Here is a 55,824-nt window from a genome sequence, read left to right as displayed (position 1 = left end):
ACAGCTTCCGGGCCGTGCGCACGACCCCGCTGCGGCGAACCCGCGGCGGGGTTTCGCCCGCGTCCACCTCGACCTCGACCTGCAGGTGACCGGTCGGGTGCTCGACGTCGATGCGCGAGGTGCCGGGCAGCTTCGCCAGCTCGTGCCCGACAGCGCCGTCCAGCAGGAGCGCCGTGGCCACGCTGACGGCCCCGAGCACGCCGATCGACGTGTGCGGTTCGAGCGGGATGAACGTGCGGGTGCAGATCGTGCCGCCGTCGACGGGCGGCGCGACGAGCGTGGTCTTGGGGACCGAGCTGTCGCGCACGTCGCCGAGGCCCATCAGCTCGGCCGCCCGCAACCGCAGCGACTGGATCCGCTCGCGCAACGCGGTGTCGGCCTTGAGCTGCTCGACGGTTTCGTAGCCCGTGAGCCCGAAGTCGGCGGCCCGCGCGACGACCACGGGCATGCCGTTGTCCACACAGGTCACCGGCACACCGTCCACAGTGTCCACGAGATGCCCGGTCGGGAGCAGGCCGTGGCCCGTGGACCCGGCGGTGTCGGCGAAGTCGAGCACGACCGGAGCCGCGGTGCCGGGCACGCCGGAGATCGCCGTGTCACCCGCGTACTCCACGACTCCGCCGGACGTGGGGAAGCGGGCGACGGCGGTGCTGTCCGAGTTGACCATCCGGATCCGCACGGTCGTCTCGCCGTCCCCGGCCGGCACGAGGCCGCGTTCCACTGCGAACGGGCCGACGCCCGCGAGCAGGTTGCCGCAGTTCTGCCGGTCGCTCACGGTTGCCTCGGCCACGCCGAGCTGCAGGAACAGGTAGTCGACATCGGCACCGGGCGAGGTACTCGGCGACACCACGGCGACCTTGCTGGTGAGCGGGTGGGCGCCGCCGATGCCGTCGATCTGGCGCGGGTCGGGACTGCCCATGATGCGTAGCAGCAGGTCGTCGCGCTCCGCCGCGTCGGCGGGCAGGTCCTCGGCACGGAAGTACGCGCCCTTGGACGTGCCGCCGCGCATCAGCAGGCAGGGGACGCCCTTCACGCCTGTTCCTTCGCGTACTCCTCGGCGGTTACCCACCGCACGCCCAGCGAAGCGAGTTTCTCGCGCAGCCCGTAGCGGTCGAGCCCCAGCTCGCCGCCGGCCAGGGCCGCCCGGGTGGCTTCTTCTTTGGCCAGACGCGCCTTCGACGCGGTGATGCCCCGTTCGACGTCGGCCTGCGCGACTCGCAGCACGCCGTCGTCGTCGGCCAGGATCACGTCGCCGGCGTGGATGGTCTGTCCGCCGACGGTCACCGGCACGTTGACCGAACCGGCCGTCGCCTTCACGGTGCCCTGCGCGCTGATCGCCCGCGACCACACCGGGAAGCCCATTTCCTTGAGCTCCGCGACATCACGCACGCCCGCGTCGATCACGAGACCCCGCACGCCGCGCGACACCAGCGACGTGGCGAGCAGCTCGCCGAACATCCCGTCGGTCGAAGGGGAAGCGGTGGTGACGACGAGGATGTCGCCCGGCCGGCACTGCTCGACCGCGGCGTGGATCATCATGTTGTCGCCCGGCCAGCACAGCGCCGTCACGGCCGAACCGCCGATGCGGGAGCCGCGGTGCAGCGGGCGGTGCTCGGTGCCGACGTAGCCGACGCGCCCGAGCGCCTCGTGCACCGTGGCGACCCCGAAGCCGGCCAGCTCGTCGATCTTGTCGCCGGGCGCCCGGGGGACGTCGGTCACCACCACGTTGTTCATTCAGCCTGCTCCATCGCTCAGTTGTCGGTCTCACGCAGCGCGGTGATCACGCTGCGCAGGTGCGCCCGGGCCGCTTGCTCGGCGGCGTCCGGGTCGCGGCGGGCGATCGTGTCGATGATCGCCAGGTGCTCGGGCAGCGACACGTGCGGCCGGCCCGCGCGCATGGCGAGCCGGAACTGGTGGCGGACGATCTGGCCGTGGAGCCGCTCCAGCAGCTCCGCCGCCACGGACTGGCCCGCGATCTCACGCACCGTGCGGTGCAGCTCGCGGTTGAGCTCCGAGTACTTCGTCGAGTCGCCGTCGTCGACGGCCGACCGGAGCCGCCCCGCCAGCTCGCGCAGCGAGTCGATCTCGTCGTCGGTCACCTTCTCCGCCGCCTTGGCCGCGCACAGGCCCTCGAGCACCATGCGGCACTCGGTGATGGCCACGGCCTCCTCGACCGACACCACCCGCACCCGGGCCCCGCGGTGCGGAATGCGCTCCACCAGGCCTTCCGCGGTCAGGTCGATCAAGGCCGCGCGCATGCTCGCGCGCGTGACGCCGAAGGTCTCGGCCAGCTCGGCCTCCACCAGCCGCTGCCCCGGGACGACATCGCCTGCCAGCAGGGCGGCCCGCAGCGCGTCGAGCGCCGCGTGCTTGCCGGCCTCCCCTTCCTTGGGCGTGGTGGTCATCCCGGCTCCTCTCCTCGATGGTGACGCTAAGCATCCCATACGAGATTGTCAACAATTTCGTAGACGACTCTTGTGACGATCCGGGTCGGCGAGTTACGTTCCCCCGGACCACCCCCGGCCGCGAAGACGCGCCCGGCACGACAGGAGATGATCTCGACGATGACCGGACCGGCCACGTCACCGCCCGCCGCCAGAGGGGCCAAGACTTCGACCCGCAACGCCGTGATCGGCGCTTCTTTCGGCTTTTTCGTCGACATGTTCGACGTCTACCTGCCGGTGGTCGCGCTCACGCCGGCGATGAACTACTTCCTCCCGCCCGCGGTCTCCCCGGGCAGCCGGGCCGTGATCACGTCGCTGATCTTCGTGGCCACCCTCATCGGCCGGCCGCTCGGCTCGCTGATCTTCGGCCGCCTGGCCGACAAGGTCGGGCGCCGCCGCGTGACGCTGTGGTCGATCACCGGCTGCGGCATCTGCACGCTGCTCATCGCGCTGCTGCCCGGCTACCACGCCGTGGGACTGCTCGGCGTCGTGCTGATGGTGGTGCTGCGCCTGATCGACGGTGTGTTCCTCGGCGGCGAGTACACCGGGGCCACGCCGCTGGCCATGGAGGCCGTGCCCACCGGCAAACGCGGCTGGTACGGCGGCCTCGTGGGCATGGGTTTCCCGATCTCGTACTGCGCGATCTCGCTGGTGACGTTCATCATGCTGCGGATCACGCCCTCGGGCGGCTCCGACTCGGCCTACTCGCAGTGGGGCTGGCGCGTGCCGTTCCTCGTGGGTGCGGCGCTGTGCGCGGTGTTCTGCGTGTACTTCTCGCGCACGGTCGAGGAGTCCGAGACGTGGAAGTCGGCGAAGAAGTCGCGCACGCCGATCCGCGACGTGCTCGTGGGTTCCTCGCGCAAGCAGTTCCTGCAGGTGTTCGTGATCATGAGCGGCATCTGGTTCGCGTCCAACCTCGCCTCCGGCCTGCTGCCGAGCGCGCTGCAGTACCAGGCGCACGTGTCGGCGACGCAGGTGACCGCGGCACTGGTGATCGTGCAGGCGATCCACTCCGTGCTGTTCCCGTTCCTCGGGCTGCTCTCGGAGAAGATCGGCCGGCGCAAGTTCCTCGCGTGGTCCGGCATCGGCATCGGCGTGGTGTGCGCCGGCGCGTTCGCGACGATCAGCCTCGGCTGGTACTCCGGTTTCGGCGCGGTGCTGCTGCTCACGCTCGTGATCCGGCTCTCGGGGGGCAGCACGTTCGCGGTCACGCCGTCGTACCTGTGTGAGCGGTTCCCGCCCGCGGTGCGCGGCAGCGGGTTCGGCCTCGGCTACAGCATGCCGTTGATCCTGACCTCGTTCTACGCCTACTACCAGGGCTGGCTCGAGCACATCATGCCCTCGGGCTTCACGGCCGCGGCGTTGCTGGTGCTCGGTGGGGCGCTCGTGTTCGTCGGCTCATTGATCGGTCCGGAGACCAAGGATGTCGACCTCGGCGTCGCGACCGCGGGCCAGCCGCAGGCGAAGCCGGTGAGCGCATGACGACCATCACGCTGCTGGGCCTCGGTGAGGTGGGTTCCGTGCTGGCGGAAGACCTCACCGGGGTGGAGCTCACCGCGTGGGACGTGGCGCTGGCGGATCCGGCGAGCGCCGCCACGCGCAACGCCGAACGGTTCGGCCTGGTGTCCGCTGTGGACGCGCACGACGCCGTGCGCGCGGCCGATCTGGTGATCAGTGCCGTGACCGCGGCCAACGACCTCACGGCGGCGAAGTCGATCGCCGACGGGCTGCCCGCCGGCTGCTGGTTCCTCGACCTCAACTCCGCGGCACCCGGCCAGAAGCAGGCCTCGGCCGAAGTGATCGAGAAGGCCGGCGGACGCTACGTCGAGGCCGCCGTGATGTCGCCGATCAACCCCAAGCGGCTCGCGGCGCCGATGCTGCTCGGCGGCCCGCACGCGGCCGGGTTCGCGGAGTTCGCGCGTCCGCTCGGCTTCACCGGGCTGGAGGTCTACGCCGACGTGGTCGGCCGGGCCGCGGCCACCAAGCTGTGCCGCTCCGTGGTGATCAAGGGCGTCGAGGCCCTGCTCACCGAGTCGCTGCTCGCCGCCCGCGAGTGGGGTGTGGAGGGGCGCGTGCTCGGGTCGCTGTCGAACCTGCTGCCCAGCGACGACTGGGAGAGCCTCGCCGCGTACATGATCTCCCGCTCGCTGGAGCACGGTGTCCGCCGCGCCGAGGAGCTGCGGGAGGCCGCGGTGACCGTGGCCGAGACCGGCGTCGAGCCCGTGATGGCGGAGGCGATCGCACGCCGCCAGGACTGGGCGGCGGCCCACCGGCCCGTAGACCTGGGCGAGCTCGAGACCAGGCTGCTGCCGCTGCTCGACTCCGTCCGCACGCGAATGTCCGAAGAAGACCGGAAAGGCGACACCGAGTGATCATCGACTGTCACGGCCACTACACGACCGTGCCCGCGGCCCACACGAGCTGGCGGGACGCGCAGCGCGCCGCGTACGACGCGGGCACCGCCGCCCCGGCCTACCCGGAGATCGGCGACGACGAGCTGCGTGAATCGGTGCGGGGCCAGCTCGACCTGATGGCCGACCGCGGCGTGGACCTCACGGTGTTCTCGCCGCGCGCATCGGCGATGGGCCACCACATCGGCGACGAGGCCGTGAGCACCGAGTGGGCGCGCGTGAACAACGACCTCGTGCACCGCGTCACCACGCTGTACCCGGACAAGTTCATCGGCGTCTGCCAGCTGCCGCAGTCGCCCGGCGTGCCGGTCGAGCACTCCGTGGCCGAGCTGCGCCGCTGCGTGGAGGAACTCGGGTTCGTCGGCTGCAACCTCAACCCCGACCCGAGTGGTGGCCACTGGACCGCGCCGCCGCTCACGGACAAGAGCTGGTACCCGTTCTACGAAGCCATGGTGGAGCTCGACGTGCCGGCCATGGTGCACGTGTCGGCCTCGGACAATCCCAGCTTCCACGCCACCGGCGCGCACTACCTCAACGCCGACACCACGGCGTTCATGCAGTTCCTGCAGTCGGACCTGTTCACCGACTTCCCGGGCCTGCGCTTCGTGATCCCGCACGGCGGCGGCGCGGTGCCGTATCACTGGGGCCGCTACCGCGGGCTCGCCGACATGCTCGGCCGCCCCGAGCCCGACGAGGGTGTGCTGCCGAACGTCTTCTTCGACACCTGCGTGTACCACCAGCCGGGCATCAACCTGCTGTTCGACGTGATCAACGTGGACAACGTGCTGTTCGGCTCGGAGATGGTCGGCGCGGTGCGGGGCATCGACTCGCGCACCGGGCACCACTTCGACGACACCCGCCGCTACGTCGACGCGCTCGGACTGTCCGAAGAGGACAAGACCAAGGTGTACGAGGGCAACGTGCGCCGCGTCTACCCGCGCCTGGACCAGGCGCTGAAGGCGAGGGTCGGGTGAGCGCGTTCACGGCCGACCCCGGCTGGCTCTCCTACGACCCGGAACCGTCGAAGCCGGCCTTCGTGCTGCCGCCGGGCACCGTCGACGTGCACACGCATGTGTTCGGCCCGGGTGACAAGTTTCCGTACGCGGCGGAACGCAAGTACACGCCGACCGACGCGGGCAAGGAGCAGCTTTTCGCCCTGCGCGACTTCCTGGGCATCGAGCGCCAGGTGATCGTGCAGGCGACCTGCCACGGCGCCGACAACAGCGCGCTGGTCGACGCGCTCGACGCGGCGGGCGAGCGCGCCCGCGGCATCGCGACGATCCGCGGCACCGAGTCCGACGACGAGCTCGCCCGGCTGCACGCGGCCGGCGTGCGCGGCATCCGGCTGAACTTCGTGCGCCGGCTCGTGGACCCGAAGCCCGACGCGTACTACCACGACCTGGTCGCCCGGATCGCGCCGCTGGGCTGGCACATCGTGATCTACTTCGAGGCGGCGGACCTCGCCGAGAAGTGGGACCTGTTCACCTCGCTGCCGACCACGGTCCTGGTGGACCACATGGGCCGCCCGGACGTGACGAAACCCGTCGACGGCCCGGAGTTCGGCCGCTTCCGCACGCTGCTGCGCGAGCACCCGAACTTCCACGTGAAGGTCACCGGCCCGGAACGCCTCACGGTGGCCGGCCCGCCGTATGACGACGTGGTGCCCTTCGGCCGCGCGCTCGTGGAGGAGTTCCCGGACCGCGTCCTGTGGGGCACGGACTGGCCGCACCCCAACATGAAGAGCCACATGCCCGACGACGGCACGCTGGTCGACTTCGTGCCCCGCATCGCGCCGAGTGCCGAAGCGCGGCAGAAGCTGTTGGTGGACAACCCGATGCGGCTCTACTGGGCCGACTGAACGCGAGCCGACCGAACGCGAGCCGACTGAGCCGGGGAGCCGGGCCGTCCGAAGTGGACGGCCCGGCTCAGCCCAGCCGTGCCGCGGTGCGCGGGGTGCGGTGTCGCTGTCGCCGGGGGAGATCGTCGTCGGCCAGACCTCCGGTACCGGGTCCTTCGCCGAGGCGACGCGGGCGAGCACGATCTCGCCGAGCCGCCGGCCACACGCCTCCAGCGCGCTCCACGCGCGGGTCGACGCGGTGGGTGTGCTGCGGCCGGCCGGCCGGCCAAGGACCCCTACCGGTACCTGGTCAACGCCGTCGACCGGCGCATCGCCGACGCGTCCGTCATCTCCACACCCGTATTTCCGGTGACCACGGGCTGTTGGTGCTGGCCGACTGGTCGGGGTTGCCGCTCGACGTGCCTTCGTCCGCTGTGGATGGTTGGCTGGGTGCTTCGCTGGTTCTGGGGAACTATCGGGGCTCCGCTTCGGTGGGGGCGCAGCTGCGCCCCTGGGAAGCCGTCGTCTTCCGCCGCTGACGCCGCGCGGCAGCGACGACGCTTCCCGCTGCCGCGCTCAGCAACGCGACGACGGCGGTCGCGACGCGGAGAACCCGGCGGAACCGAGGCTGGCCGCAAGCAGCGCGAGAGACGAGAGCAGTGCGGCCGCGGAAAGCGAAACGGTCCGGACCAGTGCCCGCGCGCGCCGAGTGCGATCGTCGGAGGTGAGGACCCGGTCGAGCAACTGGAGGAAGGTGAGGCGGTCGGTGCCCCGGGGGACGGTGGTCACCGGTTCGCCGCCGCGCTCGGCCGATCGGCGGTGCGCGGTGCGAGCGCAGGGGCCGGCCCTGGTCGCGCAGCCGGCCGACGATCCTGTCCGGAGTCGGGCTTCGGTCGACGATCCGTGCGAATGTCGCCGAACGTTCGACCGGTCCTCGTGCCGCATCGAGAACGACGCCTTCCCCGAGGATCCCGGCCACGGGGTCGCACAGATCTTGGACCAGCGAGAACACCGAAGGACCCTGCTCCGTTTCGAGGTGGAGCGCGGTCCCGCCCAAACCGCTCCACACGTCGATCGCGCCGGCGTGTGCCACGAGTCCGATGCGGCGCAGCATCGCGCTGCCGAGTGCGACCGGACCGCAGTGCTGCCAGTGGAAGTCGTATCCGTAGCGCTCGCCCGAGCTCAGCTGCGGCGAACGCTCGAGGCGCGGGTCCACGCATTTCCCGTCGTAGGCCGTGTGCCTGATGGTTCCCCAGATCCGCGCCCAGTCGTTTTCTCCGATGTCACGGACCACGAAGCGGCAGGGCGTGGCTCGGCCGTCGACATCGAGCAACCGGAGCTCCAGGTGCGGCCCGGTGAAGGTGATGCGCAATCCGGGAACGCCATCGCGGCCTTCATTCGGTTCGAGAGAAGCCAGCAGCGCACGGAAGAACCGGGGCACCGCATCGTCGGCCACGCTGACCACGAGTGTGTCGCGGCGTGGGCTGACCTTCCTGAACACCCCGTGCCCGGTGGATCGGTGGGCGGAATACCGGACGGCGAGCAGGAGCGAAGTCTCCAGAACCCGCTGGTGCAAGGAATGCGCGGACGGAATCGTCGCGTCCCGCGGAGTGGTCGCGCCGGGGAGGTCGGCACTGATCGCCTTGTGGGCTTCCTGGTGCGTCTCACCGGTGAACCGGCGGCGCACCAAGGCGAGTCCGGCGACTGAAGTGGTCACGGCAGAGTCCTTCCTTCGTCACCGCCCGGCTCGGCGAGGAGGGATCCAGCCATGGTTCTTCAGGCACCACGAGGGTGCGATCAGTGGTTCGTGCTGTTCGGTGGTTCTGTCGCCCGGGTTGCCGGGTGGGCGACACCAGCAGTGCCCGCACGGTGCGCGACGAAGCATAGCGCAGGGTGAGTCGCGGATCGTCTCGCGCGGGGTTGTCCCGGCCGCAACTCACCCCGGTGAGGGAGCTCTCGCGCCGAGGATCAGACCGCCGGCTTCCAGCCCAGCTCCGGACCCAACCTGGTGGCGATGTCCGTCAGGATCTGCACGTAGTCGGCGTGCTCGAAGCTGAACGGCAGGGCGAACGCCACCTCCGAGACCTCCCGGAAAGCGGCGTCCGCGTACAGCCGCTCGGCGATGGACGCCGACGTGCCCACCAGGTCTTCGGCGAAGGTCATGCGGGCAGGGCCGTGGGCTTTGCCGACGCGGGGTAGGCGGAAAGCGGCGTAGGCCTCGTATTTCGCGCGCTGCTCGGGGGTCGCGCTGTCGGTCGGGATGACGACCAGGCCCTGGGACACGCGGGCGTCGGCGCCCAGGGGGTGGTGGGCGCGGAACTCGCGGATCTGCCGGGCCTGGATGGCGGCGAAGTCGATCTCGGTGGCGTCGGGGTCTTCGACGCGCACGACGCTGCTGGCCAGGAGGTTCATGCGGTGCTCGCCGGCCCAGCGGGCGGAGCGGGTGCCGGCGCCGCCGTACCAGAGGCGGTCGGCGAGGCCGGGGGAGTGCGGCTGGACGAGGGGCGAGTACTCCTCGATGCCCTCGGTGCCGCTGAAGTCCGTGGCCTTCTCGCCGCGAATGAAGCCCAGGAGGCGCTCCACGCGCCGGTAGCTGAAGTCCTCGGCCGACGCGGTGTCGGGGTAGAGCGCGGGCGCGAGGTGGTCGTAGTGGCGGGGCTCGCCGACGCTCAGGCCGGGGTTGAGGCGCCCGCCGGAGAGGACGTCGACCGTGGCGAGGTCTTCGGCGAGGCGCAGCGGGTTTTCCCAGCCGAGGGGGATCACGGCGGTGCCCAGCTCGATGCGGCTCGTGCGCTGCGTGGCGGCGGCCAGAACGGCGACGGGTGAGGAGATGCCGAACTGCAGGTGCCGGTGGCGCACCCACGCGCTGTCGAAACCGAGCTCCTCGCCGAGCTGGATGACCTGCAGCGTCGACTCGTGACCGGCCGCGGGATCGGCCTCGTCAAACAGCCCGATCGTGAGGAAGCCCAGCTTGCGCAACGGTTCCGAGGTGATCGGCACAGCAGTTCCTCCTGGCTCCGGGTTCTGCCCGAGATCAACCTCGACGCCGCCGGGATTGTTCCGGTTCCGGCGTGGTCCGGAGCACTTCGTCGGTACCTCACGAGACGTCCTGTTTCCCGGACTGAAACTAACTTGTAACGGGGCGATGGTTCCACTCCGCCGGTGCGCGCGCCAGAATCGCGCGTTGTGATCGCGTCAGAAATGCATTCGGAGGCTTGCCGTAAATCTTGAAAACAGGTACTGGCGCGAATCATTCGGACAAAGTTCCCGAACATTCGGATCGAGGCACATCCATGGTTGAACCCGCCCAGAAAACCGCATCCGCGGGCACTTCGCCGAGAATGCGCAGATCGGTCGGTTTCTACGGCCTGATGTTCGTTTCGCTCGGCTCGATCATCGGCTCCGGCTGGCTGCTCGGCGCGCTCAAGGCGGCGAAGGTGGCGGGCCCCGCCTCGCTCGTGTCGTGGGTGCTCACCGCGATCATCATGGCGACACTCGCCCTGATCCACGCGGAGCTCGGCGCCGCCTACCCGGTCGCCGGGGGCACGGCCCGGTACCCCGCGCTCGCGTACGGAGTGCTCGGCGGGTTCGTCGGCGGCTGGGTGGCGTGGCTGCAGGCGGTGGCGCTGGCGCCGGTGGAGGTCGAGGCGAGTCTCGAGTACCTCGACAACATCACCTGGGTCAAAGAACACCTGAATCTGCTGAGTCCCTCGGGCACGCTCACCGCGAGCGGATTCGGCTGGGCGACGCTGCTCATGGCGATCTTCACGCTCATCAACCTCGTCGGCGTGAAACTGCTGTCGGAAAGCAATTCGGCCACGGTGATCTGGAAGACCGCGGTGCCGGTGCTGACCGTGGTCGTGCTGCTGTCGCTGCGGTTCCACCCGGGCAACTTCACCGCCGGCGGCGGCTTCGCCCCGCACGGCGCCCACGGCATCTTCGCGGCGCTGCCGGTCGGCGTGGTGTTCGCGTTGCAGGGCTTCGAGCAAGCCGTGCAGGTCGGCGGCGAGGCGCGCGACCCACAGAAGGACCTGTCGCGCGCGATTATCGTCGCGATGGTGATCGGCACGATCGTCTACCTGCTGCTGGAGGTCGCGTTCATCGGCGCGCTCGACCCGGCCGCGCTGCTCAAGGGCTGGGACAACCCGATCGCACAAGGCTCCTTCGGCCCGTACGCCACGCTGGCGACCCTCGCCGGCGCGGGCTGGCTGTCGTACGTCCTCTACGCCGACGCCTTCGTCTCCCCGGCGGGCACCGGCATGCTCTACCTCGGCACGTCGGCGCGCCTGTCCTACGCGATGGGCCGCGAGCGCACGCTGCCGAAGGGCCTCGGCAAGCTCAACGTGCGCGGGGTGCCGGTGTGGTCGATCGGGTTGTCGTTCGTGGTCGGCGAGATCGCGTTCCTGCCGTTCCCGAGCTGGCAGTCGCTGGTCAGCGTGATCACCTCGGCCACCGCGCTGATGTACGCGTTCGCCCCGGTCTCGATGATCGCGCTGCGCAAACGCGACCCGGACCGCCCGCGCCCGTACCGCGCGCCGATGCCGAAGGTGCTGGCGCCCGCGGGATTCGTGGCCGCGAACCTGATCATCTACTGGGGCGGCTTCGACATCACGTGGAAGATCATGATCGCCGTCGTGATCGGCTTCGGTCTGTTCCTGATCGCGCGCGCGACGAGCCCGAAGCTGGAACGCCTCCCGATCGACTGGAAGGCCGCGCAGTGGATCGCGCCGTGGCTCGCCGGCCACGTGCTCATCGGCTATCTAGGCCGCTACGGCGAGTCGGGCAACATCAGCGTCCTGCCGGAGTGGATCGACCTGCTGGTGGTGATCGCGTTCAGCCTGGCGGTGTTCTACTGGGCCGTGAACGTCGCCGTCGACAGCGGCAAGGTGAAGGCGGCGGTCGAACGGGAGGCGCTGGAGCTGGCTGTGCAGTGAGGTCGCGGGTGACCGGTTTCCCTTGCGGGAGACCGGTCACCGGCGCCGCCACGCCCCAGGCGTCGTTCCTACGCGGCGGCTGAACACCCGGGTGAGCGCGGCGTTGGACTCGTAACCCACCCGAGCCGCGATCTGCGCGACGCTCAGGTCGGTCTCGCGCAGGAGCCGCTTCGCCTGGTGCAGCCGCCACGACGTGAGGTAGCCCAGCGGGGTCTCGCCGACCACGGCGCGGAACGCCGCCGCGAACGCCGAGCGCGAAAGGCCGGCCTCATTGGCCAGCGCCTCGACCGTCCACGGGTGCGCGGGGTCGGCGTGCAGCGCGCGCGTGGCGGCCGCGAGGCGCGGGTCGCGCTGGGCGGCGAGCCAGCCCAGGTCGCCGCCCCCGATGTCGCAGAACGCGCGGATCGCCTGGACGAACAGCACGTCCGCGAGCCGGCTGGTCACGAGCCGGGAGCCGAGGCCCGCGCCGGCCTCCTCGCGGGCGAGCAGGTCGAACGTCGAACGCAGCTGCTCCCCGGCCTCGCCGTGCAGGTCGAGCAGGAACAGGGGCGGCAGCATCGCGAACAGCGGTTCGGCCGCGGTGGCGTCGAAGGAGAACCGGCCGGACACGATGTCGGTGCGCGCGCCGGTGCCGCCGTGCGTCGCGACGGTGCCTTCCGGTTCGGTGAACAGGGTTTCGCACTCGACGAGCTCCCGGCCGGGCTCGTCCTCGAGCGTGAACTGCGCACCGGCGCGGACGACGAAGCAGTCGCCCGGCGCGAGCCGGCGCGGTTCGCCCACGTGCTCGCCCGTGAGCACGCACGAACCGGAGGCGATCAGCACGAGGCGGGTGGTCTCGGGCGAGTGGAAGGCGATGCCCCACGGCGCACCGGCCTCGATCCGCACGTACCGGGACTGCTCGATCCGCATCGCGGTGAGCACGTCCTCCACGGGATCCACGCGGTCCTCCTGGACGATCGGACAACGATTGCGGACCCGAAGGTAACACTCGTCCGGCTCAGCGGTTCTAACGTGAGTCTCATGAAGATCACCGAACTGTTCGACCTGACCGGCAGGACCGCCCTCGTCACCGGGGCGAGCCGCGGGATCGGCGCCGCCGTGAGCCGGGTGCTGTCGGAAGCGGGCGCGCGCGTGGTGCTGGTCGGCCGGTCCGTCGAGACCCTGGCCGCGGTGGCGCGCGAGCTCCCCGGCGACGCCGACGTGGTCGCCGCCGACCTGGCACGCCCGGACGCCCCGGCCGAGATCCTCGCCGCCGCGGGCCCCGTCGACGTCCTCGTCAACAACGCCGGCAGCGGCACGGGCGCGGGTTTCGCCGACCGGCTGCAGCTCGCCGACGTCGACGAAGCCTGGGCGGTGTACCTGCGCGCCCCGATTGTGCTGGCCGGCCTCGCCGCCGCCGGCATGGCCGCTCGCGGCGGCGGCAGCGTCATCACCCTGTCGTCGGGCGCCGCCCACCGCGGGCTTCCCGGCTTGTCCGTCTACAGCGGACTTCGCGCCGGCGCTGAAGCCGCCACCCGCGCGCTGGCCGCCGAGTGGGGCTCCCGCGGCGTTCGTTTCAACGCCGTCAGTCCCGGTGCCGTCCGCACCACCCTCGGCGCCTGGATCGTCGACGACGACGCGGCGCGGGCGAAGTACCTGGAGACCGTGCCCCTGGGCCGGGTCGGTGAGCCGGCCGACGTCGCTGCCGCTGTGTTGTTCTTCGCTTCCCCCGCGTCGTCGTACATCACCGGCCAGACCCTCATCGTCGACGGCGGCTGGGTCACGACGGCGCCGTCACCGGTGGGCTGAACCGGATTCCCTCGGAGCCGTTTTTCGCCGGGAGCGCGATGCGGTGGGCGGACGCGCTGCGCGATGCCGGCGCCGGTTGAGCGCGATCCGCACCTGATCAACGCCAGCGCGCACCTCGTCGCCGTCGGAAAGGCTTGACCGGCAAGAAAATCGCTTGACCGCGTCACCAGACTCGCCGGTATGGGGTCGTGGGGGCGGTTGCAGCTGGTCGCGGTGTTCGGGTCGGCGGGGGAAGGCCTGGTGCTGTCGGCGATTCCGCTGCTGGCCGTGTCGATCACGACCGACCCGCGGGAGATTTCGCTGGTGACGGTGGCCGGGCAGGCGCCGTGGCTGGTGTTGTCGTTGTTCGCGGGTGTGGTGATCGACCGGGTGCGGCGGACGGCGGTGCTGGCGGGGGCGTACGCCGTGCTCACCGCGGCCGCCGTGGCGCTCGCCGTGGCCGGGTCGCTGCACGCGCTGAGCCTGCCGGTGGTGGCGGTGGTGGCGTTCGTGGTCACCACGGCGTCGGTGTTCGGCGACGGGGCCAGCGGCGCGCTCGTGCCGGACGTCGTGGGGCCCGACCGGCTGGCGGCGGCGAACGCGCGGCTGCAGGTGATCGACCGGGGGCTGGTGCAGTTCGTCGTCCCGCCGTTCACCGGGGTGCTGCTCGGGATCGGGGCGGGGCTCCCGGCGTGGGGCGCCACGGTGGCCGCGGTCGTGGCTTTCGCTCTGGTCCGGGGGATTCCGTCGCCGCCGCCGGTCAAGTCGCCGGCGCACCCGTTGCGGGACATCGGCGAAGGGCTGCGGTACCTGGTGGGCACGCCGCTGCTGCGGTCGATCACGATCACCGTCGCGCTCGGGTCGTTCGCGGCGAGCGCGAGCAACGCGATGCTCGTGCTCTTCGCGACGCAGGTGCTGCACCTCGGCCCCGTCGGCTACGGCGGGCTGATGGCGTGCCTGGCGGTCGGCTGGGTCGCGTCGTCGTTCGTGGTCGACCGGGTGGTGCAGCGGCTGGGCTACTCGTGGTCGATGCGGCTGGCGCAGAGCTGCGGGGTGGTGGCGCAGCTGGCGATCGCCGTGGTGCCGCCGTGGCCGCCGGTCGTGGGACTGGTGCTCGTGTTCCTCACGGCGACCACACTCGTGTGGAACGTCTGCTCCCAGTCCTCACGCCAGCGCTTCACGCCGTCGCCGCTGCTGGGCCGCGTGCTCACCAGCCACCGTGCTCTGGCGTGGGGCCTGACGCCGCTCGGCGCGCTCGCGGGCGGGTTCGTCGCCGCGCACGTGAGCCTGCGCGCGGTGTGGGTGATGAGCGCGCTGATCCAGCTGGCCGGCGCCGCGGTGGTGTGGTGGCAGCTCTCGCCCGCCGCCTTCCGCGACGCCGAGCTCGCTCAGGCCCGCTTGGGCAGCTTCCAGCCCGGCCGCGGGAAGTGACACGTGTACCCGTCGGGATAGCTCTGCAGGTAGTTCTGGTGCTCGGGCTCGGCCTCCCAGAAGTCACCGGCGGGGGTGACTTCGGTGACGACCTTGCCGGGCCAGAGGCCGGAGGCCTCGACGTCGGCGATGGTGTCTTCGGCGACCTTCTTCTGCTCGTCGTTGGTGTAGTAGATCGCGGAGCGGTAGCTCATCCCGATGTCGTTGCCCTGGCGGTTCTTCGTGGTCGGGTCGTGGACCTGGAAGAAGAACTCGAGCAGGTGGCGGAAGTCGGTCTGGGCGGGGTCGTAGAGGACCTCGATGGCCTCGGCGTGGGTGCCGTGGTTGCGGTAGGTGGCGTTGGGCGTGTCGCCGCCGCTGTAGCCGACGCGCGTGGACACGACCCCGGGCTGGTGGCGGAACAGCTCCTCCATACCCCAGAAGCACCCGCCGGCGAGGATCGCCTTTTCCGTGGTCATGGTTCGTCATCGTAGCCGCGTCGCAGCAGGCCGAGCACGAGCGCGAGCGGCGGCCACGCGTCCCGCCCTCGACGGGTGGCCGTGAACGACCTCAGCCGCACGTCCGGCCCGGTCAGCGGCAGCAGTGCCACCTCCGGTCGCGTCGGGCGCGCGACCGGCAGCAACCCGACGCCCGGCCCCGCGACGATCAGGTCCTCGACGAGGTCGAGGCTGTCGGCCAGGTGCGTGACGCGCGGGGTGAACCCGGCCATCGTCGCCAGCGTGCGCACCACGTCCTCGTCGGCGCGGTTGCGGGAGTTGCCGATCCAGTCGTGGTCGCGGAACGCCTCGAACACGGCCAGCGTGCCCTCGCCCGCCACGCGGTCCGCGTCCGTCGCCGGCACACCCAGCCCCCACGCGGCCGTCCACAGAGGACGGACGTCGAGCGACCGGTCGGTGGTCGCGGGCGCGAGGTCGTAGTCGTAGATCAGCGCCAGGTCGACGTCGTCGGTCAGCAACTGGGCCAGGGCTTCGGCGGGTTCGTACTCGCTGATCACCAGCCGCACCCGCGGATGCGTCCGCGCCAGCCGGTCGGCCGCCGGCAGCAGAGCGCGCCGGATCGCCGTCGCGAAACCCGCGACCCGTACGGTGCCCGCCGGCTCCGCGTGCGGGTCGAGGTCCGCCCGCGCGGCCTCCACGGCGGCCAGGATCGTCACGGCGTGCTCGGCCAGCCGCTGCCCGGCCGGGGTCAGGCGGACGCGGCGGCCGTCCGGTTCGAGCAGCGGCGCGCCCGTCTCCCGCGCCAGCGCGGAGATCTGCTGCGAGACCGTCGACGTGGTGGTGTCGAGCACATCAGCGACGGCGCGCATCGAGCCGAGCCGCGACAGCTCGAGGAGGAACTGCAGCCTGCGGGTGTCCATCTCGCCATTGTCCAGGATTCCTGGACGGTACGTTCACGATCGGCATGTGGACACGAACGGTGGGCATCGGTTCTGCTGGACGCGTGCTCTCCTCCTCCACCCGCACCGGGGCGGCGCTCGCCGTCGCCGCGATGCTCTGCGTGCAGCTCGGCCTGGCCCTGTCCGTCGGCCTGTTCGACCACGTCGGGCCCGAGGGCGCCGCGTGGCTGCGGCTCGCCTGGGCCGGGGTACTGGTGCTCGTGCTGGTCCGCCCGCGCCCGTCCTCGTTCAGCCGCTCGGCACTGCTCGCGTGCGTGGTGCTGGGCGTCGTCACCGCCGGCATGACGATGCTGTTCATGGCCGCCGTCGCGCGGCTGCCGCTGGGCACCGCGAGCGCACTGGAGTTCCTGGGCCCGCTCACGGTCGCGATCACGCGCGGGCGCGGCGGCAAGCGCCTGTGGCCCGTGCTCGCCGCCGTCGGCGTGCTGCTGCTGACCGAACCGTGGGAGGGCGGGGCGGACCTGGTCGGCGTCGGATACGCCCTCGCGTCGGCGGTCTGCTGGGCGACCTACATCCTGCTGACGCAACGCGTCGGCGACGAGGTGTCGGGCGTGCGCGGGCTCGCGGTGTCCATGCCGGTCGCCGCGATCGTGGCGACGCTCGTGCAGGGGCCGGCGGTGTTCGGGCACCTGTCGTGGGAGCTGCTGCTCGCGGGGCTCGGACTGGCGATCCTGCTGCCGGTGGTGCCGTTCAGCTTCGAGATGCTCGCGCTGCGGCGGCTCACGGCGTCGGCCTTCGGCACGCTCATGAGCCTCGAACCCGCCATCGCGATGACGATCGGGCTGCTCGTGCTCCACCAGGTGCCCGACCTCGCCGCGGCGGCGGGCGTGCTGTTCGTGGTGGTCGCGGGCGTCGGTGCCGAACGCACGGGCGCGCGGGAACGCGTTGCGGCGCCTTAGGTTCCGCCCAGACGCGCCCGGCGAGCCTGCAGGAAGGCACGTTCGGTGTCGTTGCCGACCAGGCTGATCGCCTCGTCGTAGGCGGCGACCGCTTCCGCCGTCCGGCCCAGCCGGGTGAACAGATCGGCGCGGGTCGCCGGCAGCAGGTGGTAGCCCGGCAGGTCCAGCTCGTCCACAGCGGCCAGCGCCGCCGCCGGACCGTGCACTTCGGCGACGGCGACCGCGCGGTTGAGCGCGACGACCGGCGTCGGGGAGTGCCGCAGGAGCTGGTCGTAGAGCGCCAGGACCTGCGTCCAGTCGGTGGCCGGCCCGTCCGTGTGCACGGCGTTGATGGCGGCCTGCAGCTGGTACGGGCCCGGCTGCCCCCGGCGCAGGCAGCGGCGCACCAGGTCGTGGCCCTCGGCGATCAGCTCGCGGTTCCACCGCGACCGGTCCTGGTCCGCGAGCACCACCAGCTCACCCGAGGGACCCACGCGCGCCGGGCGGCGCGCTTCGGTGAGCAGGAGCAGCGCCAGCAGCCCGAGCACCTCCGGCTCGTCCGGCATCAGCCCGGCCAGCGCCCGCGCCAGGCGGACGGCCTCGAGACACAGGTCCGTCCGCACCAGCTCACCGGACGTCGACGTGTAACCCTCGTTGAAAACCAGGTACAGCACGGTGAGCACGGGCGGCAGCCGGTCGGGCAGGTCGGACTCGCCGGGCACGCGGTAGGGGATGCCCGCGTCGCGGATCTTCTTCTTGGCGCGCACGATCCGCTGGGCGACGGTCGCCTCCGGCACGAGGTAGGCCCGCGCGATCTCCGGCACCTCCAGCCCGCCGAGCAGCCGCAAGGTGAGCGCGGTCTGAGCGAGCGGCGAGAGCGCCGGGTGGCAGCAGGTGAAGATCAGGCGGAGCTGGTCGTCGCGCACGGGTCCCACCTCCTCGGGCTCGTCGGGCTGGTTCAGCAGCAGCGCCTGTGCGTGGCGGGCGTCGCGAGTGGATTCGCGGCGCAGGCGGTCGATGGCGCGGTTGCGGGCCGTGGTCACGATCCACCCGCCGGGGTTGGGTGGCAGGGCGTCGGCCCACTTGGTGACGGCCACCGCGAACGCGTCCTGCACGGCCTCCTCGGCGAGGCCGATGTCGCCGAGCAGCCGCGTCAGCGTGGCCACGCAGGGGCCGTACTCCGCCCGGTAGACGCTGTCGAGGTCCACCGGCGCCTCAGCGCTGCGGGATTTCGCCGAACGGGCGCACCTCGATCGACTGCCCGCAGGCCAGCGCGCACTTCCCGGCCCACGCCAGTGCCTGGTCGAGGTCGTCGCACCGGATCACCCAGAACCCGCCGAGCTGTTCCTTCGTCTCGGTGAACGGGCCGTCGGTGACCGTGACCGTGCCGTCGCCCGGCCGCACGACCGTGGACGCGTGCGAAGGCTCCAGGCCGCCGACGAACACCCACACCCCGGCGGACTTCATGTCCTCGGTGACCTGGCCGGTCCGGGTCAGCATCGCCTCGAACTCTTCCTCGGGCTCCGGCTTGCTCTCGTCGAGCTGGACGGCGAGCAGGTACTGCTTCATGGTGGGTTCCTTCGCTCGGGCGACCGGTCCGTTGGCCGGTCCGTCACCCTGTCCACGAACCGGCTCGACGCCATTCGACACCACGAAGGGAAAAACGTCTCGCTTTTGCCGCTTTCCCGGCCCTACGCGTCGGCCAGCAGTTTCTCGCGCTTGCTCGCGTAGTGGATCGCCCACGCGGCGGCGCCGAACGCGAGGCCGGTGAGCGGGTTGCCCATCGCGATCTTGGCGACCGCGAGCCAGCCGGTGCGGTCCTGGTCGTAGAGGTACTGCTGCACCAGGAACCGCGACGCGAACACCAGCGTGGCCGTGGCCGTGGCCAGGTCGTAGCCCAGCCGCGAGCGCCGGTCGGCGAGCCAGGTCATCTTCTCGCTGTTGACCAGGCTCCACACCACGCCGACCAGCGGCCGGCGCACGACGATCGACACCGCCAGCACCACGAAACACGCGAGGCTGAACCAGATGTCGGACAGGAAGTAGCCCTTCGCCGAGCCCGTGAGGAACGCGATCAGCGACGTGATGGCCACCCCGACGAAACTCGACACCGCCGGCTGCAGCGGCTTCTTCATCACCACGGCCAGCACCACGAACACCACGCCCGACGCCACGGAGGTCACGATCCCCGGGATGAGCCCCGCGAAGGAGTTCACCACCACGAACACCAGCGACGGCAGCGACGACACGAGCAGGCCCACCAGCCCGCCCGTCCGCTCCCACGCTGTGCGCGGCCGTGGCTCGGAGGCGGACCCGGCGTCGTCCCGCCAGGCTTCGGTCTTCGTCCCAGGTCGCTCCACACCTTCGATTGAAACGGGCGGGAACTAGGCAAACTCCTGGCTTGGGCCCACGGCCGGGTGGTCCGGGTGGTCACCCTGCGTGGGCCGGGCTCGTGGTGAGTCGTCCCACACCCGCCGGGCCCGGCTGCCGCTCCCCGCAGGAAGGTGCCGCTTACCTGCGAGTGCGTACTTCTGGATCACTCCCGCGGTCCTTAGGCTGGGGGCATGCACGTGGAAATCTGGAGCGATGTCATCTGCCCGTGGTGTTACCTCGGGAAGGCGCGGTTCGAGGCGGCGCTGGCGGGGTTCGAGCACCGGGACGAGGTGGAGGTGACGTTCCGGTCGTTCGAGCTGGACCCGTCGCGCGACACGGTGGAGCCGTTGCAGAAGATGCTGACCGCGAGGTACGGGCCGCAGGCGGTGGAGATGGAGGAGCGCCTGGCCGGGCTCGTGGCGGAGGTCGGTCTCGGGTACCGGTCCGACCGGGAGATCGGCAACACCTTCGACGCGCACCGGCTCATGCACCTCGCGCGCGAGCGTGGGCTGGAGCGCGCCATGGTGGACGCGTTGTTCAAGGCCAACTTCGCCGAGGCGCGGCCGCTGTTCACCGGGGACACGCTGCTCGACGTGGCGGTGGAGGCGGGGCTGGACCGCGAAGATGCAAGCCGCGTGCTGGCCGATCCGGCGGTCTACGCGGACGCCGTGCGCGCGGAGGAGCGGGAAGCGGCGCAGCTCGGCGCGACCGGGGTGCCGTTCTTCGTACTGGACCGGCGCATCGGCGTCGCCGGCGGGCAGGCCACCGAGGTGTTCGCGCAGGCGCTCGAGCGCGCGTGGAGCGAGCGCGCCGCGTGACCGCGGTCCTCTGAGTCCACTGTGGACGGCGCGCTCAGCCGGACCAGCCGCTGAGCCGGTTGAGCAGCCGTTCCAGCACTTCCGGGTCGGCGGCGACCGGCGCGCCCGACACGGGCTCGTCCACGAGGGTGCGGCGTTCCTGGCGGCGCGGCAGGCGGACCTGGCCCGCGGTCAGGCCGCCGGGCAGCGGCATCTCGCACCACGTGAGGCGGCCGTTGCGCAGCGGCTCCACGCCGATCCGCTCGCCGGGTGCGGTGCGCGGCGGGTTCGGGCCGACCAGGTCGTCCTCGATCTCGACCACCAGCACCTCGCCGCGCAGCTGCAGGCGCACGGTGATGAACGCGGGGGCGGCGGTATTGCTCTGGTCCACGATGTCGCCGACGAGCCGCGACGTGGTGGCGGTGACCTGTTCCAGCATTGGCAGGAGCGACCAGTCCGACAGGATCAGGCGGACGAACAGCTCGGTGCACGGAACCGCACTGGGCTGAGCCACCAGCCGGAGATCGTCCACCTGGGTGGTGCGCGTGCTCAAGCCTCACCTTCCTCGTCGGCTCACTGCCGCCCTCCGCGGGCGGGACCGGTTGGGGCATCATGCCATCGACCTCTCGCCGGTTCGCGGCGGGAGGTCGATGTGCGTGTCCGCACGGTCACGCATCCGGATTCGCTGGGTGAACGCCCCAGGTCACAGCTTCGAGGTGCTTGGGCGAAGGGGGAGAAGCCGCGTGTTCCTTGTGATCGGCGATTGGTTCGTCTCGTGACCGGCCGCACCGGCGAGTTCTGCTCAGATGTCCTTTTCACCCAGGTCCCAGTACAGGCCTGTCATGATCGCGACGGCCTCGCGCGCCAGGGGAGCGAGCAGGTGCTCGTCGGGCGCGTGCTGCGCGCAGGCCGGATACGAGTGGGGGAGCCAGATCGTCGGCAGGTCCAGGACTTCGGCGAACGCGTCGTTGGGGATCGTGCCGCCGAGGTTGGGCAGCAGCACGGGCGCGCGGCCCGCGGTGCGGGCGAGGGAGCCGGCGGCCCAGCGCACCCAGGGGTGATCGGGATCGGTGCGCGTCGGTGGTCGGCTTTCGGTCACGGCGACGTCGACCATCGGGAAACCGTGCTCCGCCAAGTGGTTCCGCAGTGCCGGCTCGAGCCCGGCGAGGTTCGTGCCCACCACTGACCGCAGCTGCAGCGTCGCCTCGGCGCGGCCCGGGATGGCGTTCACCGGTGACGCGGGGGTGCCGGCGAGGAACGCCAGGACCTCCACGGTGTTCCAGCCGAACAGCCGTTCCGCCGGCGTGAGATCCGGCTCGCCCCAGTCCTCGTCGACGGCCGGGTCGTCCGCGCCGCCGCCGACCGGGACGGCCGCCAGCGCCTCCCGCACGGACGCCGGGATCGCCGGGGGACGCAGTCCGGGCACCAGGATCCGGCCCCGACCGTCCACAATCGACGCGATCGCGGTGGCCAGCGTGGTGGCGGCGTTGCGGAGCACACCACCCCAGTTGCCGGAGTGGTGGTCGCGCGGGCGCAGGTCCGCGGTGAGCGTGAACTGCGTGACGCCGCGCGAGCCGAGGAAAAGCGTGGGCAGGTCGGCGCGTACGCGCGGCCCGTCGGAGGCGATCAGCACGTCCGCGCGCAGCTCGTCCCGCAGCTCGCCGCACACCTCGACGAGGCCGGGGGACCCGCGTTCCTCGCCGGTCTCCACGAGCACGACGAGGTTGAACCCGAGCTGCCCGCGCGCCCGCAGCACCTCGCGCAGGGCGAAGAGATTGAGCGTGTGCTGGCCCTTGTTGTCGGCCGACCCGCGGCCGTACCAGCGCTCGCCCTCCGCGATCAGCGTCCACGGGTCGAGGCCTTCGCGCCAGCGGGGTGCTTCGCCGTTGACGACGTCGCCGTGGCCGTAGAGCAGCACCGTCGGCCGGTCGGCGGACTCGTGGCGGGTCGCCACCAGCAGCGGGCACTCGGGCGCCACGGGGTTCTCGGCGACGCGGGTGCGGCAGCCCAGGGCTTCCAGCGCCGGGGCGAGCTCGTCGGTGAGGTACGCGCGCAGCCGCGGGTGTCCGTCGGTGAGGTTGCTCTCGGTCCGGTAGGCCACGCGGCGGGCGAGCTCGGCGAAGAGCTCGCCGGAGTCGAACCGCGTCAGGGCCTGGTCGATCGTGTCCGCGCGCTGCATAGAGCACCTTCCGTCGGGGATGCCGGGGTCTGTTCTAGCACCCGGCCCCGACGAAAAAGGACTCAACCTTTTCGCGGTCCCGCTCGTCTGACCGGTCATGTACGCGCGCGAGGACCGGCATGGCCCGAGGTGACAGCGAGTTCGCGGACTTCGTCCGCGCGGTCTCGCCGCGGCTGCTGCACGCCGCCTACCTGTTGACCGGCGACCGGCACCAGGCGGAGGACGACGTCCAGACCGCTCTGGTGCGCACGTACACGTCGTGGCCGCGGATCCGCAAGCAGGACCCGTTCGCCTACGCGCGCAAGGTGCTGGCCAACCACGTGATCGACCGTTGGCGCCGCCCGTACCGCGAGCAGGCCACCGAGGAGGTGCCCGAGCGTGCTGTCGAACGCGACTTCACCGCCGGCGTCGTCGACCAGGAGTGGCTCATGCGGGCGCTGGCGCCACTGAGCCCGCGGGAACGCGCGATCGTGGTGCTGCGGCACTTCTGGGACCTGTCGGAGGCCGACGTCGCGGCCGAGCTGAAGGTGTCGCTGGGCACCGTGAAGAGCACCAACTCGCGGGCGCTGGCGAAGATGCGCGGCACGGCCGCCGAGCGGCACTCGTGCGCGGCGGGGCAGGCGTCGTGACGGATCTCGAAGCGCTGCGCGGGGTGCTGGCGGAGCCGCCGCCCGTGGAGTTCTCGGCCGTGGACCTGGCCGACGTGATGCGCCGGGGACGCCGCCGGCGTCGCCTGCGCCGGCTTTCGGCCGCCGCCGCGACGGTGGTCGTGCTGGTCGGCGTCGTCGTGGGCGCGCAGCTGTTGCGGACTCCCGGTGCGCCCGCGGTGACCACGCTGGCCGTCACGGCCGCCCAGCCCGAGCGACGCGCCGCGGCTCCGATCGGTGAGGTGGTGGGCACCAAGATCGAGGACCCGGAAGGCGAGGTGGTGCTGTTCTTCGAACGCGCACCAGCGGGACCCGACAGCTCGCCGTACCAACTGGTGCTGGGCCACCGCAAAGGCGACGGCATCACCGCCGAGCTCGCCACCGGCTCCCGCTCGAGCGCACCCGGCTTCCACGCCCTCACCGCGGGCCGCCCGGGCCGGGACCTGCCGCTCTACGGTTACTACACCGGCCCCGCCACCCGCATCACCGCGGAGGTGGGCGGCCTGATGTACGGCGCCGAGGCGCAGCACGTCGAGGCCTTGGCAGTCACGGTGTTCTGGTTCCCCCGCCGCGACACCACCGTCTTGGGCGGCATCGTGACGTTACCGATGAACGCGTACAGCGCGGCGGGTGACTCGCTGCCGAAGTGACGGCTCAGACCGTCCGCGCCGCTTCCCACGCCGCGCTCGCGCTGAAGTACGTGTCGTAGATTTCCTGGACCTCCAGGAGGCTTTCGGGGGCCGCTTTGCCGTACGCGATGCGCTCGAGGTGGCGGAAGTACTCGAAGCGCTCGACGCCCGGGGCGATGACGATGAGCAGGGTGGCGTCCTCGCCCGGAGCGGCGGCGAAGGCGTGGGTCAGGTCGGGCGGCACGACGACGAGGTCGCCGCGGTCGGCGGTGACGACGGTGTCGCCGGAGAGGACCTGGACGGTGCCGCCGAGGACGTAGAACAGCTCGGCCGAGCCGGCATGGTGGTGGGGCGCCGCGCCGTTGGCGCCGTCCTTGAGCTCGACCTGGATGGTCGACAGGGCGCCGCCCGTGGAGCTGCTGTCGGCGAGCAGCTTGACGGTCGTGGGTGCGCGGCCGATGACCTCGGCGTCGCCCGAACGCACGATCACGGAGTCGTCGAAGCTGGGAATGACGATGGACATGTGAAGCCCCCGGGAAGTCCGTCGTGGGATCGCGGCGGCGCCGGATCCGAGGCGAACCTACCACGCCTGCCGTCGGCAGCACCGCCGTGAATTTCCCCAGTGTGCCAACGGTTTTCCGTGACCGGGGCACGGCACTGGCGAAGGGGAGGGGTGCCTCCGTATAGTGGAGCGGAGGCACCCCTCCTCTTATTCACCGGGAGCGACCATGTCCGCACACCAGGCCATCGAGGACCTGATCTTCACCTACGCCGCGCACGTCGACTCCGGGAACTTCGCCGCGGTCGGCAAGCTGTTCGCCCACGGCACCTTCGCCGGTGGCGACCCGGCGACGGGGCGCGAGGCCGTGGAGCGGTACTTCCACGACACCCTTGTGCTCTACCCTGACGGCACCCCGCGCACCCGCCACCTGACCAGCAACGTGCGCGTCCACGTCGACGAGGCCGCCGGCACCGCCACGGCCCACAGCTACTGGACCGCGCTGCAGGCCGCGCCGGGGCTGCCGCTGCAGCCGATCGCGTCGGGCCACTACGACGACCGCTTCGAACACGCACACGGCGAGTGGCGCTTCGTCGAACGGCGGCCGCACGTGGCGCTGGCCGGGGACCTCAGCCACCACCTCAAAGCCGCGTGACCCGCCCGCTACGCGCTGATGCCCGCCGCAACCGCGAGCGGCTCGTCGCCGAGGCCCGGGCGGCGTTCCTCGCCGACGGCACGGGTGCGTCGCTCGAGGAGATCGCGCGCCGGGCCGGCGTCGGGATCGGCACGCTCTACCGCCACTTCCCGCGCCGTGAGGACCTGCTCGATGCGGTGTTCCAGGGCGAGGTGGACGCGCTGCTCGACCTCGGCCGGGAGCTGGCACGCGCCGACGACGCGTTCGCCGCGCTGAGCTCGTGGCTGCGGGCCGTGGTCGACCGCCACCGCGCGTGGCAGGCCATCGCGGCGGCGACCGGGCAGGACCGTCCGAACGCGACACTCGCAGCGTCGCGGGTTCCCGTCGAACGAGCCGGGAAGACGCTGCTCGCCCGCGCGCACAAGGCGGGGGAGGCCGACAAGAACGTGACGATCGCCGACCTCCTGCGCCTCGCCGGCGCCATCGGCCAGGCGGCGGAGGAAACGCCGGACGACCCGAAGCTGCCGGACCGCCTGCTGCGCCTCGTACTGGCGGGGCTGCGGGCTCAGCCGGGCACGGGCAAGCGCGCGAGGTAGCGGTCGCGGGCCGTGAGGCTCGTGCCCAGGTGCCGCACGAGCGGCTCGAAGAACGAGCTGCGGTAAGTCGAGTCCGTGACCGCGCCGGCCGCGAAGTACAGCGCCGAGAACGCGGCGATGAACAACGACACCTGCAGCAGCTCGTTGGCGATCGGCACCTGGATGCCGAACAGCGTGCCCGGCGTCGGATCGTGCCCGACCCACGACTTGATCACCGGCGCGCGGACCGTGATCACGCCGAACGCCACGAAGAACACGAACGTGAGCACTGACAGCACGAGCGTCTGCAGGATCTGCGTGAGCAGCAGGACGAGCACCATGTTCGCCCGCTCCAGCTTGGTCAGCGGCACCCGCTCCGGCGCGGGATCGGTGCACGACGCGAACGGCGTACCCTCCAGCGTGTCCGGTTCGGCGGGCATCTGCGCCTTCGTCAGCGACCGGACCTCGTCCGACAGCGTCGACACGAGGAACAGCACCGCCACCACCGAGAAAAGCCCGACGACGAGCCAGATCCGGTGCCGCGTGAGGTCGGCGGTCACCTGCCAGATCGCGGTGGTGAAGAAGCCGAAAACGGTGAACAGCAGGAGCAGCGGCAACGCTCGGGACGTGAGGTCACCGAGGCGGCCGAGCTGGCGGAACGCGGCCCGCAACGCCCAGCCGAGGATCGAGCCGCCGCCGAAGAACGCCGCGACGAGCAGCACCACCAGCAGCCCGAGCTGCTCCAGCACTCCGACCGGCAGGGAGTCGTGCGGCGGGGCCGCGGCGTCGACGATCGGATTGAGCACCAGGAACACCGCGGCCACCCCGAGTGCCACGGGCGTGCCCCGCCGCGCCGGCACGCGCCGCCGGACCCAGCGCGCGGCGAGCCACGCGCCGACCGACGGCACCACCACATACGCGAGGAGCACGACGAGGTAGAGCAGCGCGAACCAGGTCTGGTCCATCCGGCGGGCGAACTCTTCGTCGCTGCCGCCGTCGAGCACCGACGTCGCCGTGGTGAACAGCAGCCCGAGCACCACGAGCACCTCGGCGGGCACGATCCGCGCCAGCAGGTGCGCCGGGCGTCCGCACCACTGACGGCAGGCCGCGCGGCCGGAACCACTGCTCGGCGGCTTCGCGGTCGTAGGGCTCGCGTGCGCTGTCCACGTCGGGTGACCCTAACGGGACCGGTGTGAACTCTCCTGCGGAACGCGGTCAGCCGCGGCGCCGCTTGCGGAGCGCGTCCCGCGTGCGCCGGCCGACGATCAGCGCCGGCACCGACAGCGCCGTGCCCACGCCGAGCGGCAGGCCTTGCTGCCACGCCGGCGCGCCGAGTGCCACCGGTGTCGCCGAGTCCTGCGCGTCGAAGTCGCTCACCCCGCCCCAGCGCGACGGCGGCAGGACGATGAAGCGCGCCTTGCCGATCACGTCGTCGACCGGCACCGTGCCGTTGATCCCGCCGCCGCCCTGGCAGCGGGAGTCGCACGAGTCGTTGCGGTTGTCGCCCATCACCCACAGGCTGCCCTGCGGCACGGTGACCGGGGCGAACGAGTCCTGCGCCGCGTTGTTCGGGTCGACCCAGTGGACGTAGGGCTCGTCGAGCGCCTTGCCGTCCACGATCACCCGGCCCTTCGGGTCGCAGCACTGCACCGTCTGCCCGCCGACGGCGATCACGCGCTTGACGAAGTCCTGCTCGTCCGGCGGCGCGAACCCGACGAGCGAGCCGAGCTCGCGCAGGCCCTTCGCGAAGATGTTGCTCGGCTCCTGTGGCGCGATCTCGTGTTCCGTCCACGGGCCCGGCCCGCGGAACACGATCACGTCGCCCGGCGAGGGGTCGGTGAAGTCGTAGGTGACCCGGTCGACGACCACGCGGTCGCCGAAGCACCCCGTGCAGCCGTGCAGCGTGGTCTCCATGGACTCGGACGGGATCATGAAGACCTTCGCCACGAACTGCTGGATCAGGATCGTGAGCACGAGGGCGATCACGATCAGGATCGGCAGCTCCTGCCAGAACGGACGTTTCTTGCGCGCCTTGCGTCCGCGACCGTCCGAACCGGACGACTCGCCCTCACCGTCCTGATCAGGACGTTCGGGGTCACTCTCGGCGGAACCGCGGGGGATGGGGTCGACCACGGGGCCAGGCTACCGACTTCCCGCTCACCGCCGCCGCAGCGCCACCGATCACGATCGGGGTGTCGTCCCGCTGACGGGGATCACTGGGGTTTCCCGCAGTCGCACCCGCTTAGCGTGAAGTGATCTTGACCGGAGGGAGCCGGCGGTGGACACACCCGTGCTGAAATGCGGGAACCTGGTGCTGGGCGAGCTGGATCCGGTGCTGCGCGCCGTGCGCGACACCGGTCCCGTGGCCCGTGTGCGGACTCCGGCGGGTGACCCCGCCTGGCTCGTCACCCGGCTCGCGGAACTCAGGCGGCTGCTGCTCGACCCGCGGCTGGGCAAGACGCACCCCGATCCGGCCGGCCGGCCGGCCGCGGTACGTGCGCACGCCGATGTTCGACCTGGCGGTGTCCGACGCGGAGCCGGCCGCGGCCCGCGAACGCCACGGCGACATCCGCGGCGTCCTCGTGCCCCACTTCACCGGCCGCAAGATGCAGCGCCTGGCCGACCGGGTCGCGGCGATGGTCGACGAGCAGATCGACGTCGTGCTCGCCGCCGGGCCCCAGGCCGACCTGCACAACGACTTCTCGCTGCCGCTGTCGTTCCGGATCCTGTGCGACCTCGTCGGCGTGCCCGATCCGGACGGCTTCCTCGCCTTGCTGCTCAGCGCCGGCGAGGTCGACGCCGAGCACACCGCGGCCGCGGCGCTGGACGAGCTGTACGCGTACCTGCGGGAGCTCGCGCGCCGCAAGCGAAGCACCCCGGGCGACGACCTCGCGTCCACGCTGTGCGAAGTGATCCGGGACGACGCCGACGTGTCGGGCCTGCTCGCGCTCGCGAGCTTCTCTTTCCTCGTCACGCCGAGCAACCTCAGCGCGGGCCTCGCGCTGCTCGCCGGGCACCCCGGCCAGCGCGACCGCGTGCGGGCCGACCCGCGCCTGCTCGACACGGCCGTGGAAGAGGTGCTGCGCGTCGGGCGGGTCGCCGAGACCTGCGTGCCGCGGTACGCGGCCGAGGACATCGCCGTGGCGGACGTCGTGATCCGCGCGGGCGACCTCGTGCTGTGCGACCACTACTCGACCGGCTTCGACGACCTCGTGTTCACCGATCCCGAGTGCTTCGACGTCGGGCGCCGCCCCAACCCGCACCCGGCGTTCAGCTACGGCATGTCGCACTGCATCGGCGCGCCGCTCGCGCGGGTCGAGCTGCGCGCCGCGTACGCCGCTTTGCTGAAGCGGATGCCGGACTTGCGCCTGACCGTCCCGTTCACCGAGATCCCCATGCTGGGTACCGAACTCGGCGACCAGGTGGGCGGGTCGATCGCCCGGCTCCCGATGACGTGGTGAGCATCCGGCCTAGACTGCCGCGCATGCCCGAAGCTCTCGTCACCGGTGCGACCGCCGGAATCGGCGCGGCGTTCGCCCGCCGGCTCGCCTCCGACGGGTTCGGGGTCGTGCTCGTCGCCCGGGACGCGGCCCGGCTCGAGGAGCTCGCGCGCTCACTGCGGGCGGACCACGGCGTGCCGGTCGAGGTCCTCGTGGCGGACCTGGCGGCGGACGCCGGGATCGCGCGCGTGGAGCAGCGCGTGGCCACGGTGGACTTGGTCGTGAACAACGCCGGGTTCGGGCAGCAGGGCGAGTTCCTCGAGACCGAGGTGTCCGCCGAGGTGGCCATGCTGCGGGTGCACTGCGAGGCCGTCCTGCGGATCACGAAGGCGGCCTTGCCCGGCATGCTCACGCGTCGGCGTGGGGGAGTGATCAACGTGGCTTCGGTGGCGGCGTTCTTCTCACGCGGGACGTACAGCGCGTCGAAGTCCTGGGTCGTCGTCTTCAGCGACAGCGTGCGAGAACAGGTGCGCAGCAGCGGCGTGCACGTGATGGCGCTGTGCCCGGGCTGGGTGCGCACGGAGTTCCACGAACGGTCCGGAATGGACACCAGTGGAATCCCGGACTCGCTGTGGCTGGACAGGGAAACCCTCGTCGCCGCCGCGATCCGCGACTTCCGCCGCGGCACGGCGGTGAGCGTGCCGGACGTGCGTTACAAGACCGCGGCGGCGCTGGGGAAGCTGCTGCCCCGCCCGCTGATGACGCGGATCGCCGCGCGGGCGGGCAGCAAACACTGACACCGGGCCGGAAACTCGGCGTCGGGAAACTCGGCGCCCGAAACCTCAGTGCCCGAACGCTTCGGCGAGCCACCACGAACCACCGTCGTCGGAGACCTTCGCGTCGATCACCAGCGGTGTCTCGCGAGGACCGCCGAGCCACTTCGTCACCCCGGCCAGGTCCCCCGGCGTGCGCACCGTGACGCCGCTGCAGCCGAAGCCGCGCGCGATCGCCGCGAGGTCCGTGTCGGGGAAGCGCACCGTGTCGAGGTCGGCGTCGCCGAAGTGGTGGACCTCCGCACCGTACGCGGCGTCGTTGTAGACGACCACCACCAGCGGCAGCCGCAGCCGCACGGCCGTCTCCAGATCGGAGATCGCCATGTGGAACCCGCCGTCGCCGACGCCGAGCACGGGCAGCCGGTCCGGGCGCGCGAGCGCGGCGCCGATCGCCGTGCCCAGCCCGAGCCCGACGCACTGGTAGGCCTGCGTGAAGCAGAACCCGTTCTCGTCCGGCACGGACAGGTACGCGCTCGGGTAACCCATGAAGTTGCCCGAGTCGATCGACACCACGCGCTGGGCGGGCAGCAGCTCGTCGAGGCGGGCGCTGAGTGTGCGCGCGTCGATCCGGCCGTCGCCGGAGTTGTCGAGGTGCGCGACGTCGTTCCAGCGCACCTCGGCCGCCAGACGCGCAGCGAGCTCGGGACCGCGGTAGCCCTCGGCCTTGTGCCCGCGGGCTTCCAGCAGCTCCAGCACGTCGACGGCGGTGGCCGCGACGTCGCCGACCACGCCGAGGTCGATCGGCCGGTGCGCGCCGAGCGCGGCCTGCTCCCGGTCGACCTGCACGAGCCGCGCCCGCGGCCCGAGCAGCTTGCCGTGGCGCGTGGTCCACATGTTCAGCGCGCAGCCCCAGCCCACGACGAGGTCCGCGTCCGCGATCAGCTCCGCGGTCAGCGGCGAGGAGAAACCGCCGCTGATCCCGAGTGACCACGGGTCGTCGTGGAAGAGGCCATTCGCCACGGCCGAGGTCGCGAGCAGTGCGCCGGTGACGTCGGCCAGCGCCCGCAGCGCGGTGGCCTGGCCCCGGGCGCCGCGGCCGGCGATGAACACCGGGCGCCGCGCCTCGGACAACAGCTCCGCCAGCTCGTCGGACACCGCGGTTTCCGGCCGGATCGGCGCGGGGCCGGGCACCTCCGGCACTTCGCCGGGCGTCGGCGCTTCCTGCTGCTGCAGGTCGATCGGCAGGCTGAACACGACGGTCCGGTTCTCCTGCCGCGCGGTGCGGAACGCGCGGATCGTGTCGGCGAAGGCGGATTCCGCCGAATGCACGCGGTCGGCCACCGTGCCCACCGCGACGCCGAGCGCGTCCTGGTCGATCTTGAAGTTCGACAGCACGGCCGCCGCGGCGGCGTCGGCGGCGACCACGACCATCGGTGTGCGGCTCTTCGCCGCTTCGGTGATGCCGGTGATCGCGTTGGTCAGCCCGCACCCCTGGTGCAGGCTCAGCGCGGAGACCTGGCCGCTCATCCGCGCGTACGCGTCGGCCATGCTCGCCGCGCCGCCTTCGTGCCGCGCGGCGACGAAGCGCACGCCCGCCGCCCGCAGCGCGTTGGTCACCTCGAAGTTGCCGCTGCCGACCACCCCGAAGGCCATGCCGACGCCGAGGTCGGCGAGCGTGCGCCCGACGAGTTCCGCGACCTTCACGCGCCACGCTCGACGAGCGCGAACACCCGGGCCGGGCTGCCCGAACCGCCGACGATCGGCAGCGGGCTGATCACCAGCATCGCACCGGTCGCGGGCAGGTTCGCCAGGTTGCGCAGCTGCGTCAGGCCGAACTTGCCCGCGCCGAGCAGCAGCTCGTGGCACGGGAAGGCCGGGTCGAGCCCGGGCGCCTGGCCGGCGTCGGTGCCGACGGTCTCCACGCCCAGCCCCGCGATCGGCGTCTCCTCGGCGAGCCACTTGGCGCACTCGGGAGACACCCCGGGGGTGTGCGAGCCGGACGCGTCGGCGTTGAGGAACTCGTCCTGATCGTTGGAGTGCACGTCCCAGCCGCTGCGGTAGAGCAGCCACGCGCCCGCCGGCAGCGCGCCGTGCTCGGACTCCCACTCGCGCACGTCGTCCACCGACAGCAGGAAGTCCGGGTTGCCCTGGGCTTTCGCCGACGCGTCGAGCACCACCGCGGGCGCGACGAGCGTGCTCAGCGGCGCCTGCGAAACGTCGAGACCGTCCTTTCCGGACAGCCAGTGGACGGGCGCGTCGAAGTGGGTGCCGGTGTGCTCGCCGGTGTGGATGTCGTTCCAGTACCAGCGCGGGCCGCGCTCGTCGTAGCGGCTGATCTCCTCGAGCCGGAACGGGATCGTGTTCGCGAACGGCTCGGGCAGCTGCAGGATCGGGGTGCTCGAAGTCAGGGGAGCGGTGAGGTCGACGACCTCGATGCCACCCCCGGTGATCGCCGCGCTCAGCTCGGCCAGCAACGACATGCGTCCTCCAGTGCTCGACGGTGAACTGCTCATCCGTGAAACCTGGGGGAGACCCTATGCCCCGCAAGGGGTTCCGGGGAACCGCTCAGCCGGCGCGCAGACCGTAGAAACCGGCGATGTGCCGTGTCACCTCGGCCGACGCGCGATCCGGGTCGCCGGTTTCGATCGCGTCGAGGATCCACGTGTGCTCGGTCGCGAGCTGCCGCGCGGTGGCGGGCCAGTCGGCCGTCCGAGCGTACCCGGCGGTCATCTCGTCGCCGACAGCGTCGCCGAGCGAGGCGAGCAGCACGGCGGCGAGGTCGTTGTGCGCCGCACGGGCGAGGCCGAGGTGGAAACCGGAGTCGAGCTCGCGGAACCGCACCCGGGTCACGCCGGGCCGGCCCATCTCGTCGGTGACCTCCCTCAGCTCCTTGATGTCCGCTGGTGCGGCGCCCCGGGCCGCGCGCGCCGCCGACGAGCGTTCCAGCTCGAGCCGGATCGACATGAGGTCACCGGTGGCGAACCGCGACAGCGAGAGGTGCAGCCGGAGCAGCTTGTGCAGCGCGCCGCTCGGCTCACCGGCCACGACCGCGGCCGCGCTGCCCGTGGCCGCCGGTTCGAGCACCCCCGCCGCTTCCAGGGCGCGGACCCCGTCGCGCACGTGCGCGGGTCCGACGCCGAGCGCCCGGGCCAGGTCACGTTCGGCGGGTAGCGGGTCGCCCGCGCTCAGCCGCGCGGAGACGATCCAGTCCTGGATCCCCGCCAGCGCCTGGCCGGGTGACCCGAGGTAGCGCACGTTGTCCGGTTGGCCCATCGATCGGACCGCCTCCTCGACCGCGTTGTCGGACTGTCGGTACGTGCTCCCCGCACTGCTCCCGATCCATCGCAGCCTAAGACAGCGGTGGTCAGACCACAATGTGGACTGCCGTGGACTGCTACGGATGGACCAGGTGATCGGGACCCGGCAGGTCCAGCTCCTCGGCCAGCGGCGCGAAGAACGCCTCGACGGCCTCGTCGCCGACCTCGGCGAGCGTGCCCGGGCGCCAGCGCGGTGCGCGATCCTTCTCAAGGATCGCCGCCCGGATGCCCTCGGCCAGGTCGGGATGCTCGAGGAACCGGCTGCACAGGCGGAAGTCCTGGCGCAGGCATTCCTCGATCGTGCTCATCTCGCGAGCCGCGCGCACAGCTCGCAGCGTCACCTTGAGTGCCGTCGGGGCGGCCGCGGTGATCGCGGCGACGGCCTCGCGCGCCCGCGGCTCGTCGATCGCCTCGAGGTGGTACAGCAGGTCTTCGACGGTGGTCGCGCCGCCGTACGCATGGTCGATCCAGCACCGCGCGGCCACAAGCGGAGCCGGGCCGGGATCCTCGGCGTATTTCGCCACGGTCGGCTCGGGTGCCGCACCGGCGGCGAGGTCGTCGACGAGCGCGGCCAGCCGGCCGGCGGGCACGTGGTGGTCGGCGAGTCCACAGTGGACCGCGTCGGCGGGACCGGCGCGACCGGCGGTGAGCGCGAGGTGCGTGCCCAGCTCGCCGGGTGCGCGGGCGAGCAGGAGCGTGCCGCCGACGTCGGGCGCGAGGCCGATCGCGACCTCCGGCATCGCGAGCACCGAGCGTTCGGTGACCACCCGGACCGCCGCGTGCGCGCCGATCCCGATCCCGCCGCCCATCGTGATGCCGTCCATGAGCGCGACGACGGGTTTCGGGTAGCGCGCGAGGCGGGCATCGAGCCGGTACTCCTCGCGCCACAGCGTCAGGGCGACCGCGGGATCGCCGACGGCCGACGAGTGGACCACGCCGATGTCGCCGCCCGCGCAGAAGGCCCGATCGCCCGCGCCGTCGAGCACGACAGCGGTCACGGCCGGGTCGGACTCCCACTCGTCGAGGGCGGTCCGCATCGCCCGGATCATGCGCAGATCCAGGGCGTTCAGTGCCTCCGGGCGGTTCACGGTCAACCTGCCGACCGCCCCCTGTGTGCGGGCCAAAACGGTGCTCACGTAGGACACCTTCGCCTTCCTGCAGCCGGGTGGTGCTCGATCCCAGGGTTGCACATTCCATACGCCCACTTCTATGGTCAGACCACATGCAAGGCAAGACCAGATGCAGTTCAGGTCGTGGAACGAGGTGTGGACACGGTGGGTGAGAGCGGCGGCGAACCGATCCGGGTGATGCTGGCCAAGATCGGGCTGGACGGCCACGACCGTGGCGTGAAGGTCGTCGCGCGGACCCTGCGCGACGCGGGCATGGAGGTGATCTACACCGGCCTGCACCGCAGCCCCGAGCAGGTGCTGGAAGCGGCCGTGCAGGAGGACGTCGACGTGCTCGGCGTGAGCCTGCTCTCCGGCGCGCACATGCCGATCTTCACCCGCATCTTCGAGCTGATCGACGCGATGCCCGACCGGCCCGGCTTCGCCATCGTCGCCGGCGGCGTGATGCCGGACGAGGACGAGGAGACGCTCAAGAAGATGGGCGTGGCCGAGGTGCTCGGCCAGGACACCACCCCGGAGACGATCGTCGAGCGCATTCGCGCGCTGACCGGCGTCGCAGAGGAGGCGTGATGGACGCGCAGAACCCGATGGAGCAGTGGAGCTGGCCGCCGCGCTACGACGAGACCTACCGCCCGCCGTCCGGGCAGCGGCACTGGTTCCCACGGCGGGAGACGATGCCCGCGGGCGAACGCGACGAGGCGATTCTCGCCCGCATCCGTGAGGTGATGGCCTACGCGTGGGACCACGCGCCGTTCTACCGGCGCAAGTGGGAGGAGGCGGGGATCCACCCGTCGGCCATCCGCGACCTGTCGGACTTCGAGAAGGTTCCCGTGGTGCGCAAGGAAGAGCTGCGCGCCGACCAGGCCGCCCACGAGCCGTTCGGCAGCTACCTCGCCGTGGACCCGGGCGAGGTCAAGCACGTGAACGGCACGTCGGGCACCACCGGCCGCCCGACGGCGTTCGGCATCAGCGAGCGCGACTGGCGCAGCGTCGCCAACGCTCACGCCCGCGTGATGTGGGGGATGGGCATCCGCGAAACCGACACCGTGCTGGTCGCCTCGCCGCTGAGCCTCTACTGGGGTTCGTGGGGTGCCTACATCGGCGCGGAACGGCTGGGCGCGCGCGTGTTCCCGTTCGGTGCCGGCACGCCGGGCCAGACCGCTCGGACGGTGATGTGGATGAAGCAGATGGGCGTGACCGTCTTCTATGGCACGCCGTCCTACGCGCTGCACCTGGCCGAGGTCGCCGCCGACGAAGGTGTGGACCCCGCGGATCTGGGGCTGCGCAAGCTGTTCTTCTCCGGCGAGCCCGGCGCGAGCGTGCCGACGATCCGCGGCCGCATCGAAGCGGCCTTCGATGCGGCGGTCTACGACTCGGGCAGCATGGCCGAGGTCAGCCCGTGGATGCACCTGGGTGCCGCGAACCACGAGCCGGGCGTGTTCGCCTGGCAGGACCTCGTCTACACCGAGGTGTGCGACCCCGTCGACCACCACCGCGTGGACTACGGCCGCGAGGGCACCCCCGTGTACACCACGCTGGAGCGCACCAGCCAGCCGATGATCCGGCTGCTGTCCAACGACCTCACACGCTGGGAAGCGCCCTCGGCCGACCGCGGCCGCACGTACCCGTTCCTGCCGCAGGGCATCTACGGGCGCATCGACGACATGTTCACCGTGCGCGGCGAGAACGTGTACCCGAGCGCGATCGACGACGTGGTGATGGCCGCCGAGGGCTACGGCGGCGAGCACCGCATCGTGATCAGCCGCAAGTCCACGATGGACACCCTCGCCGTGCAGGTGGAGCACCGCGGCGTCGCGGAGTCCACTCTGGACGGCTGGGCTCGCGCGATCGAGGACAAGCTGCGGCGCGCGCTCGGCGTCGGCGCGCACGTGGTCCCGGTGGAGTACAAGACGTTCGACCGCACCGAGTTCAAGGCGCGGCGGGTGATCGACGACCGCGACCTGCTGCGCCGCCTCGGAAGTGGGTCGTGAAGACGCCGGGCGACGTCGTCGGGCGGGTGCTCGCAGGGGAGCACCCGGCCATCGCGCGGATGCTCACCTTCGTGGAGCGGCGCACCGCCGGTGTCGACGAGGCGCTCGCCGAGCTGCACGGCAAGGCGGGGCACGCGCACGTGCTCGGTCTGACCGGACCGCCGGGCAGCGGCAAGAGCACGCTGGTCAAGTCGCTGACGGAGCACTACCGGAAAGCGGGCAAGACGGTCGGCGTGCTGGCGGTGGACCCGTCCAGCGTGTTCAGCGGCGGCGCGATCCTCGGTGACCGCATCCGGATGACCGGCCTCGCGGGGGACGAGGGGGTGTTCATCCGCTCCGTCGCCACCCGGGGCGCGCTCGGCGGTCTTTCCCGCGCGACGCTCGACGCGATCACCGTCCTCGACGCCGCGGGCAAGGACGTGGTGGTGCTCGAGACCGTCGGCGTCGGGCAGGCGGAGGTCGACGTGATCAGCGCGGCCCAGACCGTGGCCGTGGTGAGCGTGCCGGGCATGGGCGACGACGTGCAGGCGATCAAGGCCGGCCTACTGGAGATCGCCGACGTGCACGTGGTGAACAAGGCCGATCGCGAAGGCGCGGCCAAGACCGTGGCCGAGCTGCGCGACATGCTGCGGCTGGCGCACCGCAAGCCGCACCAGTGGAACGTGCCGATCCAGCAGACCGTCGCCGCCACCGGCGACGGCGTGCCCGAGCTCGCCGAGGAGTTCGCCGCGCACCTGGCGTGGATGACCGAGCACGGCGAACGCGAGCGCCGCGCCCGGCGCAACAGCGCGACCCGCATCCGGTGGGTCGCCGAACAGCTCGTGCTCGACGGGCTGCGGCCCGGCGTCCCCGCGTTCGACGAAGCGGTGGACGACGTGACCGCGCGGCGCGAGGACCCGCTCTCCGCCGCGCGCCGCCTGGTCGGGCGGCCCGGTGCCGAGACGACTGACGAGGAGGAACTGTGGTGAACGAGCACGACCCGGCCCCAGCGGAACGAGCACTGACGACCGAGGCACTCGTCGAAGCGGTCACGCGCGAGCTGGCCGGCTGGGAGGGCGACGAGCTCGCGGCGTTCGTCAACCGCCAGCCCGAATCCCGCGACGTCTACCGCTCCGGCAGCGGCATGGAGGTGCAGCGCGTCTACACGCCGGCCGACCTGCCGGACGACTGGCACGACATCGGCCTGCCCGGCCGCTACCCGTACACGCGCGGCCCGTACCCGACGATGTACCGCGGCCGGAACTGGACCATGCGTCAGATCGCGGGCTTCGGGCAGGCCGAGGAGACGAACAAACGGTTCCAATACCTCATCGCGCAGGGCCAGACCGGCCTGTCCGTGGACTTCGACATGCCGACGCTGATGGGCCTGGACAGCGACGACCCGATGAGCCTCGGCGAGGTCGGCCGCGAGGGCGTCGCGATCGACACACTTCCCGACATGGAGGCGCTGTTCGACGGCATCGACCTCGAGAAGATCAGCGTGTCGATGACGATCAACCCCTCGGCGTGGATTCTGCTCGCGATGTACGTCGCGGTCGCCGAGCAGCGTGGCTACGACCTCAACAAGCTCTCGGGGACGATCCAGAACGACATCCTCAAGGAGTACGTGGCGCAGAAGGAGTGGGTGTTCCCGGTCCGGCCGAGCATGCGGATCGTGCGCGACACCGTGGTCTACGCCAGCGAGCACATCGCCCGCTACAACCCCGTGAACATCTCCGGCTACCACATCAGCGAGGCCGGGGCGAACGCGGTGCAGGAGATCGCGTTCACGATGGCCATCACGAAGGCCTACGTGGAGGACGTCGTCGCCACCGGGGTCGACGTGGACCAGTTCGCTTCACGGCTGTCGTTCTTTTTCGTCAGCCAGGCGGACCTCTTCGAGGAGGTCGCGAAGTTCCGCGCGGTGCGGCGGTTCTACGCGAAGATGATGAAGGAGACCTTCGGCGCCAAGAACCCGCAGTCGATGCGGCTGCGCTTCCACGCGCAGACGGCAGCGGCCACGCTCACGAAACCCCAGCCGCTCAACAACATCATCCGCACGGCGCTGCAGGCCCTCTCGGCCGTGCTCGGCGGCGCGCAGTCCTTGCACACCAATGGTCTCGACGAGGCCTACACGATCCCGAGCGAGCAGGCGATGAAGGTCGCGCTGCGCACGCAGCAGATCATCGCCGACGAAACCGGCGTCACCAGCGTGATCGACCCGCTCGGCGGTTCGTACTACGTGGAGAACCTCACCGATCGCCTCGAACAGGGCATCCACGACTACTTCACGAAGATCGAAGAGCTCGGCGGCGTGGTCGCCGCGATCGAACAGGGCTTCTTCCAGCGCGAGATCTCCGACACCGCCTACGACTACGCGCGCCGCAAGGCCAGCGGCGACCGGCCCGTGATCGGGGTCAACAAGTACGTCGACGCCGGTGCCGGCGAGAAGATCGAGACCCACAAGCTCGACCCGGAATCCGAAGCCCGGCAACTCTCGCGCCTCAAGCAGGTGCGGGCCGACCGGGACCCGGACCGGGCGAAAGCGGCGATGGAGCACCTGCTCGCCGTGGCGGCCGACCCGGCGGCGAACCTCATGCCCGCCACGATCGAGGCCGTGAAGGCACACCTGTCCATGGGAGAGATCACCGGCGCGCTGCGTGATGTCTTCGGCTCCTACACCGAAACCCCGGTGTTCTGAGGGCCCAGCTCCAGTCCCCACCCCCTCTCAACGACGAGAGTCCCGGAGGTGACCTGTGTACACACAGGTTCCCGCGCCACTGGGCGGCAGCCTCGGCTGGTCCGCCCTCGTGTCCGCCCTGCCCCTGCTGGTGTTGTTCGTGCTGCTGGGCGTGTTCCGCGTCCGCGCCTGGCTGGCTTCGGTGATCGCGCTCGTGCTGTCGATCGTGGTCGCCATCGCGGTCTACGGCATGCCCGCTGGCCCGGCCTTCGACTCCGCGCTCGAAGGCGCGGCGTTCGGCCTGTTCCCCGCGTTGTGGATCGTGCTCAACTCCCTGTGGATCTACCAGATGACGAAGGTGTCCGGGCACTTCGACGTGCTGCGGCGCACCTTCGCGAAGATCAGCGACGACCAGCGGGTGCAGGGCGTGATCATCGCGTTCTCGTTCGGCGCCCTGCTGGAGGCGCTCGCCGGTTTCGGCGCGCCGGTGGCGATCTGCTCGGTGATGCTGGTGGCTGTCGGGCTGAAACCGCTGAAGGCGGCGACGGTCGCGCTGATCGCCAACACCGCGCCCGTCGCGTACGGTGCCGTCGCGCTGCCCGTGATCACGCTCGCCAAGGTGACCGGGCTGCCGCTCGACGACCTCGCTGCCATGACCGGGCGGCAGGTGCCGATCCTCGCGCTGGTCGTGCCGCTGGTGCTCATGGTCGTGCTCGACGGGCGGCGCGGGCTGCGGCAGGCGTGGCCGGCCGCGCTCGTGTGCGGCGTGAGCTTCGCGGTCGTCCAGTACCTGATGGCGAACTTCGGTCCGGTGCAGCTCACGGACATCGCGGCTTCGCTCGTGTCCGCCGCGGCCGTGCTGGTGCTGCTGCGGTTCTGGCGGCCGAAGCCGGCCGAGGCGCCGGACCGCGCGCCCGACGACGGTGGCGCGCGGCCCGCGCCGGCTTCCGGCGGCAGCGGGGTGGCCGCGGCGACCGCGGTGCGGGAGCGGACGGTGGTCGACTCGCGCGTCGAGCAGGTCCGGTCGTTCGCGCCGTACGCGACGATCATCGTGCTGTTCTCGATCGCCGCGATCCCGGTGGTGGCCGCGGCGCTGGCCACGACGACGAAGACGTTCAGCTGGCCCGGCCTGCACATCGCGACTTCGGAGGGCAAGCCGCTGAGCCTGGTGTCGTTCAAGTTCGACTGGCTCGCCGACAGCGGCACGGTGCTGTTCATCGCCGGTGTGGTGTCCGCGTTCCTGCTGAAAGTGCCGCTGGGGCAGGCGATCCGCGCCTACGGGCAGACGATCGTGCAGCTGCGCACCGCCGGGCTGACGGTGATGGCGGTGCTGGCGCTGGCCTACGTGATGAACATGTCGGGCCAGACGGCCACGCTCGGGTTATTCCTCGCGGGCGCGGGTGGGTTGTTCGCGCTGCTCTCGCCGCTGCTGGGCTGGTTCGGCACGGCGGTGACGGGCTCGGACACGTCGTCGAACTCGCTGTTCGGCGCGCTGCAGGTCGCGGCCGCGCACGGTGCGCAGCTGCAACCGGTGCTGATGGCGGCCGCGAACAGCAGCGGCGGGGTACTCGGGAAGATGATCAGCCCGCAGAACCTCGCGATCGGCGCCAGCGCCGTGGGTCTCGCGGGCAAGGAGGGCCTGCTGTTCCGGCGGGTGCTCGCGGCGTCGGCGGTGTTCGTGCCGTTGATGTGCGTGCTGGTGTACCTGCAGTCGACGCCGGTGCTGTCGTGGATGGTGCCGTGAGCGCCCGCGACGCCGTCGAAGAGGCCAACGCGGCGATCGGCGCGGCGGTGTCCAGGTGCACGTTGCCGGCCGGCGACGAGGCCGTGCTGCTCGACGTCCAGTACGAGCTGCTCGAACTGGCCGACGCCCTCGCCGCCGGGACACCGGTGCCCGAGCTGCCCCGGCTGTGGCGGGCGGCTCGGGACCTCGGTCCCGTGGGGGTGCCGCGAGGGTTCGAGGTGCTCGGCGGGCTGAGCGCCGCGGCCGGGCTGCTGAAACTCGCGCGGGCGGTGTCTCGGCGGGCGGCGCGGGAAGCCCCGGCCGACGCGGTGGTGGTGCTCGACCGGTTGGGTGCGGTCCTGCTCGCGGTCGCGTTCCGCGCGGAGGAGCGCGAACGGTCACTCGGCTACGCCGGATCGTGTGCCGACTAGTGTGGTCATACCAACAAAGAGGTCATATTGACACTGGCTGCGAGCTCCGATTACCTTGAGTGAGCACTACGCGGTGCAGAGGAACTCCGGTGAGATTCCGGGCCGGTCGCGCCACTGTGATCGGACCCCGCCCGGCGGGGTTCGCAGGCAGACCCTCTCGCCGCGTCCATCCTTGAGCGGGTCGCACGAACCCGAGGAGGAGCGTGACCACAGTGATGCCGGAAACGACGCGGCGAATGACGCCGGGGAACCGGTCATGACGACCGAGGCGGCCTGGGAGCCGGTGCGCCGCGTGCGGATGCACGAACAGGTCCTGGCGCAGATCGAGGAGAAGATCCTCGACGGCAGCCTGCGCGCGGGGGAGAAGCTCCCCAGCGAACGCGAGCTCGTGAGCGCGCTGGGAGTGAGCCGGACCAGCGTCCGCGAAGCCCTGCGCGCGCTCGAAGCCATGGGGATCATCGAAGCCCGCACGGGTTCGGGCGCCGACGCGGGTTCGGTCGTCACGGCCCGGTCGACCCCGGCGCTGACCAACCTGCTGCGGCTGCACCTCGCGCTCGCGCGGATCAGCCTGGCCGATCTGGTCGAGACGCGCGTGCAGCTCGAACGCAACGCCGCCCGGGGCGCGGCGGCGACCCGCACACCCGAGGACGTGGCGAGGCTCGCCGAGCTGGTCGAGGGCATGCGCGCGGCGGACCAGGAGTACCAGCAGTTCAACGCGCTGGACACCGAGTTCCACGTGAGCATCGCCCGGATCTCGGGCAACGCGCTGGCCACCGACCTCATGCAGGCGCTGCGGGGCGCCGTCGAGTCGGAGATGGCGGCGGCGTTCGCGCGCCTGCCCGACTGGCGGGCGGTCGCGGCCGACCTGGTGGCCGAGCACGAGGCGATCCTGCGTGCCATCGAGGCGGGAGACGGTGACCGCGCGGCCGAGCTCGTGGCCGAGCACATCACACGCTTCTACACCGACCGGGTGCTCAACCCCTGACGCTGCGCTGCCGCGGCGATGGGGGCCTGGTAGCAGGCGGCGCGTTGGGTGCAGTGGGTGGCCGGGTCGTGGAACGGTTCGAGGTGGTTTGAAGCAACGTCCGACGACGTTGCGCTGTCTTGCGCGTGATCGCCGCCGTAGGTGGCTCCATGGTTCCATTCAAACTGCCGCTGTGCTCGAGCTGCCACTGTGCCCGACATCGACTACACTGATTTGCCACATTTTCCCGAGAGGGAGGAGTCGGTGATGAGCGACTTCCTCACTTCACAACACAGCAGGCGGGACGTGCTGCGCGCGGCCGCCGCCATCACCTTGGGCTCGGTGGCGCTGGGCGCCTGCGCCTCCGAGGAGGACACCGGGGAAACCACCGGTGTCCAGGCCCCGCAGGAGACCTTCAGCGAACCGTCCACAAAGCTGTCCGGTGACCTGAAAATCCTTCTCTGGAGCCACTTCGTGCCGAACCATGACGTGTGGTTCGACCGGTTCGCGCGGGACTGGGGTTCCCGGGTCGGTGTCAACGTGACCGTCGACCACATCGACCAGGCGCAGATTCCCACCCGGATCGCGGCCGAGATCCAGGCTCGCCAGGGCCACGACCTCATTCAGTACATCGCGACGCTGTCGCAGTTCGAGCCGAGCGTGCTCGACCAGCGGGATCTGGTCAGCGAAGCGACCGGGCGCTGGGGACGGCAGCTCCCGCTGTGCGAGAAGTCCAGCCTCAACCCCGCCACCGGCAAGTTCTACGCGTACTCACCGGGCTGGGTACCCGACCCGGGCAACTACCGCAGGTCGCTGTGGGAGGCCGTCGGCATGCCGAACGGCCCCACCACGTGGGACGAGCTCCTCACGGGCGCGGCGCAGATCAAGAACAGCAAGGGTGTCCCGCTCGGCCTCGGCATGTCTCAGGAGATCGACTCCAACATGGTGCTGCGAGCCTTGATGTGGTCCTTCGGGGCGTCCGAGCAGGATGCGAACGAGCGCGTCACGATCAACTCGCCGGAAACGATCGCTGCCGTGGAGTACATGACGAAGCTCTACCAGCAGGCGATGACGCCCGAGGTGTTCTCCTGGAACGCCGCGAGCAACAACCAGGGCCTCGTCGCCGGCAAGATGTCCTACATCGTCAACTCGATCTCCGCCTGGCGGACCGCCGCCGGGTCGAACCCGACCGTCGCCGATGACACGTTCTTCGTCCCGGCGTTGCGCGGCCCGGAGACCGCGCTGGCCGCGCAGCACGTTCTGTACAACTGGATCATCCCGCAGCACGCCACCGGGGTGCCGGCGGCGAAGGAGTTCCTGCTGCACTACACCGCCAATTTCGCCTCGGCGACCTACCAGTCGAAGCTGTACGACTTCTCGGCTTGGTCCAAGCTGACCCCCGAGCTGCCGAACTGGCTCGCGAACGACCCGTTCGGCTCCCGGCCGCCGGACAAACTGAAGCTGCTCGCCGACGCCATCCCGTGGAGCGCCAACATCGGCCATCCGGGGCCGGCCAGCACGGCCATCGGAGAGGTGTTCAGCACCTTCGTCATCCCCAACATGTTCGCCAGGGCGGTACGCGGCGAAGCCACCCCGCAACAATCAGTCGCCGAGGCGGAGGGACAGATCAACGCCGTCTTCGCCAAGTGGCGTGCCGCCGGTCTCGTCGGCGGCTGAGTGCGATGGCGGTCGTCGAGGTTCGCGACCTGGTCAAGCGGTTCGACGGCGGGCGGGTGCCCGCCATCGACCGGGTGAGTCTGGCCGCCGCGGCCGGGGAGTACCTGGTGCTGCTGGGGCCGTCGGGCTGCGGCAAGACGACCCTGTTGCGCACCATCGCCGGGCTGGAACAGCCGACCAGCGGCGATGTGCTGATCGGCGGGCACGTGGTGACCGGGCTGCCGCCTCGGGCGCGCCAGATCGCGATGGTGTTCCAGAGTTACGCGCTCTACCCGCACAAGACCGTGCTGGCCAACATCGTGTTCCCGCTCCGGGCTGTGGGCATGGCCAGGGAGGAACGCGAGCGCAAGGCCCGCTGGGCGGCCGAGCTCCTGGGTCTCGAGCTGCTGCTGGACCGCAAACCTCGACAGCTCTCCGGTGGTGAACGGCAGCGGGTGGCGCTCGCGCGGGCGCTGGTCCGCGACCCCCAGGTGTTCCTCCTCGACGAGCCGTTGTCCAATTTGGACGCGAAACTGCGCGCCAGCGCCCGGGACGAGCTCAAGCGGTTCCAGCAGGAAGTGGGAACCACGACGATCTACGTGACTCACGACCAGGCCGAGGCCATGGGCCTGGGCGACCGGATCGCCGTGCTCAACGCGGGCCAGGTCCACCAGGCCGGCCCGCCGGTGGAGGTCTACGACGACCCGGCCGACACGTTCGTGGCGACCTTCCTCGGCTCCCCACCGATGAACCTGATCCCGCACGACGGCAAGCTGGTCGGGTTCCGCCCCGAGCACCTGCTGCCGGTCGAGAACGTCCCCGCCGGCGAGGGTGTCACGATGCCGCTGGCCGTTGAGCGGCTCGAATACCTCTCTGGCGACCGGCACGTGTACGGCACGGTGTCGCGGATCGGCGAGCGCACCAGGGTAGTCGCCCGGCTTCCGGCCACAGTGGACACCGCGATCGCGACGGGCGAGACGCACGAATTCGCCGTGCCCGGCGCGCGCTTGCGGTTCTTCGACACGCAGAGCGGGCAACGCTCCGAGCCGGTCCGCCTGGACGGTGGGTGAGATGGCCACCGCCACCGACACCGTCACCAGTCCCGCGACCGCGCCGGCGCGGCGCCGGCTGGCGGATCGCGACGGCCTGCTGGCGTGGGGTTTCCTGCTGCCCAGCATCGTCTACATCGCCGCGCTGGTCGGCGTTCCGTTCGTGCTCGCCATCGCGTTCGCGTTCTCGGACGTGACGGCAGGGGACCCCTCCTACGATTTCGTCGGCTTCCGCAACTTCGAGCGGGTCTTCCACGACCCCGTGTTCTGGCGGGCGCTGGGCAACACGTTCGTGTTCACCCTCATTTCGATGGTCCTGATCGTGGTGCTGGGCAAGGTGCTCGCCAACATCCTCATCGCGGACTTCCGTGGCAAGTGGCTCGTCCGCTTCCTGGTCCTGCTGGCGTGGACGACGCCGGTGGCCCTGTCTTCGATCTCGTGGCTCTGGCTGCTCGATTCCATCTACTCGCCGATCGACTGGATGCTGCGGCAGTTCGGCGCGCTCGGTCCGGCGGAGAACATGTACTGGCTCGGCCAGCCCGGCCTGTCGATGGCCTCGGTGATCGTGGTCCATGTCTGGCGGCTGACCCCGCTCGCCGCGGTGATCATGATGGCCGGGCTGATGGCCATTCCGAAGGACATCGACGAGGCCGCGCGGGTCGACGGAGCCGGGTACTGGCGCCGGATGTTCGAGATCACCATCCCGCTGGTCCTCCCGGTGGCGGCGGTCGCCGCGCTGTTCGGTGCGATCTTCACGTTCACCGACATGGCGGTGGTCCGCGTGCTCACCCGCGGTGGCCCGAACGACGCCACGCAGGTGCTCGCCAGCTGGGCCTTTTATCGCGGCATCGACGGCGGCGACGTCGCCCAGGGCGCCGTCATCGCGCTGTTCCTGTTCCCGCTGTTGCTCGCCGCGGCGGTGCTCATCCTGCGCGCGGTGCGCCGGATCGAGGTGCGATGACCACCGCCGAGGAAGCCGGACGGCTGCGGCAGCGATACGCCAGGCGCCACGTGCTCGCCCGGGTGGGCCTGTACCTGACGGCGATCGTGGCGGCGCTGATCTGCGCGGCGCCCTTCCTGTGGAGCCTGATCACGGCGTTCAAGCAGAACCGGGACCTGTACAACCCCCAGAACAACCCGTTCGTGTTCAACCGGCCGCCCACCTCGGACCACGTCGGCTACCTGTTCACCGACACCGAATTCCTGACCTTCGTGGCCAACACCCTGCTGGTCGGGGTCCTCGTCGTGCTGATCACGCTCGCACTCGGCCTCCCCGCCGCGTACGCGCTGGCCCGGCTGGATCGACCGTGGTCCGGGCCCATGGCGATCGGTATCTTCCTCGTTTACCTCGTGCCGCCCAGCCTGCTGTTCCTCGCCTTGTCGCGGATCGTGGTGGCGGTCGGGCTCCAGGACTCGACGTGGTCGCTGGTCCTGATCTACCCGACCATCACCATCCCGGTCTCGGTCTGGCTGCTCATGGGATTCCTCAAGAACATCCCGAAGGACATCGAGGAACAGGCCATGGTCGACGGCTACAGCCGGGTGGGTGCGTTCGTGCGGGCCGTCCTGCCACTGGCGTACCCCGGCATCATCGCGGTGGTCGTGTTCGCATTCACCCTGACGGCGAGTGAGTTCATCTACGCGCTCGCCTTCGTCGCCCCGACGGACCAGATGTCGGTGAGCATCGGGGTGCCGACCCAGCTGGTGCGCGGTGACGTGTTCTTCTGGCAGTCGTTGCAGGGCGCCACCGTGCTGGTGGCCGTGCCGATCGCACTGGTGTTCACCTGGTTCCTGGACCGGTTCGTCGCCGGTTTCACGATGGGCGCGGTCAAGGAATGAGCAGCGGACTGGCTTCCTGACCCAGTACGGCCACCGGATTGACCTCGGGGGCCGCGCAACGTCTCGGGAACCTGACTGCGTCGATGCTTCGAGGTCGACGGCCGCCTAGGCTGGGCGCCGGAGATCACCGACCCGGGGAGTACGCAGACATGGCTGACGAGCCCGCCGCGCTGGCCGCGTTCGGTTACGAACTGGGGGTGCTCAAGCGCGTCCGCCGCAGTGGCTGGTGGCAGGCCGGCGTGCGCGACCCTGAGTCGGTGGCCGAGCACAGCGTGCGGGCCGCGCAGCTCGCGGCGCTACTGGCCGCGGAGGAAGGCGCGTCGCCCGAGCGCGCGGCGTTTCTGGCGATCTGGCACGACACGCAGGAGACCCGTACGGGTGATCTGCCGCATTCGGCCGGGCCGTACCTGGTGAAGCCGGACCCGCGGGCGATCACGGCGGACCAGACGGCGGCGTTGCCGTCGCGTTCGCGGGCGGTGGTGCGCGAGGCTGTCGACGAGTACGAGGCGCGGCAGTCCACTGAGGCGCGTTGCGCGAAGGACGCCGACAAGCTGGAAATGCTGCTGCAGGCCTTGGAATACCGCTCCGCGGGCGTGTCCACAGTAGACGAGTGGATCGACTCGGCGTCCACCGGCCTGTTCACGGAGACGGCCCGCCGTGTCGCCGCTGCGGCTTTGGCGCTGTCGCCGTTGTCCTGGCGCACTCTCTGATCACGGTTGGTTGGAAACTCGCCGGCCGGGGAATTCTTCCTGTGACTGACGGGAGGCAGAACGATGAAGTGGAGGATCACGGCAGCCTTGGCGGGCGCGGCGGCGGTCGCGGCCACGATCGGGTTCGCCGACGGCGCGAACGCGGCCACCGCGCCGTGCAGCGCCCAGGCGAAAGCCTGCGTGCAGCTGCACACCGGCACGGCCTGGCTGATGGACAACGGAAACGTCGTGCGCGGCGGTGTCCCCATCACGGTGGGCAAACCCGCGTACCCGACGCCGGCCGGCACGTTCCACGTGCAGTACAAGGACATCGACCACTACAGCAAGCAGTTCAACGGGCCCATGCCGTACTCGGTCTTCTTCACGACCACCGGGGTGGCGTTCCACCAGGGCAGCCTGAAGGTGCAGTCGCACGGCTGCGTCCACCTCTCCCACGCCGACGCGGTGGCGTTCTACAACGCACTCCACCCGGGTGACGTGGTCCAGGTGGTGAAGTAGGGCAGACGGTCGCGGGGTGGGGAGGTTCCCGCCCCGCGCGGTCGTGGTGGTCTGGACCCCGGTGCTGGCAGGATGGCCGGGTGACGGTGGGGCAGGGGGAACGGCTGGGCCCGGACTTCGCGCGCGTCTGGGCGGCGGCGTCGGTGTCCGTGGTGGGCGACGGCGTGCGGGTCGCGGTGCTGCCGCTGCTCGCGGTGGCCGTTTCGCCGACGGCGGGAGCCGTGAGTGCGGTCGCGGCGGCCGGGTCGCTGCCGTGGCTGGTGTTCTCGTTGTTCGGCGGCGCGCTGGCCGATCGCCACGACCGCCGGACGCTGATGTGGCGCACGGACGCGGTCCGCGCCGTCCTCGTGGCGGCGGCCGCGGGGTGGGTTTTCCTCGCGACGCCGCCGGTCGGGGTGCTGGTGGTGCTGGCGTTCGCGCTGGGGTGCGCGGAGACGGTGTTCGACAACGCGTCCACAGCGATGTTGCCCGATATCGTGGCGCCCGCAAGGCTTGACGCGGCGAACGGCCGCCTGCAGGGCAGTCAGGTGATCGGGCTGCAGTTCGTCGGGCCGCCGCTGGGGGCCGCGCTGTTCGCTGCTTCGGCTGGGGCGCCGCTGGTGGTGGACGCCGCGTCGTTCGCGGTGGCGGCTCTGCTGATGTGGTTCGTCCGGGCGCGGCCCGCGGTGCCGGCCCGTTCCGGCCGTTCGATGCGCGCGGAGATCGCCGAAGGCCTGCGCTGGCTCTGGGGTCACCACGGGCTGCGGCTGCTCGCGGTCGAACTCGGAATTGCCGCGCTGGCGGTGCAGCTGGCGACCTCGGTGCTGGTGCTGCTCGTCGTCGGGACGTTGCACGCGCCGGAGTTCGCCTACGGCTTGGTCCTCGCGGCGGGCGCCGCAGGTGGCGTGCTGGGGTCGTTTGTCGCAGGGTCGCTGAAGCGCCGGTTGCCGCTCGGTGCGCGCATCGGTCTCGCCATCGCGGCCATCGGCGGCGCCCTGGTGGTGACTTCGTTCGCGACGTCCGTGGTGCTCGTGGGCGGGATGTACGCGCTGGGCAGTTTCGGGATCGTCGTCTGGAACGTGCAGGCCGTGTCGGTGCGCCAGCGCCTGGTCCCGCGTGAGCTGCGTGGGCGTGTGAGCAGCGCCTACCGCCTCATCGGCTGGGGTGGCATCCCGCTCGGCGCGGCACTGGGCGGTGTCCTCGGTACCGCGGCGGGCGTCCGCACGCCGATACTGGTGGGTGGCTGCCTGGTGCTCGCTTCGCTCGTGCTGGTCCCGAAACTGGGGAAGCTGGAGCCGGACGCTCGCTAGGCTGGCCGGCATGGACCTCACCGTGCGGTACGGGCCGGAAACCGACCAGCTCGCCGACGTGTTTTTCCCGCGACCGCTCCCGCACCCCTCGTTCTCCTGCTGCACGGTGGATCCTGGCGGCTCGACGTCGACCGCGGATACCTCGAACCGCCGGCTCGGGCGTTGACGCGCCACGGGTTCGCCGTCGCCAATGTGGAGTACCGCCGGCCCGGTGGCGGCGGCGGCGCGCCCGAGACTTTCGCCGACACCGCTCTCGCCGTGGACACCCTGCCGGGCTTGATCGAGGGCGAGGCGCCGGGCCGGATCGACCCGGCGCGAGTGGTGGTGCTGGGACACTCGGCCGGCGGCACGCTCGCGCCGTGGGCCGCCCACCGGCCCGGCGCGCCCGGGGTCGTCGCGCTCGCCCCGGTGGCCGCGCTGGCCGACGCCCACCGCCGTGACCCCGAAGGTCCCGTCGACCGGCTGCTGAGTGGCGGACCGCAGGACGTGCCGGAGCGCTACGCCGAGTCCGACCCCGCCGCCTCGGCACACCGCCCGGGCCCGTCGTCCTCTTCCCCGGCGAGCTCGAAACCGCCCTGCCCACGCAGCTGTCTCGCGACTACGCCGCCGCTACCGGCGCGGAGCTGGTGCTGGTTCCCGGCGCCGGGCACCTGGACGTCGTCGTGGCGGACGGACCGGCGTGGCCCGCACTGGTCGGCGCCCTCGCCAAACTGTCCACAGTGGAGCTGTCCTGAATGGAATGTCCCTTGCCCGTCATCGGGTACGTCCGCACTGCCCGCACGGAACTCGAGCGCACGCCCGTGCAGGCCGGCGCCAACCGCGGTGAGGAGGGCGTGCTCGAGCTCGCCGCGGAGTACGTCGAAGGTCTCGACGGGCTGGCCGGCTTCGGCTACGCCTGGCTGCCGAGCTGGCTCGACCGCCCGGACCGGCCCCTGGCCAGCCTCACCCAGGTGCCCTACCTGCTGCGCCGCGCGCAACGGCTCATGGGCATCTTCGCGATGCGTGGGCCGCGGCGGCCGAATCCGATCGGGCTGAGCCTCGTTCGGATCGTGGAGGTCATCGGGAACACGGTGCGCTTCGCGGGTGTCGATCTGCTCGACGGCACGCCGATCCTCGACCTCATGCCCTATGTCACCGCCTTCGACCGCCCGCCCGGCGACCCTGGCTGCGGCTGGTTCGACGACGTCACGGTCGCCGAGGGCACCACCCCGGAGGATCTCGCGACGCCGGGCTGACGGGGGAGGTGTTAGCCGCGCTAAGGAATCCCCTCACAGAACGCCGCTGGTCGTGGCCGCGGAGCGAACCTAGCGTCGATCGCGGCCCTGATCCCCGACGACGCCAAGGAGACCCCAGTGGACGCCGGCACTCCCTCCATGATCCTGACGGCCGCGCTGATGCACGGCCTCGGCATGCACACCGGCGCGTGGATGGCACGCGAAGGCGATGCCGGTGACCACCTGACCCCCGGGCTGTACAAGGACATCGCCCGCACCGCCGAGGCCGGGAAGCTGCACGCGATCTTCCTCGCCGAGCAGATGACCAACCAGGAGGTCGGCACCGAGCGCCCGTGCGGCGCGCTCGACACCGTCACCGTGCTGTCGCTGATGGCCGGGATCACCGACAGGATCGGCCTGGTCGGCACCGCGTCGACCACCTACAACCAGCCCTACGACCTGGCGCGGCGCTTCGCGACGCTGGACCACCTCAGCCAGGGCCGCGTCGGCTGGAACTCCATCGCCACGCCGAACCCCACCGTGATCGAGATGTTCGGCGGCGGCAGCCACCCCGACCACGCGGAGCGCTATGCGCGCGCCGACGAGTTCATCGACGTGGTGCTCAAGCTGTGGGACAGCTGGGAGGAGGGCGCGCTCGTCGGTGACAAGGAGGCCGGCGTGTTCGCCGATCCCGACCGCGTGCACGAGATCAACCACGTCGGCGAGTACTTCTCGGTGAAGGGCCCGATGCCGTTCGCGCGCTCGCCGCAGGGCGGTCCGGTGATCTTCCAGGCCGGCTCGTCCGACCGCGGCCGCGACCAGGCCGCCAAGTACGCCGACGTGGTGTTCACCGCCCAGCACGTGCTCGAAGATGCCGTCGCGTTCCGCGACGACATGCGCCGCCGCGCCGCCGAATACGGCCGCCATCCCGACAGCATCAAGATCCTTCCCGACATGTCCGTGGTCCTCGGCGCCACCGAGAAGGACGCGCAGGAGCGCAAGCAGCTGATGGACGAGGTCTTCGGCGTCACCGCGAACATCAAGAAGCTGTCCAAGCGCGTCGGCCTGCCGGTCGAGGTGCTCAAGCTCGACGAGAAGTTCCCCGCCCACCTGCGCGGTCCCGACGCGGAGTTCACCGGCTCGATCGGCTTCCGCCGCAGCATCGTGAGCCTCGCGGTGAAGGAGGACCTGACCGTCCGCGAGCTCATCGGCAGCTACGGCGGCGGCCACCACCAGGTCGTCGGCACCGCGGAGCAGGTCGCCGACCAGATGCAGGAACGCCTGCTGGCCGGTGCGGCCGACGGCTTCACGCTCATGGTCGACATGCTGCCCTCGGGCGTGCACGACGCCGTCGAGATGCTGGTGCCGGAGCTGCAGCGGCGCGGCCTGTTCCACACCGACTACGAGCACGACACCCTGCGCGAGAGCCTGGGCCTGCCCGCCCCGGCGCTCGTCCCGGCCGGCTGAAGGAGCCGATCATGACCGTTGTCCCGATCACCGGGGGAGACCCCGTGCGCGTGCTGGGAATCGGCGGCACGCTGCGGCCGGGTTCGACGTCGGAGCGCGCGCTGCGGCACGCGCTCGCGGCGGCCGAGGCCGAGGGCGCCGAGACCGAGCTGATCACCGCCGCGGAGCTGACATTGCCGATGTACGACCCGGGTGTGGCCCCGCTGACCGGCGAGGCCGTGCGGCTGCTCGAAGCCGTCCGGCGCGCCGACGCCCTCGTGCTGTCCGTGCCCGGCTACCACGGCGGGATCTCCGGGCTGCTCAAGAACGCGCTCGACCACCTGCAGGAACTCGCCGACGACCCGGTGCCCTACCTCGACGGGAAGGCCGTGGGCTGCGTCGTCGCGACGGGCGGCTGGCAGGCCGGGGTCACCACGCTGACGTCACTGCGCTCGACGGTCCACGCCTTGCGGGGCTGGCCGACGCCGCTGGGGGTCGTGGTGAACTCGGCGACCAAGCCGTTCGACGCTGCGGGCGGGATCGCCGACGCGAAGGTCGGCGACCAGCTGGCCACGGTGGGCCGGCAGGTGTGCGGGTTCGCGCGGCTGTGGAGTGCCGCGTGACACTGTCACCGGCCCGGGAGCTGGTCGCGGCGAGCGGCGTCACGGACGCCGCCGCGGCCTTGGCCCGGGGAGAGATCGTGCTGGTCGCGGGCGAAGCGGGGGCGGCGCTGGTCGCCGCCGCCGGGCTCGTGACCGGCGAGACGGCGCGGTTCCTGGCCGCCCACGGCGGGCCGGTCGGCTGCGCGCTGCCCGGCACGTGGCTCGACCGGCTGCGGATCCCGGCGATGGTGCCCGGCTCCGACGTCCACGTCGGGGTGGGGCACGGGTCGCCGGCCCGCACACTGCGCGCGCTGGCCGATCCCGCGACGCGGCGCGAGGACTTCCGCGTGCCGGGGCCCGTGTTCCCCACCCGCACCCGCGAGCTCGGCGTGCTCGAACGCCCCGGCCTCGCCGAGGCGGCCGTGGACCTGGCCCGGATCGCGGGCCGCGAACCCGTCGCGGCCTTCGTGGAGCTCGATGCCGCGGCCGACGGCCTGCTATGGGTGACCGTCAGCGAAGTGGCGGCGTACCGGCGGGCGCGCGAACGGCTCGTCGAACGCGCCGCGGATGCGCGGCTTCCCTTGGCGTACGGCGGTTTCCGGGCGCTCGGGTACCGCGACCTCGTCGACGGCGGGGAGCACGTCGCCCTCGTGCACGGCGAACCGGGGCGCGGCTCGGTGGTGCGCGTCCACATGGAGTGCCCTGCCGGCGACGCCTTCGGCGCCCGGCACTGCGGGTGCGCGCAGGCCGTGCGCGATTCGCTCGACGAGATCACCCGCGCCGGATCGGGCGTGCTGGTCTACGTCCGCGGCCGCCGATCACTGTGGTCCACGCTCACCGGTCACCGGGTGCCGGACGGCCGGACGGACCACGTGGCGGGCCAGATCCTGCGCGACCTCGGTGTGGACGACTGACCGCATCCGGTGTTCCACTGTGGACTTCCGGCCGGGAACCGTGCCGCGAAACCGGGTTCGCGCCGCGCGCCTCACCCGAAACGGGTGAGGCCGCGCGCGTCGGACGGCGCCACCGCCGGGTGGCCGGGCGCACCGGTCCGCCGCTGCCCGCGCCCGCGCTGCCGGTGAGGCGGGCGGTGCGCGGGCCGGCGGGATATCTCGCCCTCAGCAGGTGATGGGGAAACCCGCCGTGGTTGAAAGGTTCAGGCGTCGCCGGGGGAAGGGACCCTGGTCGGTGCGAAGAGGACTGAACCATGGCGGGCGATAAGCGGGCCGAGCGGATCGCGGAGTTCATCAGGCCGCTGCGCGTCGAGCCGGGGTCGAAGGTCCGTCTCTCCCGGGACTTCGACCCGGCCTACCGAGGTGACGTGCTGCGCAAGAAGGACGGCCGCGAGCTGCTCGCGGCGGGAGTCACCCTGCTGGCGGACTACCAGCGGCGCCTGGCCGCCCAGAACACCTACGGCGTGCTGGTCTGCCTGCAGGCATTGGACGCCGGGGGCAAGGACGGCACGATCCGGCACGTGATGAGCGGCGTGAACCCGCAGGGCGTGCGGGTGAGCGGGTTCAAGGTGCCCTCGTCCGAGGAGCTGGACCACGACTACCTGTGGCGCTACGCGCGCCGGCTCCCCGCGCGCGGGGACATCGGGATCTTCAACCGGTCGCACTACGAGGAGGTGCTCGTGGTGCGCGTGCACCCGGAGCACCTGGACCACCAGCGGCTGCCCGCGTCGGCCCGGCGCGGGCACGTGTGGGCGCGCCGGTTCCGCGAGATCAACGACTGGGAACACTATCTGACCGACAACGGGTTCAAGATCGTGAAGCTGTTCCTCAATCTCTCGAAGGAAGAACAGCGCGCCCGGTTCCTCAGGCGGATCGACCGGCCCGACCGCAACTGGAAGTTCTCCGCGGCCGACGCCCGCGAACGCCGGTTCTGGGACGACTACCAGCGCGCGTTCTCCAAGGTGCTCTCGGCGACCAGCACGGAGTGGGCCCCGTGGTACGTGATCCCGGCCGACCGCAAATGGTTCGCCCGCACGTGCGCGGCCGCCGTCCTGGCGCACACCCTGATCGACATCGACCCCCAGTACCCCACGGTGAGCGACGAGCGGCGCGACGACCTCCTCGTCGCACGCGCGGAGCTGGAAAACGAAGCACCCGAAGGCGCGCCGGCCGACCCGTACGCGGCCGCCGCCGAGAAGAAGCGGCAGAAGAAGAAGAAAAAGAAGCACTGAAGGCCGCTGTTTCGGCTCACGGCGATCGGAGGGCGGAATGGTCGCACCGGAGCACGTGCCGGTGAAGGAGCACAACTGGTTCTCACGGACGCCCGGCGACGTGGCCTCGGCGTTCGGCGTCGACCTGGAGTTCGGGCTCTCGTCGGCGACGGCGGCCGAACGGCTCAGCGTGAACGGCCCCAACGCGCTGCCCGAGGAGAAACACGGCGGCGGCGACCAGGATGAGCTGCATGTAGCTGGTGTACTGGTCGAGGAACCGCAACCAGGCCGCTTTCGGCATGAGCCTGGTCGCGATGGTCGACCCGCCGCGGGAGCAGTCCAAGGCGGCGGTAGCCAGCGCGCAGGCGGCCCACATCCGGGTGCGCATGGTGACCGGCGACGACGTCACCACCGGTGCGGCGATCGCGAAGCAGCTCGGCATCCCGGGTGACGCGGTCCTGGGCTCGGAGTTCGCGGACCTGCCCGAGGCCGAACGGTTGTCCCGCATCGATGACATCGGCATCGTGGGACGCGTTTCCCCGGAACACAAGGTGATCCTGGCCGACACGCTCAAGAAGAAAGGCGACGTCGTCGCGATGACCGGCGACGGCGTGAACGACGCGCCGGCCATCAAAGCGGCGGACCTCGGGATCGCGATGGGCAGCGGCACCGACGTCGCGAAAAACGCGAGCCGGATGATCCTGTCGGACGACAACTTCGCGACGATCGTGTTCGCCGTCGAGCAGGGCCGCAAGATCTACGACAACCTCACGAAGTACATCCGCTTCGTCCTGGTGCTGCTGGTCGTGTTCGTGCTGACGTTCCTGGGCGCCCCCTGTTCAACATCGCCGCCGGGGAGCCGTTCACGCCGGCGCAGGTCCTGTGGATCCACTTCGTGGTGAACGCGCCATTCGGGTTCGCGCTCGGCTTCGACCGCGAAACACCGGGGCTCATGGGGCTGAAACCGCGGCCGCGCGGCGAGTCGGTGCTCACCCGCCCGGTGTTCGTCACCGTCGGGCTCTCCGGGCTGGTCGTGACCGTCGGACTGCTTTTGCTGCTTTCGCTGGGCCAGGCGTACTTCGGCAGCGCCGAGGTCGCCACCACGATCGCGTTCACGGCCTTCGCAATGTGCTTGATCGTGGCGGCGGTCGAATGCCGCAGCGAGACGGGGACCGCACTCACGATCGCCACGTTCGACAGCAAGCAGATGAACTGGGCGATGCTGGGCGAGTTCGTGCTCGCGGTGCTGGTCATCAAGATGGACGTCTTCAACAAGCTGCTGGGCACCACGGACCTGACGCTGACGGAGTTCTTCTGGGCCCTGGTCCCGGCGGTCGCGCTGCTGATCCTGTGGGAGGCCGGCAAGGCCGTGGCGCGGTGGCGGAAGGGGAGCGGCGCGCACCGGGTCAATCGCACGTGAGGAAAAAGTAAAGGAACCATTACCTTTCGTTGCCCGTTGTCAGGGCATGGAGCGCACGGTGATCGAGCTCGGGAGCCGCGA

General features: G+C 71.2%; 57 protein-coding genes and 3 pseudogenes (2 of these 60 cut by a window edge). 41 read left to right on the top strand and 19 right to left on the bottom strand.

Annotated features, from left to right (window positions below; all coding sequences use genetic code 11):
* The 3 genes in view from QRX50_RS34185 to QRX50_RS34175 are tightly spaced (at most 17 nt apart) and all read right to left on the bottom strand, a layout consistent with a single transcriptional unit that may run on beyond the window.
* Positions 1–1,033, bottom strand: the 5' portion of a protein-coding gene (locus QRX50_RS34185) for a 4-oxalomesaconate tautomerase (RefSeq protein ID WP_285967239.1). 26 nt of this gene lie to the left of the window's left edge; the window shows 1,033 of its 1,059 coding nt (coding positions 1–1,033); its start codon is at positions 1,031–1,033; its stop codon lies off the left edge, out of view.
* Positions 1,030–1,734, bottom strand: a complete 705-nt coding sequence (locus QRX50_RS34180) for a 4-carboxy-4-hydroxy-2-oxoadipate aldolase/oxaloacetate decarboxylase (protein ID WP_285967238.1) — start codon at positions 1,732–1,734, stop codon at positions 1,030–1,032. The genes QRX50_RS34185 and QRX50_RS34180 overlap by 4 nt, the downstream gene beginning before the upstream one ends.
* A gap of 17 nt (positions 1,735–1,751) precedes the next feature.
* Positions 1,752–2,405, bottom strand: coding sequence for a GntR family transcriptional regulator (locus QRX50_RS34175; RefSeq protein WP_285967237.1), 654 nt, complete (start codon positions 2,403–2,405; stop codon positions 1,752–1,754).
* 159 nt (positions 2,406–2,564) lie between these two features.
* Between QRX50_RS34175 and QRX50_RS34170 the strand changes: the two genes are divergently transcribed.
* The 5 genes from QRX50_RS34170 to QRX50_RS34150 all read left to right on the top strand — a co-directional run bounded on the left by QRX50_RS34170 (position 2,565) and on the right by QRX50_RS34150 (position 8,400).
* Positions 2,565–3,926 carry an MFS transporter gene (locus QRX50_RS34170; RefSeq protein WP_285967236.1) on the top strand — a complete coding sequence of 454 codons (1,362 nt, stop codon included), beginning with the start codon at positions 2,565–2,567 and terminating at the stop codon, positions 3,924–3,926.
* Positions 3,923–4,816, top strand: a complete 894-nt coding sequence (locus QRX50_RS34165) for an NAD(P)-dependent oxidoreductase (RefSeq protein ID WP_285967235.1) — start codon at positions 3,923–3,925, stop codon at positions 4,814–4,816. The genes QRX50_RS34170 and QRX50_RS34165 overlap by 4 nt, the downstream gene beginning before the upstream one ends.
* Entirely contained in the window at positions 4,813–5,829 is a 1,017-nt protein-coding gene (locus QRX50_RS34160) for an amidohydrolase family protein (RefSeq protein ID WP_285967234.1), read from the top strand. The genes QRX50_RS34165 and QRX50_RS34160 overlap by 4 nt, the downstream gene beginning before the upstream one ends.
* Complete coding sequence (locus tag QRX50_RS34155; RefSeq protein ID WP_285967233.1) at positions 5,826–6,713, top strand: amidohydrolase family protein; 888 nt, start codon at positions 5,826–5,828, stop codon at positions 6,711–6,713. Before QRX50_RS34160 ends, QRX50_RS34155 begins: the two co-directional genes overlap by 4 nt.
* Positions 6,714–7,458: 745 nt before the next feature.
* Complete coding sequence (locus QRX50_RS34150) at positions 7,459–8,400, top strand: hypothetical protein (RefSeq protein WP_285967232.1); 942 nt, start codon at positions 7,459–7,461, stop codon at positions 8,398–8,400.
* Between the two features lie 260 nt (positions 8,401–8,660).
* Here the strand turns inward: QRX50_RS34150 and QRX50_RS34145 are convergent, their stop codons facing one another.
* The gene (locus QRX50_RS34145; protein WP_285967231.1) at positions 8,661–9,692 is read right to left on the bottom strand and encodes an LLM class flavin-dependent oxidoreductase; all 1,032 of its coding nucleotides are present in this window, start codon (positions 9,690–9,692) and stop codon (positions 8,661–8,663) included.
* A 341-nt stretch (positions 9,693–10,033) separates the two neighbouring features.
* On the opposite strand from QRX50_RS34145, the gene QRX50_RS34140 reads away from it, so the two are divergent.
* Positions 10,034–11,626, top strand: a complete 1,593-nt coding sequence (locus QRX50_RS34140; RefSeq protein ID WP_285967230.1) for an APC family permease — start codon at positions 10,034–10,036, stop codon at positions 11,624–11,626.
* Positions 11,627–11,662: 36 nt separating this feature from the next.
* Here QRX50_RS34140 and QRX50_RS34135 read toward each other — a convergent pair whose 3' ends face one another.
* Positions 11,663–12,565 (bottom strand): AraC family transcriptional regulator, encoded by a 903-nt coding sequence (locus tag QRX50_RS34135; RefSeq protein WP_285967229.1) that lies wholly within the window; start codon positions 12,563–12,565, stop codon positions 11,663–11,665.
* A gap of 81 nt (positions 12,566–12,646) precedes the next feature.
* On the opposite strand from QRX50_RS34135, the gene QRX50_RS34130 reads away from it, so the two are divergent.
* Complete coding sequence (locus QRX50_RS34130) at positions 12,647–13,414, top strand: SDR family NAD(P)-dependent oxidoreductase (protein ID WP_285967228.1); 768 nt, start codon at positions 12,647–12,649, stop codon at positions 13,412–13,414.
* 180 nt (positions 13,415–13,594) lie between these two features.
* Positions 13,595–14,824: an MFS transporter gene (locus QRX50_RS34125; protein WP_285967227.1), complete on the top strand. Its 1,230-nt coding sequence runs from the start codon at positions 13,595–13,597 to the stop codon at positions 14,822–14,824.
* On the opposite strand, the gene msrA is transcribed toward QRX50_RS34125, so the two are convergent.
* Complete coding sequence (msrA, locus tag QRX50_RS34120; protein WP_285967226.1) at positions 14,782–15,282, bottom strand: peptide-methionine (S)-S-oxide reductase MsrA; 501 nt, start codon at positions 15,280–15,282, stop codon at positions 14,782–14,784. The two genes, QRX50_RS34125 and msrA, sit on opposite strands and share 43 nt — an antisense overlap.
* Positions 15,279–16,181, bottom strand: coding sequence for a LysR family transcriptional regulator (locus QRX50_RS34115; protein ID WP_285967225.1), 903 nt, complete (start codon positions 16,179–16,181; stop codon positions 15,279–15,281). The genes msrA and QRX50_RS34115 overlap by 4 nt, the downstream gene beginning before the upstream one ends.
* Positions 16,182–16,225: 44 nt before the next feature.
* On the opposite strand from QRX50_RS34115, the gene QRX50_RS34110 reads away from it, so the two are divergent.
* Positions 16,226–17,119 (top strand): EamA family transporter, encoded by an 894-nt coding sequence (locus QRX50_RS34110; RefSeq protein WP_285967224.1) that lies wholly within the window; start codon positions 16,226–16,228, stop codon positions 17,117–17,119.
* Here the strand turns inward: QRX50_RS34110 and QRX50_RS34105 are convergent.
* The 3 genes from QRX50_RS34105 to QRX50_RS34095 form a co-directional block, all read right to left on the bottom strand.
* On the bottom strand, positions 17,116–18,306 hold the full coding sequence (locus QRX50_RS34105; protein ID WP_285967223.1) for an RNA polymerase sigma factor: 1,191 nt from the start codon (positions 18,304–18,306) through the stop codon (positions 17,116–17,118). The two genes, QRX50_RS34110 and QRX50_RS34105, sit on opposite strands and share 4 nt — an antisense overlap.
* A 7-nt stretch (positions 18,307–18,313) precedes the next feature.
* Entirely contained in the window at positions 18,314–18,667 is a 354-nt protein-coding gene (locus QRX50_RS34100) for a YciI family protein (RefSeq protein ID WP_285967222.1), read from the bottom strand.
* A 122-nt stretch (positions 18,668–18,789) separates the two neighbouring features.
* Positions 18,790–19,458 carry a DUF3159 domain-containing protein gene (locus QRX50_RS34095; protein ID WP_285967221.1) on the bottom strand — a complete coding sequence of 223 codons (669 nt, stop codon included), beginning with the start codon at positions 19,456–19,458 and terminating at the stop codon, positions 18,790–18,792.
* 204 nt (positions 19,459–19,662) lie between these two features.
* On the opposite strand from QRX50_RS34095, the gene QRX50_RS34090 reads away from it, so the two are divergent.
* A complete protein-coding gene (locus QRX50_RS34090) occupies positions 19,663–20,289 on the top strand; it encodes a DsbA family oxidoreductase (protein ID WP_285967220.1) in 627 nt (208 codons plus the stop codon).
* A 34-nt stretch (positions 20,290–20,323) separates the two neighbouring features.
* Here QRX50_RS34090 and QRX50_RS34085 read toward each other — a convergent pair whose 3' ends face one another.
* Both QRX50_RS34085 and QRX50_RS34080 read right to left on the bottom strand, forming a co-directional pair.
* Entirely contained in the window at positions 20,324–20,821 is a 498-nt protein-coding gene (locus QRX50_RS34085) for an ATP-binding protein (protein ID WP_285967219.1), read from the bottom strand.
* 249 nt (positions 20,822–21,070) lie between these two features.
* Positions 21,071–22,447 carry a M20 family metallopeptidase gene (locus QRX50_RS34080; protein ID WP_285967218.1) on the bottom strand — a complete coding sequence of 459 codons (1,377 nt, stop codon included), beginning with the start codon at positions 22,445–22,447 and terminating at the stop codon, positions 21,071–21,073.
* Between the two features lie 119 nt (positions 22,448–22,566).
* On the opposite strand from QRX50_RS34080, the gene QRX50_RS34075 reads away from it, so the two are divergent.
* Positions 22,567–23,076, top strand: a complete 510-nt coding sequence (locus QRX50_RS34075; protein ID WP_285967217.1) for a SigE family RNA polymerase sigma factor — start codon at positions 22,567–22,569, stop codon at positions 23,074–23,076.
* Positions 23,073–23,744 (top strand): hypothetical protein, encoded by a 672-nt coding sequence (locus QRX50_RS34070; protein WP_285967216.1) that lies wholly within the window; start codon positions 23,073–23,075, stop codon positions 23,742–23,744. Before QRX50_RS34075 ends, QRX50_RS34070 begins: the two co-directional genes overlap by 4 nt.
* Positions 23,745–23,748: 4 nt before the next feature.
* Here QRX50_RS34070 and QRX50_RS34065 read toward each other — a convergent pair whose 3' ends face one another.
* A complete protein-coding gene (locus tag QRX50_RS34065; RefSeq protein ID WP_285967215.1) occupies positions 23,749–24,246 on the bottom strand; it encodes a cupin domain-containing protein in 498 nt (165 codons plus the stop codon).
* Positions 24,247–24,451: 205 nt separating this feature from the next.
* On the opposite strand from QRX50_RS34065, the gene QRX50_RS34060 reads away from it, so the two are divergent.
* Together QRX50_RS34060 and QRX50_RS34055 are read left to right on the top strand one after the other, a co-directional pair.
* Positions 24,452–24,877 (top strand): nuclear transport factor 2 family protein, encoded by a 426-nt coding sequence (locus QRX50_RS34060; protein WP_285967214.1) that lies wholly within the window; start codon positions 24,452–24,454, stop codon positions 24,875–24,877.
* Positions 24,874–25,452, top strand: coding sequence for a TetR/AcrR family transcriptional regulator (locus QRX50_RS34055; protein WP_285967213.1), 579 nt, complete (start codon positions 24,874–24,876; stop codon positions 25,450–25,452). The genes QRX50_RS34060 and QRX50_RS34055 overlap by 4 nt, the downstream gene beginning before the upstream one ends.
* Here the strand turns inward: QRX50_RS34055 and QRX50_RS34050 are convergent.
* Both QRX50_RS34050 and lepB read right to left on the bottom strand, forming a co-directional pair.
* Positions 25,422–26,489 carry a hypothetical protein gene (locus QRX50_RS34050; RefSeq protein ID WP_285967212.1) on the bottom strand — a complete coding sequence of 356 codons (1,068 nt, stop codon included), beginning with the start codon at positions 26,487–26,489 and terminating at the stop codon, positions 25,422–25,424. The two genes, QRX50_RS34055 and QRX50_RS34050, sit on opposite strands and share 31 nt — an antisense overlap.
* A gap of 157 nt (positions 26,490–26,646) precedes the next feature.
* Complete coding sequence (gene lepB, locus QRX50_RS34045) at positions 26,647–27,564, bottom strand: signal peptidase I (protein WP_285967211.1); 918 nt, start codon at positions 27,562–27,564, stop codon at positions 26,647–26,649.
* Between the two features lie 374 nt (positions 27,565–27,938).
* Between lepB and QRX50_RS34040 the strand changes: the two genes are divergently transcribed.
* Together QRX50_RS34040 and QRX50_RS34035 are read left to right on the top strand one after the other, a co-directional pair.
* Positions 27,939–28,892 (top strand): cytochrome P450, encoded by a 954-nt coding sequence (locus tag QRX50_RS34040; RefSeq protein ID WP_285967210.1) that lies wholly within the window; start codon positions 27,939–27,941, stop codon positions 28,890–28,892.
* Positions 28,893–28,915: 23 nt separating this feature from the next.
* Positions 28,916–29,668, top strand: a complete 753-nt coding sequence (locus QRX50_RS34035; RefSeq protein WP_285967209.1) for an SDR family NAD(P)-dependent oxidoreductase — start codon at positions 28,916–28,918, stop codon at positions 29,666–29,668.
* 45 nt (positions 29,669–29,713) lie between these two features.
* On the opposite strand, the gene QRX50_RS34030 is transcribed toward QRX50_RS34035, so the two are convergent.
* The 4 genes from QRX50_RS34030 to QRX50_RS34015 form a co-directional block, all read right to left on the bottom strand.
* Positions 29,714–31,348, bottom strand: a complete 1,635-nt coding sequence (locus QRX50_RS34030) for a thiamine pyrophosphate-binding protein (RefSeq protein WP_285967208.1) — start codon at positions 31,346–31,348, stop codon at positions 29,714–29,716.
* The gene (locus tag QRX50_RS34025; protein ID WP_285974639.1) at positions 31,345–32,124 is read right to left on the bottom strand and encodes a cyclase family protein; all 780 of its coding nucleotides are present in this window, start codon (positions 32,122–32,124) and stop codon (positions 31,345–31,347) included. The genes QRX50_RS34030 and QRX50_RS34025 overlap by 4 nt, the downstream gene beginning before the upstream one ends.
* Positions 32,125–32,209: 85 nt before the next feature.
* Positions 32,210–32,917, bottom strand: coding sequence for a FadR/GntR family transcriptional regulator (locus QRX50_RS34020; RefSeq protein ID WP_285967207.1), 708 nt, complete (start codon positions 32,915–32,917; stop codon positions 32,210–32,212).
* Positions 32,918–33,038: 121 nt separating this feature from the next.
* On the bottom strand, positions 33,039–34,097 hold the full coding sequence (locus QRX50_RS34015) for a 3-hydroxyisobutyryl-CoA hydrolase (protein ID WP_285967206.1): 1,059 nt from the start codon (positions 34,095–34,097) through the stop codon (positions 33,039–33,041).
* Positions 34,098–34,226: 129 nt separating this feature from the next.
* On the opposite strand from QRX50_RS34015, the gene QRX50_RS34010 reads away from it, so the two are divergent.
* The 25 genes and pseudogenes from QRX50_RS34010 to QRX50_RS49895 all read left to right on the top strand — a co-directional run.
* Complete coding sequence (locus QRX50_RS34010) at positions 34,227–34,658, top strand: cobalamin B12-binding domain-containing protein (RefSeq protein WP_285967205.1); 432 nt, start codon at positions 34,227–34,229, stop codon at positions 34,656–34,658.
* On the top strand, positions 34,658–36,079 hold the full coding sequence (locus QRX50_RS34005) for a phenylacetate--CoA ligase family protein (protein ID WP_285967204.1): 1,422 nt from the start codon (positions 34,658–34,660) through the stop codon (positions 36,077–36,079). The genes QRX50_RS34010 and QRX50_RS34005 overlap by 1 nt, the downstream gene beginning before the upstream one ends.
* The gene (gene meaB / locus QRX50_RS34000) at positions 36,076–37,047 is read left to right on the top strand and encodes a methylmalonyl Co-A mutase-associated GTPase MeaB (RefSeq protein WP_285967203.1); all 972 of its coding nucleotides are present in this window, start codon (positions 36,076–36,078) and stop codon (positions 37,045–37,047) included. Before QRX50_RS34005 ends, meaB begins: the two co-directional genes overlap by 4 nt.
* The gene (locus tag QRX50_RS33995; protein ID WP_285967202.1) at positions 37,044–38,759 is read left to right on the top strand and encodes a methylmalonyl-CoA mutase family protein; all 1,716 of its coding nucleotides are present in this window, start codon (positions 37,044–37,046) and stop codon (positions 38,757–38,759) included. Before meaB ends, QRX50_RS33995 begins: the two co-directional genes overlap by 4 nt.
* Positions 38,760–38,814: 55 nt before the next feature.
* The gene (locus QRX50_RS33990; RefSeq protein WP_285967201.1) at positions 38,815–40,482 is read left to right on the top strand and encodes an L-lactate permease; all 1,668 of its coding nucleotides are present in this window, start codon (positions 38,815–38,817) and stop codon (positions 40,480–40,482) included.
* Positions 40,479–40,892, top strand: a complete 414-nt coding sequence (locus tag QRX50_RS33985) for a hypothetical protein (protein WP_285967200.1) — start codon at positions 40,479–40,481, stop codon at positions 40,890–40,892. Before QRX50_RS33990 ends, QRX50_RS33985 begins: the two co-directional genes overlap by 4 nt.
* Positions 40,893–41,148: 256 nt before the next feature.
* Positions 41,149–41,877 (top strand): FadR/GntR family transcriptional regulator, encoded by a 729-nt coding sequence (locus tag QRX50_RS33980; RefSeq protein ID WP_285967199.1) that lies wholly within the window; start codon positions 41,149–41,151, stop codon positions 41,875–41,877.
* Positions 41,878–42,123: 246 nt separating this feature from the next.
* The gene (locus QRX50_RS33975; RefSeq protein WP_285967198.1) at positions 42,124–43,533 is read left to right on the top strand and encodes an ABC transporter substrate-binding protein; all 1,410 of its coding nucleotides are present in this window, start codon (positions 42,124–42,126) and stop codon (positions 43,531–43,533) included.
* A 5-nt stretch (positions 43,534–43,538) separates the two neighbouring features.
* Positions 43,539–44,582 (top strand): ABC transporter ATP-binding protein, encoded by a 1,044-nt coding sequence (locus tag QRX50_RS33970; RefSeq protein ID WP_285967197.1) that lies wholly within the window; start codon positions 43,539–43,541, stop codon positions 44,580–44,582.
* A 1-nt stretch (position 44,583) separates the two neighbouring features.
* Positions 44,584–45,522, top strand: a complete 939-nt coding sequence (locus QRX50_RS33965; RefSeq protein ID WP_285967196.1) for a carbohydrate ABC transporter permease — start codon at positions 44,584–44,586, stop codon at positions 45,520–45,522.
* A complete protein-coding gene (locus QRX50_RS33960) occupies positions 45,519–46,400 on the top strand; it encodes a carbohydrate ABC transporter permease (protein WP_285967195.1) in 882 nt (293 codons plus the stop codon). Before QRX50_RS33965 ends, QRX50_RS33960 begins: the two co-directional genes overlap by 4 nt.
* 149 nt (positions 46,401–46,549) lie before the next feature.
* A complete protein-coding gene (locus QRX50_RS33955; RefSeq protein ID WP_285967194.1) occupies positions 46,550–47,110 on the top strand; it encodes an HD domain-containing protein in 561 nt (186 codons plus the stop codon).
* Between the two features lie 63 nt (positions 47,111–47,173).
* Positions 47,174–47,608 (top strand): L,D-transpeptidase, encoded by a 435-nt coding sequence (locus QRX50_RS33950; protein WP_285967193.1) that lies wholly within the window; start codon positions 47,174–47,176, stop codon positions 47,606–47,608.
* A gap of 80 nt (positions 47,609–47,688) precedes the next feature.
* Positions 47,689–48,897 carry an MFS transporter gene (locus tag QRX50_RS33945; protein ID WP_285967192.1) on the top strand — a complete coding sequence of 403 codons (1,209 nt, stop codon included), beginning with the start codon at positions 47,689–47,691 and terminating at the stop codon, positions 48,895–48,897.
* A gap of 10 nt (positions 48,898–48,907) precedes the next feature.
* Complete coding sequence (locus QRX50_RS33940; RefSeq protein ID WP_285967191.1) at positions 48,908–49,063, top strand: hypothetical protein; 156 nt, start codon at positions 48,908–48,910, stop codon at positions 49,061–49,063.
* Positions 48,994–49,224 (top strand): annotated as a pseudogene (locus QRX50_RS49905) (alpha/beta hydrolase); the annotation flags it as partial. The gene QRX50_RS33940 and the pseudogene QRX50_RS49905, both read left to right, overlap by 70 nt.
* A gap of 419 nt (positions 49,225–49,643) precedes the next feature.
* Positions 49,644–50,132 carry a tRNA (N6-threonylcarbamoyladenosine(37)-N6)-methyltransferase TrmO gene (gene tsaA / locus QRX50_RS33935; protein ID WP_285967190.1) on the top strand — a complete coding sequence of 163 codons (489 nt, stop codon included), beginning with the start codon at positions 49,644–49,646 and terminating at the stop codon, positions 50,130–50,132.
* A gap of 117 nt (positions 50,133–50,249) precedes the next feature.
* A complete protein-coding gene (locus QRX50_RS33930; RefSeq protein WP_285967189.1) occupies positions 50,250–51,578 on the top strand; it encodes an NtaA/DmoA family FMN-dependent monooxygenase in 1,329 nt (442 codons plus the stop codon).
* A gap of 11 nt (positions 51,579–51,589) precedes the next feature.
* Positions 51,590–52,180 carry an NADPH-dependent FMN reductase gene (locus QRX50_RS33925; RefSeq protein WP_285967188.1) on the top strand — a complete coding sequence of 197 codons (591 nt, stop codon included), beginning with the start codon at positions 51,590–51,592 and terminating at the stop codon, positions 52,178–52,180.
* Positions 52,177–53,073 (top strand): 3,4-dihydroxy-2-butanone-4-phosphate synthase, encoded by an 897-nt coding sequence (locus QRX50_RS33920; RefSeq protein WP_285967187.1) that lies wholly within the window; start codon positions 52,177–52,179, stop codon positions 53,071–53,073. The genes QRX50_RS33925 and QRX50_RS33920 overlap by 4 nt, the downstream gene beginning before the upstream one ends.
* Positions 53,074–53,366: 293 nt before the next feature.
* The gene (locus QRX50_RS33915) at positions 53,367–54,344 is read left to right on the top strand and encodes a polyphosphate kinase 2 family protein (protein WP_285967186.1); all 978 of its coding nucleotides are present in this window, start codon (positions 53,367–53,369) and stop codon (positions 54,342–54,344) included.
* A gap of 37 nt (positions 54,345–54,381) precedes the next feature.
* A pseudogene (locus tag QRX50_RS49900) lies at positions 54,382–54,492 on the top strand (hypothetical protein); the annotation flags it as partial.
* A 130-nt stretch (positions 54,493–54,622) separates the two neighbouring features.
* Positions 54,623–55,225, top strand: coding sequence for an HAD-IC family P-type ATPase (locus tag QRX50_RS33905; protein WP_285967184.1), 603 nt, complete (start codon positions 54,623–54,625; stop codon positions 55,223–55,225).
* The gene (locus QRX50_RS33900; protein ID WP_285967183.1) at positions 55,219–55,743 is read left to right on the top strand and encodes a cation-translocating P-type ATPase C-terminal domain-containing protein; all 525 of its coding nucleotides are present in this window, start codon (positions 55,219–55,221) and stop codon (positions 55,741–55,743) included. The genes QRX50_RS33905 and QRX50_RS33900 overlap by 7 nt, the downstream gene beginning before the upstream one ends.
* 46 nt (positions 55,744–55,789) lie before the next feature.
* Positions 55,790–55,824 (top strand): annotated as a pseudogene (locus QRX50_RS49895) (P-loop nucleotide/nucleoside kinase family protein) (its annotated part continues 316 nt past the right edge of the window); the annotation flags it as partial.

It is taken from the genome of Amycolatopsis sp. 2-15, assembly GCF_030285625.1.
Classification (GTDB): domain Bacteria; phylum Actinomycetota; class Actinomycetes; order Mycobacteriales; family Pseudonocardiaceae; genus Amycolatopsis; species Amycolatopsis carbonis.
Note: the sequence above shows the minus strand (reverse complement) of the source record. Positions and strands in the feature narration are given on the sequence as shown.

Bases quoted from the DNA above. Each gene is read 5' to 3' on its own strand.
- QRX50_RS34165 (WP_285967235.1), top strand. From the start codon at position 3,923: ATGACGACCATCACGCTGCTGGGCCTCGGTGAGGTGGGTTCCGTGCTG.
- QRX50_RS34175 (WP_285967237.1), bottom strand. From the start codon at position 2,405: ATGACCACCACGCCCAAGGAAGGGGAGGCCGGCAAGCACGCGGCGCTC.
- QRX50_RS34100 (WP_285967222.1), bottom strand. From the start codon at position 18,667: ATGAAGCAGTACCTGCTCGCCGTCCAGCTCGACGAGAGCAAGCCGGAG.
- QRX50_RS33970 (WP_285967197.1), top strand. From the start codon at position 43,539: ATGGCGGTCGTCGAGGTTCGCGACCTGGTCAAGCGGTTCGACGGCGGG.
- QRX50_RS33915 (WP_285967186.1), top strand. From the start codon at position 53,367: ATGGCGGGCGATAAGCGGGCCGAGCGGATCGCGGAGTTCATCAGGCCG.
- QRX50_RS34130 (WP_285967228.1), top strand. From the start codon at position 12,647: ATGAAGATCACCGAACTGTTCGACCTGACCGGCAGGACCGCCCTCGTC.
- QRX50_RS34125 (WP_285967227.1), top strand. From the start codon at position 13,595: ATGGGGTCGTGGGGGCGGTTGCAGCTGGTCGCGGTGTTCGGGTCGGCG.
- QRX50_RS34110 (WP_285967224.1), top strand. From the start codon at position 16,226: ATGTGGACACGAACGGTGGGCATCGGTTCTGCTGGACGCGTGCTCTCC.
- QRX50_RS34075 (WP_285967217.1), top strand. From the start codon at position 22,567: ATGGCCCGAGGTGACAGCGAGTTCGCGGACTTCGTCCGCGCGGTCTCG.
- QRX50_RS34060 (WP_285967214.1), top strand. From the start codon at position 24,452: ATGTCCGCACACCAGGCCATCGAGGACCTGATCTTCACCTACGCCGCG.
- QRX50_RS33905 (WP_285967184.1), top strand. From the start codon at position 54,623: ATGAGCCTGGTCGCGATGGTCGACCCGCCGCGGGAGCAGTCCAAGGCG.
- QRX50_RS33955 (WP_285967194.1), top strand. From the start codon at position 46,550: ATGGCTGACGAGCCCGCCGCGCTGGCCGCGTTCGGTTACGAACTGGGG.
- QRX50_RS34115 (WP_285967225.1), bottom strand. From the start codon at position 16,181: ATGGACACCCGCAGGCTGCAGTTCCTCCTCGAGCTGTCGCGGCTCGGC.
- QRX50_RS33980 (WP_285967199.1), top strand. From the start codon at position 41,149: ATGACGACCGAGGCGGCCTGGGAGCCGGTGCGCCGCGTGCGGATGCAC.
- QRX50_RS34065 (WP_285967215.1), bottom strand. From the start codon at position 24,246: ATGTCCATCGTCATTCCCAGCTTCGACGACTCCGTGATCGTGCGTTCG.
- QRX50_RS34040 (WP_285967210.1), top strand. From the start codon at position 27,939: ATGTTCGACCTGGCGGTGTCCGACGCGGAGCCGGCCGCGGCCCGCGAA.
- QRX50_RS34005 (WP_285967204.1), top strand. From the start codon at position 34,658: ATGGACGCGCAGAACCCGATGGAGCAGTGGAGCTGGCCGCCGCGCTAC.
- msrA (WP_285967226.1), bottom strand. From the start codon at position 15,282: ATGACCACGGAAAAGGCGATCCTCGCCGGCGGGTGCTTCTGGGGTATG.
- QRX50_RS33965 (WP_285967196.1), top strand. From the start codon at position 44,584: ATGGCCACCGCCACCGACACCGTCACCAGTCCCGCGACCGCGCCGGCG.
- QRX50_RS33950 (WP_285967193.1), top strand. From the start codon at position 47,174: ATGAAGTGGAGGATCACGGCAGCCTTGGCGGGCGCGGCGGCGGTCGCG.
- QRX50_RS34090 (WP_285967220.1), top strand. From the start codon at position 19,663: ATGCACGTGGAAATCTGGAGCGATGTCATCTGCCCGTGGTGTTACCTC.
- QRX50_RS33960 (WP_285967195.1), top strand. From the start codon at position 45,519: ATGACCACCGCCGAGGAAGCCGGACGGCTGCGGCAGCGATACGCCAGG.
- QRX50_RS34035 (WP_285967209.1), top strand. From the start codon at position 28,916: ATGCCCGAAGCTCTCGTCACCGGTGCGACCGCCGGAATCGGCGCGGCG.
- QRX50_RS33925 (WP_285967188.1), top strand. From the start codon at position 51,590: ATGACCGTTGTCCCGATCACCGGGGGAGACCCCGTGCGCGTGCTGGGA.
- QRX50_RS33940 (WP_285967191.1), top strand. From the start codon at position 48,908: ATGGACCTCACCGTGCGGTACGGGCCGGAAACCGACCAGCTCGCCGAC.
- QRX50_RS34025 (WP_285974639.1), bottom strand. From the start codon at position 32,124: ATGTCGTTGCTGGCCGAGCTGAGCGCGGCGATCACCGGGGGTGGCATC.
- QRX50_RS34080 (WP_285967218.1), bottom strand. From the start codon at position 22,447: ATGCAGCGCGCGGACACGATCGACCAGGCCCTGACGCGGTTCGACTCC.
- QRX50_RS34180 (WP_285967238.1), bottom strand. From the start codon at position 1,734: ATGAACAACGTGGTGGTGACCGACGTCCCCCGGGCGCCCGGCGACAAG.
- QRX50_RS34140 (WP_285967230.1), top strand. From the start codon at position 10,034: ATGCGCAGATCGGTCGGTTTCTACGGCCTGATGTTCGTTTCGCTCGGC.
- QRX50_RS33975 (WP_285967198.1), top strand. From the start codon at position 42,124: ATGAGCGACTTCCTCACTTCACAACACAGCAGGCGGGACGTGCTGCGC.
- QRX50_RS34020 (WP_285967207.1), bottom strand. From the start codon at position 32,917: ATGGGCCAACCGGACAACGTGCGCTACCTCGGGTCACCCGGCCAGGCG.
- QRX50_RS34170 (WP_285967236.1), top strand. From the start codon at position 2,565: ATGACCGGACCGGCCACGTCACCGCCCGCCGCCAGAGGGGCCAAGACT.